A 55,868-nucleotide genomic window follows, 5' to 3' on the forward strand; every position below is an offset into this window, starting at 1 on the left:
TTGATGACCCGCCATTTGAAAGCGTGCGCTAGCGGCCGAAGCCGTCTTTCTTCACCCTAACCTCGATTTCCCGTTCACGCGGATCGACAAGGTTGGCCAGGGAGTAGATCGCGCCATAACCGAGCGCGCCGAGCAGCAGCAGCACGAGCAACAGGCGGGTCAGGGTCGGCACGTCGGCTGTCTCCAGGTCAGGGCGTCGGTCCGCTCACGGGCAAGCGAATCGGATAGGCGATTGTTTCAACAAGGCGGGGGCGCATGCAAGGCAAAGCAGCAGTCTGGCAGGCGGAGTTCCCCCGTGTCTTTTTTGACGAATATGCTAAAACGCCGCCATGACAGAACACGACAAGGCGCGGTCTTCCGAAGGAGGATCCGCGGAGACAGACGTAAAACCCGTTGATCTGGCCCGCCTGGTAGCTGCCCTGGGGCATCGGTCCATCGTTCTGGTGGGAATCATGGGCTGTGGCAAGTCGACCGTCGGCAAGCGGCTGGCGCACCGGCTGGGCCTTGAATTTGTCGACGCCGATACCGAAATCGAGCGCGCGGCCAACATGAGCGTGGCGGAAATTTTCGCCGAACACGGCGAGCCTTATTTTCGCAGCGGTGAAGAACGGGTGATCGCCCGTCTTCTGCGTGAAGGACCGCAGGTGCTGGCAACGGGCGGCGGCGCTTTCATGAGCGAGGCAACTCGGGCGGAAATCGCCGAGCTTGGACTGTCCATCTGGCTGAAAGTCGATTTCGACACGGTGATGGCACGGGTCCGGCGCAGGTCCACGCGTCCACTGCTGCAGAACCCCGATCCCGAGGGAACGATGCGCAAGCTGATGGCTGACCGCGAGCCCGTCTATGCCAAGGCGGCCCTGACGGTCACCTCCAAGGACGTTCCGCATGAGGCGGTGGTCGATCAGATCGTCGCTACCCTTGCGGATCACCTGTTCGAACGCGAGGCCACCAGCGCCGCGCAAACATCAATGACCTGAATTTAGAAGCGTGACGGCATGGTAGACACGGTAGTGGCAAAAGCATTGTTGGGCCGGGACGAGAAAATCGTCCGGGTCGATCTTGGCGCGCGCAGTTACGACATCAAGATCGGTCGGGGGCTGCTTGAAGGAGCGGGAGCGGAAATCGCCGCCGTTATGCCCGGTGCGCGTCTTGCGGTCGTTGCCGATGAAACCGTTGCGGGCCTTCATCTGAAGGCTTTTTCGCAGAGCCTCAAGGCCGCCGGTCTGGAGCACACCACCATCACGGTGCCGGCAGGCGAAAGCACCAAATGCTTCCGTGAATTCGAGCGCCTGTGCGACGAGGTTCTGGCCGCCCGGCTGGAGCGCGGCGATGCGGTCGTCGCCCTTGGCGGCGGTGTCGTCGGTGACCTGACGGGCTTTGTCGCCTCGGCCGTGCGCCGTGGCATGGCCTTCATTCAGGTGCCGACCACGCTTCTTGCCCAGGTCGACAGTTCCGTCGGCGGCAAGACCGGCATCAATTCACGTCATGGCAAGAACCTGATCGGCGCTTTCCACCAGCCCGCCCTGGTGCTGGCCGATACCGCCATTCTGGATACGCTGCCGCTGCGCGACTTCCGCGCCGGTTATGCGGAAGTCGCCAAATACGGGCTCCTGGGTGATGCGGATTTCTTCGCCTGGCTGGAGACCAACTGGCAGGCGGTTTTTGCAGGTGGCGCGGAACGGGACGAGGCCGTCGCAAGGTCCTGTCAGGCAAAGGCGGATGTGGTTGCTGCCGACGAGCTGGAATCCGGCCGCAGGGCGCTCCTCAATCTGGGTCACACGTTCGGCCACGCGCTTGAATCGGCGGTCGCCTACGAGACCGAGCGTCTGGTCCATGGCGAAGGCGTTTCCATCGGCATGATGCTGGCACATGAATTCTCTCAGCGTCTCGGCCTGATCGGCGAGGACACCGTCGAACGTGTCCACAAGCATCTGAGCGATGTCGGCCTGCCAGTGCGGGTGCAGGTCATCCCCGGTCAGCTGCCGCCGGCTGAAACGCTCATGGATATCATCGCGCAGGACAAGAAGGTCAGCCGGGGGGCGCTGACCTTCATTCTGACGCGCGGTATCGGCGAAGCCTTTGTTGAAAAAGGCGTCGATCCCGCACTGGTCTCTGACTTCCTGAAGGAGAAACTCGAGGCATGACGGAAACGGCTCTCTGGCTGGCGATTGTCGCCATCTTCGTTCTCCTGTTCCTGTCCGGCTTCTTTTCCGGTTCGGAAACGGCGCTCACCGCCGCATCGCGCGCGCGCATGCACCAGATGGAAAAAACCGGCGACTGGCGCGCCCGGGTGGTCAGCCTGCTGATCGCCAACCGGGAACGTCTGATAGGCGCGCTGCTCCTGGGTAACAACCTGGTTAACATTCTGGCGTCTGCGCTGGCAACCAGTGTGTTCCTGTCCCTGTTCGGCGACGCTGGCGTTGCGCTTGCCACCCTGGTGATGACCGCCCTCGTTCTGGTTTTTGCCGAAGTGCTGCCGAAGACCTGGGCCATTTCGAATCCGGAGCGGTTTGCGCTCGCGGTGGCGCCGATCGTGCGCTTCGTGGTGGCCGTGTTCGGTCCGATCGTGGTCGGGGTGGAGTGGATTGTCCGCAACATCCTGAAGCTGGTTGGCGTCAATATCGGCGACGACACCTCGATCCTGTCGCCGCATGAGGAACTGCGCGGCGCCGTCGATCTGCAGCATATCGAAGGTGGCCTGGAAAAGGGTGAGCGCGACCGCCTCGGCGGTTTGCTCGACCTGGCGGAACTGGAAGTCTCGGACGTGATGGTTCACCGCACCAACATGGTGGCGCTGAATGCGGACGATGCGCCGGACAAGCTGGTGAACGCCGCATTGGCATCGCCCTATACCCGCCTGCCGCTCTGGCGCGGGGAGAGCGACAATTTCGTCGGCGTGCTGCATGCCAAGGATCTGCTGCGTGCGTTGCAGGCGGCCGGTGGCGATGCTGCGAAGATCAACGTTCTGGATATCGCTGCCCCGGCCTGGTTCGTTCCCGACACGACCTCGCTTCAGGATCAGCTCAATGCATTCCTGCGGCACAAGTCCCATTTCGCGCTCGTGGTTGACGAGTATGGCGAGGTGATGGGCCTGGTCACGCTGGAAGACATTCTGGAAGAAATCGTCGGCGAGATCGCGGATGAGCACGACGTGGAGCTGGAAGGCCTGCGGCCGCAAGCCGATGGCTCGGTGATTGTCGACGGCTCGGTGCCGATTCGCGACCTCAACCGCGCTGCCGACTGGAGCCTGCCGGACGACGAAGCGACCACGATCGCCGGTCTGGTCATTCACGAAGCGCGGATGATTCCTGACGAGCGCCAGATCTTCACCTTCCACGGTTTCCGCTTCACGGTGCTGCGGCGGGAGAAGAACCGCATCACGCGGCTGCGCATCATGCCGCTAGGCCAGATTCCGGGCGTCAAGATGCCGGCCGGAGCTGCCCAGGCCGTTGCGGGCGCGGCTGCGAAAGCAGGCACCTGAGCCAAGAATCCACTCGGCTTCAATGCCGGGTGGAGTTACCCAGGCTGATTTGTGGCTGGTCTGAAGATCAGTAAAAAGGCGAGCCTGTCAGCCGCCCGAAACACGGGCCGCGCGGGGATCCGGTTCGCTGTCAGCGCGGATTTCCAGCGCCAGGGCGTGCACACCGCCGGCAATTTCGTCTGCAAGCAGGTCGTTGATCGCCCGGTGCCTCGCCACGCGGTTCATGCCTTCGAAAGCGGCTGCGGCGATCTGTACCCGGAAGTGGGTTTCGCCGCCCTCGCGCCAGCCACCGTGGCCCCTGTGCTTTTCCGACTCGTCGATGACGTTCAGAAAAGACGGCGAGAAGGCTGCGGAGAGTTTGTCGGTGATCGTCTGCTTTGTGCTCATGTGTCTCACTTGGCGTAGCTGTTTTCGAAGTTCAAGTCTTTCGTGGTCCGGCACTGCCTGATACAGTGCCGGGCTCTTCGACTTTCGAAATCCGGTGCGGGGAAATTAACTTTGGATACCGGGACAATGCAACGGCCTGCGGCTTGCCCGTCGGCCCTCACACTTCAATATTTCGGCGCATGAAACTGGACTCAAAACTCTTCGACAGCATCCGTGTGAAACCGGACAAGGAACGGGTGGAACAGGACCGCCATCCTTCGTGCGACCATCCGGGTTGCAAGCGGCCAGGCACGCACCGGGCGCCGAAAGGGCGTGACCGGGAGGGGCAGTATTTCAATTTCTGCGTTGACCATGTGCGCGAATACAACAAGTCCTACAACTATTTTACAGGTATGGGCGACGACGACGTGCGCACCTATCAGAAGGACAGTCTGACGGGGCACCGGCCGACCTGGAAAATGGGCGTAAACCGGCAGGCAGCCGAGGGGCCGGACGGGTTCGACGCCCGCTCCAGCATGCGCTCCAATGCGCAGCGGCGCACCGAGCAAGTTCGGCGCCCGCGCGAAAGAAAGCTACTAACGCTTGAAAAACGTTCCCTGGATGTGCTCAATCTGCCTTACACAGCCCGTGGCGCCGAAATCAAAGCGCGCTATAAGGAGCTTGTTAAATTGAACCATCCGGATGCCAATGGCGGTGACAGGTCTTCCGAAGACCGCCTGCGGGAAATCATTCAGGCGTATAACGTTCTGAAAAAAGCCGGTTTCCTTTAGAGCCTGCAGGGTCCTGCCGGCTTTTCCCAAACGACCCTTCCCGAACTTCCGGGACTGCGGAGGACTGATGACTGAGACGACGACTGCGGCCATGGCCATGCCGGACACTGAAATTTCCGTAGAAGAGGTTTTCGGTTTCAAGTCCGACCTCAAGGTACCTGCATTTTCCGCGCCGTCAGAACATGTGCCCGAGCGTGACGAAGACTACCTGTTCGACCGCGCGACCACGTTGGCGATCCTGGCGGGTTTTGCTCATAACCGGCGCGTGATGGTGACCGGGTATCACGGTACCGGTAAATCGACCCACATCGAGCAGGTGGCGTCGCGTCTCAATTGGCCGTGTATCCGCGTCAACCTGGACAGCCATATTTCCCGTATCGATCTGGTCGGCAAGGACGCGATCGTGATCAAGGACGGCAAGCAGGTTACCGAGTTTCGCGACGGGATCCTGCCCTGGGCCTATCAGCACAATGTCGCGTTGGTCTTCGACGAATACGACGCCGGCCGTCCGGACGTAATGTTCGTGATCCAGCGTATTCTGGAATCTTCCGGCCGCCTGACGCTGCTCGACCAGAGCCGGGTCATCCGTCCGCATGCCGCCTTCCGGCTGTTCGCCACCGCCAACACGGTCGGTCTCGGCGATACTTCCGGTCTTTATCACGGCACGCAGCAGATCAACCAGGCGCAGATGGACCGTTGGTCGATCGTCACCACGCTGAACTACCTGCCGCATGACAACGAGGTGGATATCGTTCTGTCGAAGGCCAAGCACTTCCAGTCGGACGAAGGCCGCAACACCGTTTCCAAGATGGTGCGCCTGGCGGACATGACCCGGAACGCCTTCATCAACGGCGACCTGTCCACGGTCATGAGCCCGCGCACGGTCATTACCTGGGCGGAAAATGCCCAGATTTTCGGCGATGTCGGCTTTTCCTTCCGTCTGACCTTCCTCAACAAGTGCGACGACATGGAACAGTCCCTGGTGGCAGAGTTCTATCAGCGCTGCTTCGGTGAAGATCTGCCGGAATCCTCCGTCAACGTAGTCATGAGCTGAGGTCCCGATGGCACCGCGGCCGGGTCACAATTCCCTTCCGGGCAACAAGCCCGCACCGAGCACCGAGCCATTCAAGCAATCGGTGTCCGGTACCATGCGGGCGATTTCCGGAGAGCCGGAACTGGAAGTCATCTTTTCCGGTGACCGGCCCGGTCTCAGCGGCATGTCCGCGCGCTTGCCCGAACCTTCGCGCAAAATCAACGCGCGCGAGATCGCGATCACCCGTGGCCTGTCGGACAGCATCGCCCTGCGCATTGCCTGCCACGACAAGGCTGTTCATTCCAAGAATATGCCGCAAGGCCCGGACGCACGGGCGATCTTCGAAGCGGTCGAACAGGCCCGCTGCGAAGCCGTTGGCGCACGCCGGATGCAAGGGGTTGCCGACAACCTGTCGGTGATGCTTGACGACCGGTTCCGCAAATCCGGTGCGCCGGATATCTCCAGCCGGGAAGAAGCACCGCTGCAGGATGCCCTGTCCCTGCTGGTGCGTGAACGGCTGACCGGCGCAAAGCCGCCGGAAAGCGCGACAAAGCTCGTCGACATGTGGCGTGGCTGGATCGAGGACAAGGCCGGTGCCGACCTCGACAGGCTGGAAGCCGAAGTCGAGGACCAGAATTCCTTCGCGGCCCGTCTTCGCGACGTCCTGAAATCGCTCGACATGGGTGATGAGCTTGGCGATCACGACCAGGACATGGACCCGGAAGAAAACGAGGACCAGGGCAACAACGACGAAGCTGAATCGGGCGACGACAGCGAAGAAGATTCCGGCGAACAGGAAGCCTCTCCGCAGGAGATGGAACTTTCCGGCGAAGAGCAGGAAAGCGGCGATACGGAAGCCGCCGAAGCCGATATGGAAGACTTCGCCGATCAGGACATGTCGGAGGATACCGAGGAGCCGGGCGAAAGCGACCGGCCCGATACGCCGTTCTCCAACCGGCCGGAATCCGACTACCGCGTGTTCACCACCCAGTTTGACGAGACGATTACCGCTGAAGAACTTTGCGACATGGCGGAGCTCGATCGTCTGCGCGGGTTCCTGGACAAGCAGTTGACCCACCTGCAAGGGGCCGTGGCGCGCCTTGCCAACCGGTTGCAGCGCAAGCTGATGGCGCAGCAGAACCGGGCCTGGGACTTCGACCTTGAAGAAGGGCTTCTGGACACCGCCAGGCTGACCCGTGCCGTAACCGATCCGATGGCCCCGCTTGCCTTCAAGCAGGAGCGGGACACCAATTTCCGCGACACGGTCGTGACGCTGCTTCTGGACAACTCGGGATCCATGCGCGGACGTCCGATCACCGTTGCCGCCACTTGTGCCGACATTCTGGCGCGCACGCTGGAGCGCTGCGGCGTGAAGGTCGAGATCCTCGGCTTCACCACCAAGGCCTGGAAAGGCGGCCAGTCGCGGGAGAGCTGGATCGGTGCGGGCAAGCCGCCGACACCTGGCCGGCTCAACGACCTGCGCCACATCATCTACAAGTCCGCGGATGCGCCCTGGCGCCGGGCCAGGCGCAATCTCGGCCTGATGATGCGCGAGGGCCTTTTGAAGGAAAACATCGACGGCGAAGCCCTGCTGTGGGCTCATGACCGGCTGATGGCACGGCCCGAACAACGTCGCATCCTGATGATGATTTCCGACGGCGCGCCGGTGGACGACACCACGCTTTCGGTCAACCCGGGCAACTATCTGGAGCGCCACCTGCGCTACGTCATCGAGGAAATCGAGACCCGGTCGCCGGTCGAGCTGATCGCCATCGGTATCGGACACGACGTCACGCGCTACTACCGACGGGCCGTCACCATTGTCGATGCCGAAGAACTGGCGGGTGCCATGACCGACCAGCTTGCCAACCTTTTCGACGACGAGGTGGACACCTCCTTCAACACGCGTGGCCGCCGTCGCCGCGCGGGTCATCGTTAGTCGGCAGGATCTGGAAAACATGGGAGCAGAAAGGCGTCTTTCGGCAGGCAGCTTCGCGCTGGCTGCCGCCTTTCTCTCCACTTTCTGGTTTGCTGCGCCCGCCGCTGCCGGGGCGCCGGAGCTGCTTTCGGACGCACAGCCGGTCAAGGCCCGTACCCGGTCCATCGACACATTCCGCATAGGGCTTGCCGATACGACCTTCGGCAAGCTGACTTTTCTTGGCGGTCTGGAGCTGATAGCCGCGGACCGCAAGGTCGGCGGGCTATCCGGTCTGATCAGTCTGGACGGGGGAAGCGCGTTTCTGGCGGTCACCGACAACGGGCATTGGGTCAGTGGCCGAATCGTGCAGACAGCGGATGGCAAGCCGACGGAGATCGAAGACTTGCGGTTCGCGCCGCTTTTGGGTGCCGATGGCAAAACGCTCGATGCACGTTGGGGTCATGATACCGAGGCACTGACGCTGTCGGGCTCCGGTCTTTATGTCACTGCTGAAACCCGCAACGCCATCTACCGGTATCCGTGGCCGATTTCGACCGGCAAGGAAAGGATGATCGGTGAAGTCGCGCTGCCGCAGGATATTCGTGATCTGCCGCGTAACACCGGTCTGGAAGCTCTGGCGGCCGGGCCGGAGGACGGCCCGTTGGCCGGCAAGCTCGTGGCTGTCGCGGAATCAGCGCCAAGCGACCTGCATGATCTGTCTGGCTTCATCATTGGTCCGGACGGCACGGAACGCTTCACCATCCGCCGGTACGAGCGCTTCGATGCGACGGATGCGGCGTTTCTGCCCGGCGGCGACATGGTTCTGGTGGAGCGCCGCTTCAGTCTGCGTGATCTGATCGGCCTGCGGCTGCGGCGGTTCAAAGGAGCCGACATTGCTGCCGGGGCCGTTCTGGAAGGCGAGTTGCTGCTGGAGGCCGACTTCAACTCCCAGATCGACAACATGGAAGCTCTGGGTATTCACACCAATGAAAACGGTGAAACAATCCTGACGCTTGTCTCCGACAACAACCGTTCGATCCTGCAAAGGACCTTGTTCCTGAGGTTTCGGCTGGAAGATTGAGGCGCGGGAGCACTTCTGCCCGGCAAGTCGATCCCCGGACGACCAACCCCGCCTTTTTCGTACCTGGTGCCTAGGCGGCAGTTCCCTTCGGCATGGCCTGAAACAGGCCGAGCACCAAGCGGTAAGGGGCGAGCAGGGCGACGGCAACCAGCATCTTGACCAGGAAGTCTCCCACCGCCAGCGACACCCACAGCAGCGCCTGGGTGTCGTCGCTGATGCCCAGGAAGGGCACCGGGAAGGCGAGCGAGCTGTCGTCCATCCCGAACAGGCCATCGATGAAGGCAAAGCTGGCGGAAAAGGCGATGCCGAAGAACAGGAGCGTGTCGATTACCGAGCCGATGAAGGAAGAGGTGATCGGCGCTTTCCACCAGGCCAGCTTTCGCATGCGGTCGAATATCGTCACGTCCAGCAATTGCGCGACCAGGAACGCGGTTCCGGAGGCGATGGCAATGCGGGGCGTCGCCAGCCAGATCGACAGGACCACGGCAATCAGGAAGCCGGCAATCACAACCTTGCGTGCGGCGGTCGGGCCGAAACGGCGGTTGGTGAGATCGGTCACCAGGAAGGCGACCGGGTAGGTGAACGCACCCCAGGTGAGCGTATCGGCAAGATTGACACCGCCGATGAAATGCTCGACCGGGAACTGGACCAGAAAGTTGGATGCAACGACAACGGCCGCCATCGCCAAAATGGCGACTACGTGATGGCTCGCGGAGAAGGTCCGGGTTTCGGTCATGTGTTCACCTCATAACGACAGACGCCCAACCGATATCGATTGGGCGTCCTGAAAAGGTTCTTTGCAAGTATGCGAGCTGCCTGCTGCCGGAGCGAGCCGTGCAGGCGCTTCAGGCCTTAAGCGGCAGCGGCTTCAGCCTGCTTGCGCTTGATGTCGACCTTGATCTTGCGAGCAGCATCGGACAGGTCCGCGTCGCTTGCCTTCATCAGGTATGCGTCCAGACCACCGCGGTGTTCGACGGAGCGCAGTGCGTGTGCGCAGACCTTCAGCTTGAAGGTTTCGCCGAGCGTGTCGCTGATGAGGGACACGTTGCACAGGTTCGGCAGGAACCGGCGGCGGGACTTGTTGTTAGCGTGGGAGACGTTGTTGCCCGTCATCACATCTTTGCCGGAGAGTTCGCAACGGCGTGCCATGATATCACCTTTTGTTTTCGTGGCTGGGCCGTTACTTTGAACCCAGCAAGTCCAACCGGAACCGGCGCGGACCTGAGGCCCGGCGACATCGTCTCCGGCATTTCTCGGAAAAAGTTGCCCCGCTATAATGGGAGTGAAGGCCAACGTCAAGACATCTCCGCCGCTTTGCGGAGATTCACTGCTTTTATTTGCAGGACGCCCGGCTGTTAACCAGTGAGTTACCATAATTTAGAATGATTGGGGTCGTTCATCGAGCGGGATTTATGGTATCTTTCCGTCGCGGAACACTCATGGCGCGGGGGCGCAATTCGCTGCCAGACGGCAGTCCGGAGGTTTTGAAGTGTTTGGTTTGATGTCTCTCGGGCGGCTGGTCGCCCTGCCAATGCTTGCTGCGGCGCTGCTGACGACACCGGCGGAAGCCAAGAAAAACAGCGTCGGCGGCCTTTACAATATTTCGATTGCCGGCTTCAAGGTCGGGCGCGGAACGCTGTCGCTCGTCATGCAGGGCAATGCCTATTCGGCCAAGGTCAGCCTGGAGCCGGCAGGTATCGGCACGCTGTTCACCACCGGCAAGGGTGGGGCGGAAGCATCCGGCTGGATGGTCGGATCGCGGGTCGTACCGTCGAAATACAGGATGGCGTCGCACGCCTCCAATCTCGATTTCTACGTCAACCTGAGCCAGGGCTCCGGGTCCATCCGCTCAATGGAAGTTGCGCCGCAGTTCAAGCCCAATCCGGAGCGGATCAAGGTGACGGACCGGCATACGCGCAATGCGATCGATCCGCTGAGCGCCGCTCTGATGCCGGTGGGTCGTGCCAAGGACAGTCTCGGGCCGAAGGCCTGTTCGCGTCGTCTGCCGGTGTTCGACGGCTGGACACGGTTCGATATCAAGCTGAGCTATTCCGGCACGAAGGAAGTCTCGGGCCACGGCTATGACGGCCAGGTCGTCGTTTGCAAGGCCCGCTGGGTACCTGTCGCCGGGCACCGCCCGTCCAAGGATTCGGTCAAATACATGGCCCAGGCCAACATGGAAGTGTGGGTTGCGCCGATGGGCCGTGACAACGTGCTCGTCCCCTACCGGATTTCCATCGATACAAAGAACGGCCGCTTGATCGTGGAAGCAGACAAGCTCAAGATCGACGGTGCTGGCAGCGATCAGGCATCCGTCGACTGATCACCGACCCTTCTTCGGCCCTTTCCGGCAAAAAAACCGGGAAGGGTTTCCCAGGCGCGAGAGGCTTTCAATCCCTGTTTGCCGGCACACCGAGACTTGCGCCCACTTGCGTCTCTTGATACAGCCCTCCAACTATGCGTTCAGGCACGCTTGCGTTGCCTGGAGCATCTTGCGTTGTTCAGACGCGGCAAAGATGCTTGAACGTCTTTGAAATGATCGACATTCGGGTGGCTGGTCGCTTTCGGCTGGTAATCCTTCGATCTTGTGACAGAATTTCCGGAGCGGCCGCCGGACGTAAGGCGGTGCCGGCTTGTTTCAGGTAACCGAGTAAATGCACAGCTATTTGGAATTCGAAAAGCCCGTTGCAGACATTGAAGGCAAGATCCAGGAGCTGCGCGCTCTGGCCGGGGAAGATGGCGAAGCCGTCAATGTCGACAGTGAAATCGACCGGCTGAAAACGAAATCCTCGCAAACGCTGCAGGACCTCTACGCCAAACTGACGCCCTGGCAGAAAACGCTCGTTGCCCGCCATCCCGATCGCCCGCATGCCGTTGCCTATATCGCCGGTCTGATCGAGGATTTCACGCCGCTTGCCGGTGACAGGAAGTTTGCCGAAGATGCAGCGCTGATCGCCGGTATCGGTCGTTTTCGCGGTCAGTCGGTGGCTGTTCTGGCTCAGGAAAAAGGCCACGACACCGAAACGCGTCTGAAGCACAACTTCGGCATGGTCCGTCCGGAAGGTTACCGCAAGGCAGTCCGGGTCATGGAAATGGCCGAACGTTTCGGCCTGCCGCTGATCACCTTTGTCGACACCTCCGGCGCCTATCCGGGACGCGGGGCTGAAGAGCGCGGCCAGTCCGAAGCCATCGCCCGCTCGACGGATGTCGGCCTCGGCCTTGGAACGCCGTCCGTTTCCGTCGTCATTGGCGAAGGCGGCTCCGGTGGCGCGATCGCGATCGCGACCGCCAACAAGGTTCTGATGATGGAACACGCGATCTATTCGGTGATTTCACCGGAAGGCGCCGCCTCCATCCTGTGGCGCGACAGCGCCAAGGCGCAGGACGCTGCGACAGCACTGAAGATCACCGCACAGGATCTCAAGCAGCTCGGTGTCATCGATGACATCATCAAGGAGCCTGTCGGCGGTGCGCACCGTGCACGCGAAATCGTTATCGACAACGCGGGCAAGGCGATCGAATCTGCGCTGAAAGAGCTGGCAGGCCTGTCGCCGGATGAAATACGCAAGCAGCGGCGCGAAAAATTCATCTCTATCGGCAGAACCCTGAGCTAGATCTTCCTGCTCGACCTGGTGTCTTCCGGTTGCCGGCTTCGGCGATATCGCCACGCTGGTAACCGCGCTGTGCACCAAACTGCTGTATTTCGGAAAAAACGATGCAAGGCCGCCGTAAAAGCGGCCTTTTTGCCATCCTGTGGCCAGAATTTGCCGTCATTCAGGCGAAGTTGGGACGCACAAGATGACGCTTGGGCAAGTTTTTGTTCCTATCACCATAATTTTGGTCGCAGGCACAATCCGGTTTCAGTAACTTATCGTCAACCATCATTCCCTAGCCTTTGCGCGGGGGCGAGGACGCAGGAAGTGCGGCAAGGCAGTTCGTTCGCCTTTGTCGGTTTCCGCTTAGTTTGGGACAGTATCATGGTCTTTCGGCGCCTTATGAACACGCCAGCCGGCCTTCTTCTTGGCAACAGCGGCCTGAGTGGCCGCAAGGCAGCCCGTCTTGGTGCGGCGCTGATGCTTGCCGGTGTGCTGGCGGCTTGCCAGGCAGACGAATTCACTGCAGGCCCCAACAAGGCGCAGCAGCCTGTCAGCGCGTCGATCAAGCGCAAGATGAACGATCTCAACATGAGCTCGACCTCGCCTATCATGATCCGGATCTTCAAGGAAGAAAGTGCTCTGGAAGTCTGGAAACAGACCCGCACGGGCAAATACCAGCTTCTGGACGAGTTCGAGATCTGCAAATGGTCCGGCAAGCTCGGCCCGAAGTTCAAGGAAGGCGACCGTCAGGCCCCGGAAGGCTTCTACGAGATCACGCCTGCCCTGATGAACCCGAATTCCAGTTATCACCTGGCTTTCAACCTCGGTTACCCGAATTCCTATGACCGCTCCCACGGCCGCACCGGCTCGCATCTGATGGTGCATGGCGCCTGTTCGTCCCGTGGCTGCTACGCGATGACGGACGAGCAGGTCCAGGACATCTACGCGCTTGCCCGCGACAGCTTCAAGGGTGGTCAGCGCTCCTTCCAGGTTCAGGCCTTTCCCTTCCGCATGACGCCGGAAAACATGGCTCGCCACCGCGACAGCGAGCACATGGAATTCTGGAAAATGCTGAAGACCGGCTACGACCATTTCGAGATCACGCAGACACCGCCGCAGATTTCCGTCTGCGAGAAGAAATACGTGTTCGATGCCACCACGCTGGTGGAAGGCGTACCCTTCCGGGCCAGCGCCAAATGCCCCGACTATCAGGTGAGCCCGAGCATCGCCACGGCAGTTGCCTCCAAGCAGCGCCGCGACAACGAGAAGTACCAGCAGCTTGCTGCCCGCTTCGATGCTCGTGACGAGCGCCAGAAGCGCTGGGAAGAGCGCTCCAACCGGCTTGCCGAAGCGCTCGGCGGTGGTGAGGACGACACCAACCCGGCTGTTGCCACGGCCGAGACGGCTGCGCCTGACGCACAGCCCGCAGCCGAAACGGCGACGGCTGCAGTTCCTGCAGAAGCGGCTCCGGCAGCACAGCGGCGGCCGGGCTCAGCGGTCGAGACCGCCTTTGCCCCGCAGGACCAGTCGGGCGGCAGCTCTGTCGGAAGCTTCTTCAAGCGCTGGGTACCCTTCGGTCCGAAAGCTTCGGAAGAAGGCGCTGGTGTTGGCCCGATCGAAACCGAAGTGGTTCCGGATACCAAGCCGAACTGATCGGGCCCTGTCCCGGGGCCAACCTCAGACCCGGTCTCGGCACCATGGAGATCCCGCACCCCGGATGATGTCCACATCCAGAGGACAGCAAAGTCCTCAGGATGTGGAGGGAATGCGACCCGCACTGCGTGACGGTGGATTGAGCAGATCTTGCGTGATGTGGGAAGCTCGCGGCGCAAGCCCGCAGGCACAGCCTGCCTCAACGGACGTTATTTGATCGCGGTGATGGCGGCCCATTGGGTCGGTTTGCGGTCATAACCACTTCCCAACCAGGTTTCTGTTTCCAGGATGCTCCAGGTTGCCGCTTCTCGCCAGATCGCAGTCAGTTCGTCCTGAGGCAGAAGATTGTAGTAGCGACCAAACGCGTCTGTGCCTTCGTTGGTGCCAACCTTGAAACTGGCCCAAACGACCCCGTTGTCGTGCAGCGCCCGATGAATTCTCTCAACCACATCGCCGAGGTCGGCTCTTGGAGCGTGGGTTAGTGCGGCGCAGGAATAGACGCCGTCATAAAGTTCAACCGCATCAAGCTCGTTAAACAACATGGTCTGAACCGGCTGACCTAACCGTTGCGCAGCTATCGCAGCGAGTTCGGACGAGCCATCCGTCGCATCCAGAACGAAGCCGGACTTGAGTATGGCCTCGGCGTCCACACCGCCTCCGGTTCCCAGTTCCAGAATTCTGCCCTTTGCTTTGCATCGCTCCAGGAAGGCAGGCAATCTGGGATTAGGCGTCTCCTTGTCGGCAACATATTCCTTGGCAGTGGTGTTGTAAAAATTCACTGTTTCGCTGGTCATTGATGACGCTCGCCCCTCCCCATCAGGTTCGATTTCAAATTCGCATAACTTGAAGTTGTGGTGGCTGTTTGCGGCGCAAAGTTGACCTGAAAGGGCTGTCGTTGAAGAAGGAACCTATCGTGCCGGGATTTGAGCGGAGCATTCCTGGCGGGAGCGCTTGCTCTGGTAGAGAAGGTGGGCAGATCTCGGGATCCTCGACACCTGTCAGGACGGCAGCAGGCCCTTTGCTTCAAGCGTCATTCTTGTGGCTTCGTTGAGATCATATTTGCCGAGATCTTCGGGAAGGACCCATGCGAAGTCCTCGAACTCTTCGTTGATGGAAACGCTGCGGTTCGCCGCCTTGCAGTCAAATATGAGATAAATCATGTAAATCTGCTCGGAAGTGCCGTTCGGGTAGGTCTTTGTCCGGACATCGTCGCGAAACGTCCAGGGTTGGACGTTCTCAATCGTCAGGTCGGATCCCAGTTCTTCCGAGATTTCTCGAAGCAGCCCTTCTGTCATCCGCTCACCCTGTTCCAGACCGCCCCCCGAAAGTGCCCATTGTCCGGGAAAGACACCCCGGTCGCTTGGCATCTTGCACAGAAGGTACGCGCCTTCGTTTTCGATCAAAGGGCAAACAATAATTCTCTGACGCATGTCTTTCTCGATCTAACTGATTTTACAAGGAAACTTTCGGTTACGATCCGCGGCAACGGCGGCATTCGTCGCAACAAGGGGGGCAGTCTCCCGAACCCTTGAAAGGTTCAGGGGGGCGATGGACGGCTTGTTTGCGATGGAGTGTCGATCGGTGTTTTGAAAGACAAAAGCTACCGCGTCGATCACGTGCTTGTCTTTTACTACAGCGGCGGTAATCCCCTTGAAACGCCTTCCTGCAGCACGGCCGGGTCGTAGGCCTTTCGCGAGAAAACCTCGCGCACCAGAGGTTCGAAGCTTTCCAGCGTGTCCATTTCATAATCGGGATCGAAGGAGGACTGGTCCCAGCGTTCGCAGAAGTCGGCGCAGGCCTGGAAGTGCATGTGATCCTTGAACTGATCCCGGGCGTTTTCGTCCCAGCCATAGTGACGGCCGTAATAGAGCATCTGGAAGATGCCATGATGTTCCACCACCCAGGCAACCTCGTCCCGCACGAAGGGGCGGATGACCTCGGCAGAGAATCGGTCGTGGTTCTGCGGGGCCAGCCCGTCGCCGATATCATGCAGAAGCGCGCCGACGATCCAGTCGATGTCCGCCCCTTCCCGACGCGCCCTTGTGGCCGCCTGCAGGCCATGCTGCATGCGGGTGATCTTGTAGCCGGACAGCGTGTCCTCGTTCTGGCGCTTCAGTTCAGACAGGATCCGTTCCGGTGTCAGGGCGTGATAGGGCCGCTCCGCTTCCGCCAGCAGATCGTAGTCTTCCTTGGTGCCATCTTTCATCTGGGTGAAGGACACTGTTTTCATGGCGCACACTCCTGTTTTGCGGGAGTGTGCGCCAGGACTTCCGATAAAGTCCAGACAGGAAACACCCTGCTTCTGTGAAGGCCCTCTGCCTAGTTTGACACTGGCGCCGGAAGGTGCGGCAGAACCGCTTCGACAGCCAGGCCGAGCGACAGCAGATGCCGGTCGGAATAGGCGGGGCCGTCAAGCTCCAGGCCGACGGGCAGGCCGTCCGATGTCAGCCCCGCGGGCAAGGACAGGCCCGGAATTCCGGCGACGGAACCCGGATCGGTGTTGCGGATGAACGTGGGGAAGGTCGGTACGTCTTCTCCGTTCAGCGACACGGTTTCATCGGAACCGGTGATGGGCTGTGCCGGCAGCGGGGTTGTCGGGAAAACCAGTGCGTCCAGCTTGTTGGCTGCAAAGACTTCAGCATATCCGGCCTGGATCAATGGCCGCATGTCGTCCATTGCCTCCCGGTAAACAGCATCCGGAATCGCCTGGTTGCCCAGCACCAGATTGTCGAAGACGAATTTGACGTCGGGGCTGGCGACTTCATCGGCTATGTCCTGCAGCCCGAGCCCGGTTTCATGCATCTCCAGAAAGGCGGCAAGATCCCGTTTCACTTCCCACAGGGCGATCGGGAAACCGGCTTTTCCGGCAAGTTCAAGCTCCGTGCTGATATCGACGGGAACAAGGGTCACGCCGGCGGCCTGCAGCTTGTCCAAGGCTTCCTTGAAGAGACGATCCGTTTCCGGTGAGAGGTTGTCCGTCAGCAAGCCTGGAACACCCAGGCGGACGGTACCGAGGTCTGCAGGGTCGAGTGTCGCACTGCTACCCGTGATCACCGCATCGAGGAGGACCAGGTCGGAAACCGTTCTTGCAATCGGACCGGGCGTGTCGCGTGTCGCGGAAATCGGCACGATACCTTCTGCCGGGTAGCGGCCTGTGGTCGGGCGCAGACCGGAAACACCGTTGAGTGCCGAGGGAATACGCACCGAGCCACCCGTGTCGGTTCCAAGGCCGGCCGGTGCCAGCCTGGCGCCGATCGCAGCGCCGGTGCCGCCACTCGAGCCGCCGGCAAAGCGGTCCGGATCATAGGCGTTGGCAACCGCGCCGAAGGCGGCGTTGTTCGAGGTGATGCCGAAAGCAAGTTCGTGAAGATTGGTCTTGCCGAGCAGGATCGCGCCCGCATCGCGCAGTTTCTTCAAGACAGGCGCGTCTTCTGCGGGCACCCATCCTTTCAGGGCAGGCGTCCCACCGGTGGTCGGCAAGCCAGCGGAGGCAATGTTGTCCTTCACGACAATCGGCACGCCGTGCAGCGGTCCGAGGGGTTCACCTGCCTTCACGCTTTCATCGGCGGCTGCAGCGGCTGCAAGCGCGCCTTCGCTGTCGAACGTTATGTAGACATTGCCCGGGTCATCGCCGGTTCTGGCGATGAGGGCGTTGACGAGGTCCGTGGCTGTCAGCGTCTGTCCGGTTATGGCGCTCGCCGTTTCCACCGCACTAATGGTGGTGATGTCGTCGGCGGCAAACGCCGGACCGGCAAAGAGGGCTGCGATCGCAGTCAGTCCTGCTGTGAGATGCACTTTCATGTTTGTTCCCCTTCTTGTGCATGAGGGAAACAGCAAACGCCTGTGCCTTTTCCGGCGCATCCTCGAAAATGAGGAGGCGCTTCGTTTATTGGAGAGAAAGTCGCGTGTTGACGCTGGCGAGCAGTTCCGCCCGGCTGGTCACCCCCGATTTTTGAAACACCGCCTTGAGGTGGGTGCGAACGGTCGTGACGGAGATTTCAAGTTCCGCCGCAATCTCGCGGTCGCGCTTGCCTGCACTCACCAGGCAAAGCACGTCCTGTTCCCGGCTGGTGAGCCCGTGGTGGCCCGCCCAGGCCGTCAAGCGCAATCGGGGGTCGGCATCGCGTTGTTTGCGTTCGTGTGCCTGCATGTTCGCAAGGGCATGTCCGAAGGACGTGCCGATTGCATTCAGTATTTCCAGATCGCGCTGCTGGAAGGTTTCCTTGCCGGCGCCGCGCCAGATGCGCAGGTCGCCCAGATGGCCGGTCGCCGCATAGGCATGGAAGTTCATGCCCTGATGCAGGCCGTCCCGTGCCAGAAAGTCATTGTAGAATTCGGTGCGCAGGAAGTCTTCCCGGGAAATGACCTGGTCGAGGTGGGTGGCGCGCCGGCACATGCGGAACCTGGGTGTGATCGGATCGCAGTGCTGGAAATGGTGCTGGTAGGCGGCGAGATTGCTTTCGTCCATGTTCAGGAACACGCCGTCCGTGTCGCCGTCGGTCCTTGTCCAGACGTAGGAGGCAAAGTAGTCCGCCTCCAGAAGGTCCAGCAAGCGGGTGCCAAGCTGCAGCCTGAGTTGCCGTGCGTCCTGAATGGCGATCATGTCCTGCATGATCGCGAAAATCAGATTTGTTTCCCGGCCCGAAAGCGTTGTCAGCATGCCAGACCTCCTCTTGCGTCATGGTAGCGAGGAAGAGGAGATCCGTCATCCAAAAGGATCGGGCCGGGCGTCATGCCTATTTCGGCATCAGGGCCCAGTAGTCGAAATCGAGAACCACTTCGGGCAGGTAGTTGTCCTCATGGTCCTGTCCGGGGAAGTCATGGCAGGTCCGGTTCTTGGTGGCGACAAGCCGCAGACGCAGCGCGCCGACGTCCGAGCGGCCGTCGATGTCCGCCTTGTCCAGAACTTCCGACCAGGCATAAACCGTGTCGCCGGCTGCCAGCGGGCCGACGTGGCGGCCGCCGTTGATACCGGCAATATGAAACGCGTTGGCCAGCCCGTTGAACGACAGCGCACGGGCAATGGAGATCACGTGGCCGCCATAGACCAGGCGGTGGCCGAAACGGTTGTGAGCTTCCGTGTGCTGGTTGAAATGCACTTTGGCGGTGTTCTGGTAAAGACGGGTTGCCAGCTGATGCTCGGCTTCCTCCACCGTCATGCCGTCGACATGGTCGATCTTCTCGCCAATCTCGTAATCGTCGAAACGGTACTCGGATCCGGCCAGGTCATTGTCCCAATTGGCGGTGTCGAGCAATGGCACAGCGGTGCCGAGAGACTGCGGATCGAGCGCTGAGGGAAGTTCCGGCACCACCGGTTCCGGCGCCGGATTGGCGGCAACACGCTTGTTGACCATCACCCAGCGGACATAATCCAGCACCTCGGTGCCGTTTTCGGTGTAGCCGGTCGAGCGCACATAGACGACGCCGGTCTTGCCGTTGGAGTTCTCCTTCTTGCCGATCACCTCGGAGACGGTGGAAATGGTATCTCCCGGGAAAACCGGTGCCAGGAACCGGCCGCCCGCATAACCCAGATTGGCGACGGCATTCAGCGAGATGTCCGGCACTGTCTTGCCGAAGACGATGTGAAAGGTCAGCAGGTCGTCGACCGGGGCGTGGGAATAGCCCAGGGATTTTGCGAAAGCGTCTGACGACTGAACCGCAAAGCGAGAGCCGTAAAGCGCTGTGTAAAGCGCCTGGTCACCGCTGGTGACGGTGCGCGGCGTTGCGTGGCGGATGACCTGTCCCACCTTGAAGTCTTCGAAGAAATTGCCGCGATTGGTCTTGCTCACCTGTGCCTCCCGGTTCTGATTTGTCGGAGAGGATTAAGCCCGCTGCGGTGCACACAAGCAAGTCAGACGTTTTGCCGATGACCTTGTGAAAGCAAGTCGAGGCTTTGGCATCCTGTGGCAACCCGGGAGCGGTTGCCGGTTGGCAGGGGTCGCTCGGCTATTTGCCGGCCGGGTCGGGCAGCGCACCGCAAAAGCCGCCGCTCGGGGCGGTGCCGGACCCCAGAGCCAGAAGTTTCGGAGCCTTGTAGGGATTGGGCGGTGTCGCAGATGCATCGAGAGCAATCATTGCGGCAAGTCCGGCAAGGGCTACGGAAGCTGTTACCAGCCGGGTCATGATCTTGCCTCCAGCTTCAGGAGCGGGCGCAGTTTCACGCCGTAGATCGATCCGGCAAAGGCGGCCGCGAACCAGACCCAGCCGTGCAGGCTGCCGGTCGAGATGCCGGAAAAGAACGCACCGACGTTGCAGCCGAAGGCAAGGCGTGAGGAATAGCCCAGCAGAAAGCCCGCGACCATTGCCGCGAGCCAGGCCTGTGCCGGCAGCGACTGGATTTTCTGTGACAGGCCGCCGGTGCGCCAGCTGGCGACCAGAAAGGCACCCAGGATGATGCCGATATTGGTGAGGGATGTGTAATCCGTCAGCAGGCTATGGGTCAGGCGCTCGACGGAGGCAGGTGCACTCCAGAAAGCTGATCCGGAAAGATCCGCCCCTGCTGCAGATGCCGCCTTTGCAGCCCAAAGGCCAAGGCCATAGACAACGCCCCAGGGTTGGCCGGCCACGATCAGGTTCAGGATGGCAAGGGCGGCCAGCAGCACGGCTGCAACTATCAGCCGGCGAGGCAGGCGCCGGTTTTCGGGAGCTGCCAGTTTCCAGAGCACTGCGGCGATTGCCGAAAGTCCGAGGAGGGTAATCGCTGCGCCTTGCCAGCCGGACAGGGTCAGAACGGGCAATGCCCCAAGATCTGTCCACCAGATCAGGTGATAGGCCCCGGCAAAGCTGCCGATGGCAAAGAAGGGCAGGGCGACAAGGGAAACCGCGTTGCCGGACCCGGCATTGACCAGGGTGCCGGACCCGCATCCGAGCACGACCTGCATGGCAGCGCCGAAGACGAAGGCTCCCGCGATCATGGCAAAGCCGATCGGGCCCTGTGCGCCGCTCAGCTCGCCCTGGTTTGCGGCAAGCAGGGGAAAGGCCACCAGTGAGACAAGGGCGATCGACAGAAGCTGCGCCCAAAGGCCGCCCGGGTCCCGGCGCAGGATCATCGCACGCCAGGGGCCGGCAAAACCGAAGCGCAGGCCTTCCAGCACGATGCCGAAGCCAAGGCCGACGGCAAGCAACAGGCCATACCGGCCACCAACCAGAAGGGCGGTGGCCAGAACGGCTGCAAGGGCGGCCAAAACAAGACCGCCGCGGCGCCAGTTTGGCGTCGCAGCGGCGGTATGAATGTCTGCGGCTGTGGTCACGTCAGTTCAGTATCTGGTTTATCAGGTTCTGTACGAGACCCGGTGTGTTGGCCATCTCGTTTCCGGACTGGGAATATTCGACCATGGAGCCCGCGTAAAGCTTTGCGTTTTCCACTCCGGCGACTTCGGACACCGCAAACCAGTGAGCTGCGGCCCAGTGGCCGGTGTTGCAGAAGGAAACCGTATCCTTGCCGTCTTGGACACCAAGCGATGCTTTCAGCGCGGCAGGATCGATGGCGGTGGACATTGCCGGCGAGCCTTCCTTGAAGAACGCTGTGTAGGTGTGGTTGATGGCGGTCGGCAGGGTTCCCGGACGCGAGGCAGCTTCATGCGCCTTTTTGCCGTTGAAGAAATCCGCCGGGCGAGCATCTACCAGAAGCGCATTCGACTCGCCTGCAGCGACGGCGGAAACGTCTGCCGTGGTGGCCAGCCAGGTGTCGTCAAAGGTCAGTTCCAGCTCGCTCGGAAAGGCGGATTCGGCCGTGGCGTTGACCGGAAGGCCAGCGGCTTTCCAGGACTCAAGGCCACCGTTCAGGATCGACAGGTCGGTGAAGCCGGTGGATTTCAAGGTCCAGTAGACACGCGCAGCAGAACCGAAGTCCGTATCGGTCTTGCCTTCGGACAGGATGACGATCGGCGTATCCTGTTCCAGGCCGAGTTCTTCCAGTTCGGCTTCCAGCTTTTCGACATCCACAAGGCCACCGGGGTTTTCCGCCGGTCCGCGGAACATGCGATAGGGTGCAAACAGCGCGCCGTCTGCATGGCCTTTCTCGTATCCCTCGTTGCGGATGTCCAGAAGCACCGGCTCCACGGTGTCCAGCGACGCGGACAGCTCGGCAGCCTCCACCAGTGGGCCGAAGCTTGCGGCGGTGGCGGATGTGGCGAGGCTTGCGGTCATCGCCAGTGCGAGAGCGAAATGTTTCATTGGTTCAGCCTTCCTTGTGCGCGGTTGACCTGAGGCCAGGCGCTTCAATTCTCAGGCGGAATTTTAAGGGGTTCCCGGTCGGGAGGCGTGGGATGGCGTTTCAATTTCCGTCACCGGACTGACAATTTAAACCAAGGCGGACATGCGCCGTGGCAATTGGTTGCGGCAAAGGCTTGCGGGCTGTCTCAAGTCTTCTGGTCTGCCGGCGAAACAAGTGGGCCCTGAAAACCGGAGAAGGGAAACCAAAACCTCATTTTGAGGAAGCGCGAAGCGCTGTCTCGAAGAATGGGCGGCAGTTTTTGGAGCAGTACCCATCCTTCGAGACGCCGCTGACGCGGCTCCTCAGGATGAGGTGCAATGGATACTGGCCCTCAGTAAAAAGCCCGGGACATTGCCCGGGCTTTTCTGGTTCGTTCAATCGGGCTTATGCCGATTCCTTGTTCGCCGCACGTTCCGCGCGCTTGCGCTCATGCGGGTCGAGGACGGCCTTGCGCAGGCGGATGGAGTCCGGCGTGACTTCCACCAGTTCGTCGTCTGCGATGTAGGAAAGCGCTGCTTCCAGGGTCAGCTTCTTCGGCGTGGTCAGCTTGACAGCGTCGTCCTTGCCGGCGGAGCGGATGTTGGTGAGCTGCTTGCCCTTCAGCACGTTCACTTCCAGGTCGTTGCCGCGGGTGTGTTCGCCGATGATCATGCCCGGATAAACCTTGGTGCCCGGATCGATCATCATCGGGCCGCGGTCTTCCAGGTTGAACAGGGCATAGGCAACTGCCTCGCCGGTGCCGTTGGACAGCAGTACGCCGGTGTGACGGCCCTGGATCGGACCCCGGTGCGGCTCATAGCCATGGAACAGACGGTTGAAGATCGCCGTGCCGCGGGTGTCGGACAGCAGTTCGGACTGGTAACCGATGAGGCCGCGGGTCGGAGCGTGGAACACCAGACGGGTGCGGCCACCGCCGGACGGCTTCATTTCCAGAAGGTCGGCCTTGCGTTCCTGCAGCTTCTGAACCACGACGCCGGAATGTTCTTCATCAACGTCGATGATGACTTCCTCGATCGGCTCCAGGCGGTTGCCGGCATCGTCATACTGATAGACGACGCGCGGACGACCAACGCCAAGTTCGAAGCCTTCACGGCGCATGTTCTCGATCAGGATCGCCAGAAGAAGTTCGCCGCGGCCGGAGACGACAAATGCGTCCGGCTCGTCGGTGTCTTCCACCTTCAGGGCGACGTTGCCTTCTGCTTCCTTCTTCAGGCGGTCGCGAATGACGCGGGACTGAACCTTGGAGCCCTCGGTGCCGGCCAGCGGGCTGTCGTTGACACGGAAGGTCATGGACAGCGTCGGCGGATCGATCGGCTGAGCCTGCAGGGATTCATTGACCGACGGGGCGCATAGCGTGTCGGCAACGGTTGCCTTGGTCAGGCCCGCGATGGCGACGATGTCGCCCGCTTCACCCTTTTCGATCGGCTGACGTTCCAGGCCACGGAAAGCAAGGATCTTGGAGATACGGCCGTTTTCAACCACGCTGCCGTCACGGGAGAGCGCCTTGATCGGCATGTTCGGCAGAGCGGTGCCCGACACGATACGGCCGGTCAGGATGCGGCCCAGGAACGGGTCGGATTCGATGGTGGTTGCCAGGATGCGGAAATCGCCCGGCTGGGCTTCCGGCGGTGACACCTTGTCGAGGACCATGTCGAAGAGCGGATCCATGCTGTCCTGCGGGCCGTTCGGCTCCAGAGCCATCCATTCCTGCTTGGCCGAACCGTAGAGCACCGGGAAGTCGAGCTGGTCTTCATTGGCGTCGAGGGCTGCGAACAGGTCGAAGACCTCGTCCAGCACTTCATCGGCACGCTGTTCCGGCTTGTCGATCTTGTTGATGGCGACGATCGGCTTCAGGCCGAGCTTGAGGGCCTTGCCGAGCACGAACTTGGTCTGCGGCATCGGGCCTTCAGCAGCGTCCACCAGAAGGATCACGCCGTCGACCATATGAAGGATACGCTCGACTTCGCCGCCGAAGTCGGCGTGGCCCGGTGTATCCACGATGTTGATGCGGGTGTCTTTCCAGACCAGCGAGGTGACCTTGGCCAGAATGGTGATGCCGCGCTCACGCTCGATATCGTTGGAGTCCATCATCCGTTCTTCGGTGCGCTGGTTGTCGCGGAAGGCACCGGATTGCTTCAGAAGAACGTCGATGAGTGTGGTTTTGCCATGGTCAACGTGCGCGATGATGGCAATATTACGAAGGTTCATGAGTGGCTCCAAAAGACAGAACGGGCCCTTGGGGACCCGCAGCTTGTCTGGAAGTTGATTATGCTATGGATCGGCATCCGCGCCGAATTTGGCGCCTTTATACGTGGCGCGAGGGAATTGTGCAACGCAATGTCACATCTACGCATTGACAGTGCTTCCTGAAGCGCCGTATTCGTAAGGTAACCTTACTAAAATGGGGTGGCGATGGGAGTTCCAACTCCGAATGTCGGTGTCACCATGCTGGTCGTTGATCTGGCACGGTTGCTGCGGCGAAACTTCGAGGCGGAGTTATCCAAGGTCGACACTGGTCTGACTGCCGGAGAAGCGCGTACGCTGTTTTATGTCTGGCGACTTCCGGGTCAAAGGCAGGCTGTTCTGGCAGATGCGATGTATGTCGAGCCTATGACCCTGGTCGGGTACCTCGACACGCTCGAAAAGGCCGGATTGATCCGCCGCTGCCAGGACCCGAACGACCGCCGGGCCAAGATAATCGAGCTGACGCCGTCGGCCGATCCATTGCTTGAGAAAATTGGGACTGCCCTGCAAGAGGTGCGCTCCAGGGCGCTTGAGGACATTCCCGCCGACCAACGGCAGATACTGGAATCGCTTCTGCAGACCATGAAGGACAGCCTGCTGCAGGAGGTTTCCAAAGGGAAACAGAAATGACCGCCGACAGCTCAATCATGAGCGCAAGACGTACATCGCTTCTCGGGGCCGGGCTTGTCGCTATCGGCCCCATTTCGATGGCGCTTTATACCCCGGCCATGCCGGCCCTGGTCGAAGCCTTCGGGACCACCGATTCAGCGGTCAAGCTAACCCTGACGGCGTATTTCGCCGGTTTTGCCGTCACGCAGCTGGTTTGCGGCCCTCTGACGGACGCCTTTGGACGCAAGCCGGTCACGATCGCCTTCCTGGTCCTCTATCTCGTCTCAAGCGTGCTGGCGACTTTCGCGCCGACTGTCGAGTTCATGGTCTTTGCCCGAGCCCTTCAAGGTGTGGGGGCCGCGGTCGGCATCGCGGTGTCGCGCGCCATCGTCCGCGACCAGTTTACCGGCCAGGCCTCTGCCAGGATCATGAATACGATCGCGATGATGCTGGCCCTTGGCCCGGCGATCTCACCCACCATCGGCGGGATCGTGCTGGAACTGTTCGGCTGGCAGGAAGTGTTCTGGTGCATGGTGATCTACGGTGCGTTGCTGATGGTTGCGGTGCTCGTGTTTCAGATTGAAACCAACCCGCAGCCGGGCAAGCATCACCTCAATCCGCGGCAACTTGCGATCAACTACGGCACCTTGCTGAAGGACCCGAGGTTTCTGGCACCAAGCCTTCTCATCGGTTTCGGGCTAGGAAACCTTTATGCCCTGGCGACCGTCCTGCCTTTCATCCTGATCTATGAAGTCGGTCTGACGCCGTCCGCCTTCGGGCTGACCATGATCATCCAGTCGGGCTCCTTCATTTCCGGAACCATCCTGACCGGGCGTCTGCTTCGCTTTTTCGACGCCCGCAAGCTGGTGCCCTACGGGCTTAGCCTCTGGGTCGTTGCGTCAACGCTGATGTGCTATGTCACGCTCACCCATGAACCGACGATCCTGACGGTGATGGGGCCGGTGGCGCTGTTCACATTCGCGCTGGCGCTGGTTCTGCCGGCAAGCTTTACTGAATCCATGGCGCCATTCCCGCATATCGCCGGTTCGGCAAGTTCCATGCTCGGCTTTCTGCAGTTCGGCGGCGGCATTGTCGCCAGCCTCGCAATCGCCGCGCTCGGAGAGCCGATCCTCGGTCTCGCTTTCATTCTGCCGGGTATGCCCATCGCCGGCATCATTCTGTTCCTGATCCTGCGCAGCCAGATCCGTCAGCCGGCGGCGGCGGAGTAGGCGCTCATTATCCGCCTCTCCGTCGTCATCCAGGCCAACCGCAGCGCGAGCCGGGACCGGGGAGGCACAGCGCCGAATGATAAGTCTCCATCGGAAACACCTCGGCTCTCCGGTCCCGGATCTCCGCTTCGCTGCGTCCGGGATGACGAAGGTAGGTTTTTTAAAACAAACGGGCCGGTTTCCCGGCCCGCTCTTTTTTCTGGAAACTCTGATCAGGCCTTGCGAACCGGGTCCAGCGTGACGGTGTGCAGTTCGACGTCGTCACGGTCCATCAGGCGGACGGTGAGCTGTTCGCTCTGACCGTCGATGTCGACCAGGCCGAAGAACTGCAGACCCATGGAGGGGGGCAGGTTGGCGCCCTGTTCGGCGGTCGGGGCCTTGATGTACTTAAGCTCCGGGCCGAAGGTCATGTCGAGATCGTTCGGGCCGAAGGTGCCGGCATGGATCGGGCCGGAGACGAATTCCCAGAACGGCTTGAAGTCCTGGAACTGGGCCTTGTCCGGATTGTAGTAATGCGCGGCGGTGTAGTGCACATCGGCGGTCAGCCAGACGATGTTGTCGATGTCTGCCGTCTTGATGAAGCGCAGCAGATCGGCGAATTCCAGTTCTCGGCCCTTCGGAGCGCCGTGATCGCCGTTGGCAACCGCTTCGGCGCCAGCCTGGTCTTTCCAGTTGTCCCAGACGATCAGGCCGATCGGCATGTCGCAGGCGACGACCTTCCAGGTGGCGTTGGAATTCAGAAGTTCACGCTTCAGCCAGGCAAGCTGCTCGGCGCCGAGGATGCGCGAAGCCGGTGTCATGGTGTCTTCCATCGAAGCGCCGTTCGGCCCGCGATAGGAGCGCAGGTCCAGGAAAAATACGTCCAGCAGCGGACCATAGGCGATCTTGCGGTAGACGCGGCCCGGCTCGGCTGGGGTGTAGCGGATAGGAGCCAGCTCGTGGAAAGCCCGGCCGGCGCGAGCGGCCAGAAGGTGGATGTTCTTCTCGCTGTAGCGATCGTCGGACAGGAGATCCTTGGAGGACGACCAGTTGTTGACGACTTCATGATCGTCCCACTGGAAGAAGGTCGGGACTTCCGCGTTGAACGCCTTGAGGTTCTCGTCCATGAGGTTGTATTTCCACTGGCCGCGATATTCGTCCAGCGTTTCGGCAACCTTGGATTTTTCTTCCGTGACGATGTTCTTCCAGACGGTGCCGTCCTTCAGCTCGACGGTTTCCTTCATCGGGCCATCGGCATAAATCGTGTCGCCGGAGTGGATGAAGAAGTCCGGCTGATGTTTTGCCATGGTGGCGTAGGTCTTCATGCCGCCGCGGTCGGTATCGATCCCCCAGCCCTGACCGGCGGTATCGCCCGACCAGGCGAAACGAATGTTGCGGCGGGACGCCGGGGCGGTGCGGAAGCGGCCGGTCATCGGCTCGGATACGGCATTGACGTCGTTCAGGTCGGCAAAGGCGACGCGGTAGAAGACATCCTGATCGGACGGCAGGTTCTCAAGTAGTCGCTTGACGGCAAAATCCGAGTCGGGAAGCGCATTGATCGGGGCAAGGCGCCGCGGCGTTTCGAACGTGCCGGTGGTGTCGACTTCCACCAGCATTTGCGCCGGGCGGTCCGAGCGGGCCCAGATCATGCCGGAATTGGCATCAACGTCGCCGGATTGAAGGCCGTGCGTGATCTGCGGGCGCGAGGCCGCACGCGACAGGCCCGGCATGGCCAGCGGTGAGGCCAGTACCAGACCGGTAGCAACCGATGATTTCAGAAAATTGCGTCGAGAAACGTTTGAAGACATTTTCAAGCTCCGTGGCTGGGGACCGCAGGGGCGAGTCCCTTGGCAAAAACATCAGGTGCTGAAGCTCCGTGACAGACGGATGTCTGTTCCAAGACCGTTTCCCGAATTTTTGATGACGGCGTGTGCGGATTGCCGGAAAACCGCCGCGGAACGATTGAACCTCCAAATTGCTTCCAAATCGTGATCGTCCACAGCCTTGGAGCGGGGTCAAGCAGGGCGAAGTCGCATTGGTGCCGCTTGACCGTCGGTGTCAGACGGGCCAAACACGTGCCTGACCGTCAAAAGGACGCAATGATGCCGACCCCGACAGCCTACGAGCCGCCGCGTTTCGACGCCGGACACCAACGCCCCCACGTGATGGGGATCCTGAACGTGACCCCGGATTCCTTTTCCGATGGCGGGCGCCACGCCAATGCGGATGCCGCCTTGCGGCGTGCACAGGAAATGATTCTGGAAGGGGCCGATATTCTTGATGTCGGCGGCGAAAGCACGCGGCCGGGCTCCGAACCGGTGCCGCTGGACCTGGAATGGTCGCGGCTCGATCCGATCCTTGATCAGGTGATCGACATGGGGACGCCCGTATCGATCGATACCTACAAGGCGGAGATCGCGCGCCGCGCGTGTGCGGCAGGGGCGGTCATCGTCAATGATGTGTGGGGTCTGCAAAAGGATCCGGCCATGGCTGACGTCGTTGCCGAGGCCGGTGTGCATGTGGTTATGATGCATAACCGTCTTGCCGCCGATGCCGGACTGGACATTCTTTCGGACATCGACCGGTTCTTCGAAATCTCGATGGAACTGGCGGAAAAGGCAGGGATCGCCAGGGAAAAGCAGATCCTTGATCCGGGCTTTGGCTTCGGCAAGACCATCAACCAGAATTTCATCGTCCTGAACCGTTTCGAAACGCTGAAGAAACACGGCCTTCCGCTGGTGGCCGGTGCGTCGCGCAAGCGCATGATCGGTGCCGTGCTGGAAGCGGAAACGGAAGACCGGCTGTTCGGATCCGTTGCCGTTCACATGACGGCCATGCTGAAAGGGGCTGCGATTGTGCGGGCGCATGACGTAAGTCCACATGCCGATTGCGTGCGTATGATCGAGGCAACCCGCCTGGAACGGAACCCTGTCGAATGAATGCCGAAAATGCGATGGCTGACGCCCCGACCCGTTGTGCGCTCGGGCTCGGATCCAACCTTGGTGACCCGAAGGCCAATCTGGATGAGGCCATCCGCCGGCTGGAGGAAACGCCCGGCGTCACGCTGGTGTCCCGGTCCTCCGATTACCGGACGCCGCCCTGGGGGCCGGTGCCGCAGGACGATTTCCGCAATTGCTGCGTGGTGATCGATACCACCATGAGCCCGCAGGCGCTGCTGAAGCGCTGTCTTGAAATCGAGACCGAACTCGGACGTGTGCGCGACGTGCGCTGGGGCCCAAGGACGCTGGACATCGATGTTCTGATCTACGGTCTGCAAAAGGTCGCCGAAAACGACCTCGAAATCCCGCACCCGCGTATGGGCGACCGGGCCTTCGTTCTGATCCCGCTCGCCGAAATCTGGCCCGACGCCCCATTGGGCGACGGCCGCACCGCGATGGAAGCATTGGAAACCTGCCCGGACCAGGATGGCGTGGTGAAGCTCGACGGGTGAAGTTTTGAACCGAGTGGCGATAGCGCCGGGGCGGTGAAACCGACGGATGGAACGTTAATTTAAACATTCTTGGACAGGATCCGGCTGGAGATTATCCAGGTCCCGTATTCATGCCAGTTGTTCAAAGTCTGAAAAATGCTCTTGAGAAGCGGCATCTCCTGTCGGCGGATACGCTCACGTTTGCCTTTGGGGCTATCCTGATCCCGAATGCCGTCTTCATTTTTCTCAGCTTGTTCTACTGCCCTTTCCGGACGTTCTTCGTTCTCCTGTTGTCCTTGATCTGTCTGCTGGGTCTCTACCTGCATCGGTCTGTCTTCTTTGTTCTGCTTCTTGCGGTGATGACCGTTGACGTTCTTGTCCTGATTTCCAACTTTTTCCAGATGCCGTTGCCAATGCTGGTCGACTCCCTGCGTTACGCTGGCAATCTCAGCCTGATGAATTCTGCAGTCTACCTTGCGGCCGTCATTGTTCTGTTGGTGTCCTTTGCCCTGACGTACAAAGTCGTGGTGCGCACCCGTCAGAACCGCCAGACAGTGAACCTGGCGCCTTTTTTCGTGGTGCTGGCGATCTACGCCGGTATCGACTGGTGGGCGAATTCCCTGCCTCAGGAATATGCGTTGGCAGCCACGAGCGTTGAGGAAAGCTATGTGCCAACCGACGATGCGGCCAGTCTCTACAGCGGCCTGGAAGATCATCTGGACAATGCACAAAAGCGCAATGTGCTTGTGGTGATGGTGGAAGGCCTGGGCGCGTTTGCCTCGCAGGAACTGCGAGACCTGATCTGGCAGCCTCTGTTGGAACGCGATGTTGCCGATCACTATGTCGTTGAACAAGGCGACGCGGTGTATTTCGGGTCGACGACTTCCGGCGAGGTTCGCGAGCTTTGCAATCTCAAGGCGGATTATCGGGATTTTCGCGATCGGGAGAGTGGTGAGTGTCTGCCGCTGAAAGCCGTCCAGGCGGGATACCGCACAGCCGCGTTTCATGCCTTTACGGGCAACTTCTTCGAACGGTTCGATTGGTATCCGAAGATCGGCTTCCAGGACCTCTTCTTCATGGAAAACAAACTTGGGTTTGGCGCCGACCGAACCCTGCCCCTGTGCGGGATCGCTTTCCAGGGATATTGCGATGAAGACGCTGCCGAAGCCGTTGGGAAATTTCTGTTGGAAGCTGACGGTGACCGCAAGTTTGCCTATTGGCTTACGCTGAATTCCCACAAGCCGGTCAACCCCGGCGAAGTACCGCCTAGATTTTCCTGTGACGATGGCGGCGGTGTTTTTGGAGATGTCGAACTTTGCCGGATGGCGGAGCAGTGGGTGAATGTCTCACATCTGGTCAAGGCGATAGCGCTTGATGAAAGTCTCGCGGAAACCGAAATTGTGCTTGTCGGCGATCACCATCCGCCTCTTTTTTCGCGGAGTGCGCGCAACAAGTTTGCTCCAGGAAGAGTTGCCTGGCTTCACCTTAGGCCCAAAAGAGACGAGCAACAGACACTTGCGGCAAAGTTGTCAGCTACCCAGAACTAGTATGGCTGTTCTGGGAGCAAGATCTGACTTGGGTGGTAATCTGTTACAGTTTGGCTGGTCGTTTCAACGCGTTGCCAGTCCAACAAAACTCTCCATGTGAAACCCGGCTGTTGCCTGGCTTTGTCGGTGCTCCTGGCCAAAGGGGCAGGCCCGTCTTGCCAGGCAGCCGGACCAGCAATCGAGGTTGCGGCTGGTCGCCAGATGGTTTCGGCAGTCGGTGACCTTGTAGCCTTCGTGCACCGTGACGGCACCGACCGGGCAAACCGTGAGGCAAGGTGCATCGGTGCAGGTCGGGCAGGGGCCGTCCATCGTGTCCGGCGTCGGTCCGTCAAAGGGTTCCGCACTCAGAAATGCTGCGCGGAAGCCAGCCCAGGGTCCGAAGGTCCGGTGGGCGAGAACGCCGAGGGGGCTTTGGGAGAAGCCGCCGCATTTCATCGCCCATTGCTGGAACGGGTGATAGGGCGGGCCTTCGAAGGGAAACACCGGTTCGTAGCCGGATGCCTCGGCAAGGTCCAAAAGGCTGCGCCGCGTGTAGCGGTCGAGAGGATCCGGGTGGCCGTTTTTGTATTCCGGACTCGCCGTCAGGTGCGGCCAGATCGACGGACCTGTGCTGCCGATCAGGAGAAGGCTTCGGGCCTGCTTGCCGCCGGCAAGAGGTGGAACGGCAACGGCGCCATCAGGAGCAAAGCCGCCGAGCAACAAAAAACCGGCGGCAGCAAGGTCCTGTTCGAGCTTTGCTGCCGCCGGTCTTGTCATGTCAGAGATCTCAGCCGATCCGGTCGCGCTTGGCGAGGGTGCGCAGGCGCAGGGCGTTCAGTTTGATGAAGCCGGCGGCGTCCTTCTGGTCGTAAGCACCCTGGTCGTCCTCGAAGGTGACCAGCTCTTCGGAATAGAGCGAATAGGGCGAGGACCGGCCGACGAGGATGACGTTGCCCTTGTAGAGCTTCAGCCTGACGGAGCCGGTGACATGCTCCTGGCTCTTGTCGATCAGGGCCTGCAGCATCTCGCGCTCCGGCGAGAACCAGAACCCGTTGTAGATCAGCTCGGCATAACGCGGCATCAGTTCGTCCTTCAGGTGCGAGGCACCGCGGTCGAGCGTGATGGATTCCATGGCGCGGTGCGCCGTCAGGAGGATGGTGCCGCCCGGCGTTTCGTAGATGCCGCGGCTCTTCATGCCGACGAAGCGGTTCTCGACCATGTCGAGACGGCCGATGCCATTGTCGCGGCCATAGTCGTTGAGTTTGGCAAAGAGCGTTGCCGGCGACATCTTCTCGCCGTTGAGGGAGACGGCGTCGCCCTTTTCGAAGCCGATTTCGATATAGGTGACTTCGTCCGGTGCCTCGGTCGGGTCAACCGTACGCTGGAACACGTAGTTCGGTGCTTCCTCGGCCGGGTCTTCCAGCACTTTGCCTTCCGATGAGGAGTGCAGCATGTTGGCGTCGACGGAGAACGGAGCTTCGCCGCGCTTGTCCTTCGGAACCGGGATCTGGTGCTGTTCGGCGAACTCCAGAAGGTCGGTCCGGGACTTGAACGTCCAGTCGCGCCACGGCGCGATCACCTTGATGTCCGGGTTGAGCGCGTAGGCGGACAGTTCGAAACGCACCTGGTCGTTGCCCTTGCCGGTTGCGCCGTGGGCAATCGCGTCAGCGCCGGTTTCCTCGGCAATCTCGATCAGGCGCTTGGAAATCAGCGGCCGGGCGATGGAAGTGCCGAGCAGGTAGACGCCTTCATAGACAGCGTTGGCGCGGAACATCGGGAAGACGAAATCGCGGATGAACTCCTCGCGCAGATCGTCGATGTAGATTTCCTTGATGCCGAGCATTTCGGCTTTCTTGCGCGCCGGCTCCAGTTCCTCGCCCTGGCCGAGATCGGCGGTGAAGGTCACCACTTCGCAGCCCAGTTCGGTCTGCAGCCATTTCAGGATGATGGAGGTGTCGAGGCCGCCGGAATAGGCCAGCACGACTTTTTTGATGTCACCATGCGCCATTTTGGGAAAAATCCAGTTCGATGTTCCTGGCGGTTTCCCGCCGATGAAAATTTGCGGCAATTTAGCCGGTTCTATGCATGGCGCAAGTCCCGCGATGCACTCATTTCGTCGCGTTTCGATCTACACGGGTCGATCTGCCATGTCGGGAAATTTTGGCGGGCGCCTGTTACTGCGCCGCCACTGTTTGCGCGGTTGCCCTGGCGCCGTATCGGGCCAGGAACATGTCGACGCTTTCCTCGATGATCCGTTCCATCTCGGGGCGGGTCGTCACGCGGCCGCTGTGGATGTTCGGGTAGAAGGATCGGGCCTTGATCAGGCCGAGAAATTGCGTGGCCGCCAGGGATGGGTCGTCGGCCGTGAGCTTGCCTTCACGCGTGGCGCGATCCATGAACTCGGTAAAGACGGAGATCTTGGTCATGCGGCTGTCCATATCGGCTGCAAGGGCCGGGTCGCGGATCGTTTCGCTCATGACCATGCGAGCAAGGCTCATGAAGCACGGGTTGATCATAAGCTCGCCTTCGGCCCAGCCGAGACGCACCAGGGCATCGCGAATGGGCGCCGCCGGGTCGTAGGCGACTTCAAGCGCCGAGTTGATCTGATCGGCAAGGCACTGGTTGATCTCCTTGAAAAGCACGTCCTTGCTTTCAAAGTGATTGTAGACCGTGCGCTTGGAAACCTGGGCTCGCTCGGAAATCCGGTCCATGCTGGCTCCGGCATAACCCTTTTCCTGAAACTCCGCGATTGCAGCCTCGACGATCTGCTTCTTTTTCTGATCCGATACGGACATTACCTACTCATATATACCCCGTTGCATTATCTGTCAGACGACAGGACCCCCGCCTCTTTAATCCCAAAAATCGCGCCCTATGTAAACTCTGGCGTTTACAGATGTGCAGTTACGAACTAAACTGCACGGTGTAGTTTACATCCTTTAGCCAGAATTGGCCAGCCAAAGGAGACGCCTCCTCATGTCAGTGACATTAAAAATCAACGGGGAAACGCGTACGCTCGACGCGGATCCCGAGAGCCCCCTGCTGTGGGCTCTGCGCGACGAGCTGGGAATGACGGGGACAAAGTTCGGTTGCGGCATCGCTTCCTGCGGTGCCTGCACGGTTCACATGGACGGTATTCCGGTCCGGTCCTGCCAGACGTTCGTCGGCGACCTTGAAGGTGCTGAAATCACAACGATCGAAGGTATCGACGGCAAGGCGGCTGCTGCTGTCCAGGCCGCCTGGAACGAGCTGGACGTGCCACAGTGCGGGTATTGCCAGTCAGGCCAGATCATGGCCGCGACTGCCTTGCTTGCCGAAACGCCCAAGCCGACCGACGAGGACATCGACGCAGCCATGGACGGCAATGTCTGCCGCTGCGCCACCTATGCCCGGATCCGCAAGGCCATCCACCTTGCTTCAGACAAGATGGAGGCCTGAGCCATGCTGCATCTCCTGAAACAACCGCTGGCAGCCGCAATGCCGACACGGCGCACCTTCCTGAAGATGTCCGCCGGTACCGTTGGTGGCCTGGTGCTTGCCATGAACCTGCCGCGTTCGACTGCCTCGGCCGCCGAAGGCGAGTTCATCCAGCCGTTCGTTCACATCCGTCCGGACAACACGGTCGTGGTGCTGTCCAAGCACTTCGACATGGGACAGGGCACGGCCAGTGGTCTGTGCAGTCTGGTTGCCGACGAGCTCGACGCTTCCTGGGAGCAGGTCAGTGTCGAATTCGCACCGTCCAATCCGCAGGTCTATGCCAACTCGCTGTTCGGCGTGCAGGGCACCGGCGGGTCCACGGCCATGGCGAACTCGTTCATGCAGTACCGTCAGGCCGGTGCCGCGGCAAAAGCGATGATCGTTGCCGCCGCGGCAAAGGAATGGGGTGTGCCGGCGGGTGAAATCACCGTGTCGGGTGGCGTCGTTGCTCATGGTGTAGACAAGTCCGCGACCCTGGGTGAGCTTGCCGGTCTTGCCGCCAACGAGGACGTTCCGGCAGAGCCGACGCTGAAGACACCGGACCAGTGGGTCTACATCGGCAAGTCCTTCCCGCGTCTCGACGTCAAGAACAAGACCGTCGGTGCGCCCAGGACCTACACGATGGACTTCCAGCGTGATGACCTGCTGGTTGCCGTTGTTGCCCGCTCTCCCCGTTTTGGCGGCAAGGTGAAGTCGTTTGACGCCACCGAAGCCAAGAAGGTGCCGGGCGTCGTCAACGTGCTGCAGATCCCGAACGGGGTTGCGGTGATTGCAAAGTCCACCTGGCCGGCAATCAACGGCCGGTCCCTGCTCGAAATCGAGTGGGACGATGCCGAGGCGGAAACCCGGTCAAGCGATGCGATGATCGCCGAACTGAAGGATATGACCACCAAGCCGGGTGTGAAGGTTCGCGAAGACGGTGATGTCGATGCGGCGCTGGAAGCTTCGGCCAAGGTCATCGAAGCCGACTATGACTTCCCGTTCCTGGCCCATGGCGCCATGGAACCGCTGGACATCGCCATGATGTTCGACGGTGAAACCGCGGAATTCTGGTTCGCTTCCCAGATCCCGACCATCGATCACAACGTGGCGGCCACCGTTCTCGGCATTCCGTTCGAGAACGTCAAGATCAACACCCTTTGGGCAGGCGGGTCCTTCGGGCGCCGCGCCCAGGCCGATGCGCATCCGGTCGTGGAAATCACCACGCTGGCCAAGGCGATGCAGGCCGCCGGCATGGCGCCGGCTCCGGTGAAGATCGTCTGGACCCGTGAGGACGACATGGCCGGTGGTTACTACCGTCCGATGTCGGCTCACCGGCTGCGGGTCGGGCTTGATGACCAGGGCAACGTGACGGCGTTCAAGTACAACATCGCCGCCAAGTCCATCGTCAAGGGCACGCCTTTCGAAGCCATGCTGATGAAGGACGGTGTCGACCACAACATGACCGAAGGCGCGCATGACACCACTTATGCGTTTCCGCTGATGAACATGGACCAGTCCTTCCAGGAAACGAAGGTGCCGGTTCTGTGGTGGCGCTCGGTCGGTCACACCCACACGGCCTACGTCATGGAAACCATGATCGATCGTCTGGCCAAGGAAGCCGGCAAGGATCCGGTTGCCTATCGCCTCGAGATGATCAAGGACGATCCGCGCAAGGTGGGCGTGTTGAAGCTGGCGGCTGAAAAGGCGGGCTGGGACACGCCCTTGCCTGAAGGGCGCCACCGCGGTGTCGCCGTGCACAAGTCCTTCGGTTCCTTTGTGGCGGAAGTGGCGGAAATCTCCTTCCGCGACGACGGCACTGTGAAGGTGGAAAAGGTGACGGCAGCGGTCGACTGCGGCACGCCGATCAACCCGGACAATATCCGGGCACAGGTCGAAGGCGGCATCGGCTACGGCCTTGGTGCGATCCTGCGGAACCAGGTGACGCTTGCGGATGGGGTTGTCGAGGAAACCAACTTCGACACCTACGAGCCGATCCGGATGTCCGACATGCCGGCAATCGAGGTGCATATCGTTCCCTCGAACGAAGCACCGACCGGTATCGGTGAGCCCGGTACTCCGCCAATCGGTCCGGCTGTCGCCAACGCGATTGCCGCTGCCAAGGGCGAGTGGTCAACCAGCCTGCCGCTGGCAAAGTCCGGTCTCGTCTGAGCCTCGCCGAAGAATACAAAAAGGCCGCCTCCGGGCGGCCTTTTTCCAGATTGGTTTGACGTTTTCTGATCAGATAAAAACGGTGGCTCCAGTGAGCCGCCGTTTTTCGTTCAGCAGATGATGTTGCCTCAGGAGGCTGCCAGGGCCTCACGGTCCTTTTTTCGCATGCGCTCGGAAGCGGATTTCAGCTGTCCGCAGGCGGCGAAGATGTCGCGGCCGCGTGGTGTGCGGATCGGAGAGGCATAGCCGGCCCGGTTGACGATGTCGGCAAATTCCTCGATCCGCTCCCAGTCGGAGCATTCGTAATCGGTACCCGGCCACGGGTTGAAGGGAATCAGGTTGATCTTGGCCGGAATGCCCTTCAGCAGGCGGACCAGTTCAAGCGCGTCCTGATTGCTGTCGTTGACGCCCTTCAGCATCACATATTCGAAGGTGATGCGCTTGGCGTTGGACAGGCCCGGATATTGCCGGCAAGCGTCCAGCAGTTCCTTGATGTTCCATTTCTTGTTGATCGGCACCAGCACATCGCGCAGCTCGTCACGAACCGCGTGAAGCGAAATGGCCAGCATGCAGCCGATTTCTTCACCGGTGCGGAAGATTTCCGGCACGACACCGGAGGTCGACAGGGTGATGCGGCGCTTGGAGAGCGACAGGCCGTCACCATCGGACGCGATCAGCAGCGCCTTCTTGACGTTATCGAAATTGTAGAGAGGCTCACCCATGCCCATCATGACGATGTTGGTCACCAGACGGCCTTCGGACGGCACGATGGCGCCCTGCGGGGTGTCCGCATGCGGGAAATCGCCCAGCCGGTCGCGCGCAATCAGGATCTGCGACAGAATTTCTTCGGCCGTCAGATTGCGGACCATCTTCTGGGTGCCCGTGTGGCAGAAAGTGCAGGTGAGGGTGCAGCCGACCTGGGAAGAAACGCAGAGCGTGCCGCGGCCTTCTTCAGGAATATAGACGGTTTCAACCTCGACCGGGCGGCCGGCGCCGCGCGCGGGAAAGCGGAACAGCCACTTGCGGGTACCGTCGACGGAGATCTGCTCGGAAACAATTTCCGGACGGGCGATCGTGAAGGCTTCGTCCAGCTTCTGGCGCAAGTCCTTGGCGATATTCGTCATCTGCGCAAAGTCGGACACGCCGCGCACATAAAGCCAGTGCCAGAGCTGGGAGGCACGCATGCGCCATTGCTTCTGCGGCACGCCGATGGTGCCGAGCGCTTCACCCAGTTCCTCGCGCGACAGGCCGATCAGCGTCGGCTTGTCTTCGCCGGGCAGGACGGCTTCGGCTGAAACGGTGTGCGCGTTCGGATTGTCCCGCGCGATGTCGAGCGTAATTGCCATGTCGTGATCCGTAATCTCTTCCGGCAGGGTCTTCAGGCGTCTTGGAACAAGACTACGCGGTCGCCGGGCACCTGACTTGCAGGTCTGATTTCAAGCGCTCCCAAAACCACAAAAAGCGCCGAAAATCAAGTTTGCTGACGTGCAGGGGAGCTATGCAGAGCTGTTTTTACGCAACGACAACGACCCGGATAGGCCGTTTGGCCCGTCCAGGGTGACGTCGAGACTGAAAGGAAACCACCGGCCGACTTCGGCTTTTCGCCCTGCGGATGCAGGGGAAAGCCGGAGAAGCTGCTGCCTGAACGCGTTAGCGGCAGGCAGCGTTGGAGTCGTCGATCGCGGCTGTGACGCCGGACAGCGAGAACTTGTAGGTGGTACGGGTGCCGCGGCTGGATTCGCCGGTCACCGTCATTTCCCGGCCTGCCCTCATGGCAGAAACGAGTTGCGCTTCGGTTGCAGCATTTTCGACCCAGGCACCGTCATTGTTGGTGAAGAGCGTGAAGCCCTTGCCGTCAATGTCTACGCTGACCGAGGATTTGTCCTTGAAAGGATAACCGACCAGCAGGCTCGGCTCGGACGAGACGCCTTCCGCCGGGCGGGTGGTCACGAAAAAGAATACGTCCCCGTGATTTCGATCTCCCGGAAGCAACGTCGTCGGTTTGGTAAGCGCGTAGCAAACCTTGCCGCCGCCACTGGTCAGCGCATAGGCCGCCCAGTCCTTGTGCTGCTTCAGAAGTGTCGGGGTTTGTGCGAAAGCCGCTGCACTCGAAACGGCAAGACCTGCTATGGCCAGAACCAGCGATTTTGCTTTCATCATCTCCACACCGTTGGATTTGAGTTTCCGTCAAATTTAGTTCAACTGCCGTCTGACATATAAACCTTGCTTTAATGATAACTTAAAGCGGGTTACGAAAGGGTTGAAGCCCGACAATTGTATTTTCTGTTTTTCGGTGCGTGCACCAACCTAATCGCTTTGCGGTTAAACGCGGCAACAGTGTGGCAGACCTGCTTGACCCCCCTTTCGAATTATGCCGAACCTGATAAAGAAGATGGATCGGCAGGGGGATTGATTGTCTTTGACGCAGGTGCAGTATTTTTCCGATCTCATTGTCAAAGTGGCGGAAGACCGGGACAAGGCGGCTTTCATCGAGCTGTTCGATCACTTTGCGCCGCGCCTGAAGGGCTACCTGATGAAGCAGGGCACCGATGAGGCCCTTGCCGAAGAAGTCGCCCAGGACGTCATGATGACGCTGTGGCGCAAGGCCGATCTGTTTGATCCGAAAAAATCCAACGCCAGCACCTGGCTGTTCCGGGTTGCCCGTAACCGGCGTATCGACAGGATCCGCCGCCAGAAGTCTGCCGCGCTCGATCCCGAAGATCCGTCCCTGCACCCGACGCCTCTGCCGGACATTGCCGAAGAGATGGATGCGAAGCTGCGGGAAAAACGCGTGCGTGCTGCTTTGTCGCAGTTGCCTGAAGAGCAGCGGAACGTGGTTCGGCTGGCTTTTTTCGCAGGACAGTCGCACAGCGAGATCGCTGAACACACGGGCTTGCCGCTTGGCACGGTCAAATCCCGTATCCGGCTTGCCTTCGGACGGTTGCGCCAGCTTCTGGAAACCGACACGTCCGTGGATGTGGACTAATTGGGGCCCCGGGCAAGAGACACCCAAAATTCTGGTGGCCTGAAGTTCAGGCACAACTCATTCAGGTTCCCGGCACTTTCCGGCCCGTGCGCATTACCGGACCGCCGCTCACATGTTTCGGACGTTCGATCCTGGGAGCGCCGGCCGTGGTTGAGCGGTCCGCGTAGCGACCCAGCGCCCTGTGACGGTCGTACATGACGATCGCACCGGCCATGGCGACATTGATGCAGAACTTTGTCGGGATCTTCACCACGTGGTCGCAGCGCGCCAGCATCTGCGGTGAAAGCGAGCCTCTTTCAGGACCAAGAACGTAGGCTGCCTGAAGGGGATGTCCGAAGCTCGGCAGCTCGATCGATTCGTCCGTGAGTTCGATGCCCACAAGCTGGCAGCCTCTGGGCAAATCCATCGTGTCTACGCTGTCCCAGGTGAAGACAGGCAGGTGGCCGGGGCTCTTGGAGGTGTCGGAGGGGGGCGCCTTGCGCAGCTTCTGGTCGGCATCCACCGTGAAGAAGAAGTTGGCGCCGAAGGCATGGGCAGAGCGCATCAAGGTGCCCAGGTTCATCCGTTTCGAGAGGCCTTCGGCCCCGATTGCAAAATATCCGCGCATCAGTTTGTCCGTTTTCGATTTGGCTGCCTCATAGCCGACTTTCGCCATGGCCGAAAGTTTTCAGCTTATCCGGAAAGCCAATTCCCGCCTCGAACAGGGCTTGCTAACGTCTCACCCGGCGCAGCGCGAGCGACGCTTTACCCGTAGAATGTCATGAGGATGCCGTGAAAGCCTGTTTCTGCAAAAGCTTCGGTCCGCCTTCCAGCCTGGTTGTCGAGGAGATTGCCGATCCGGTTGCCGGGCCGGGGGAGGTCGTGGTGCGGGTGAAGGCCTGTGCGCTCAATTTCTTCGATACGCTGATCATCAGGGGCAAGTACCAGTACAAGCCGGAAATGCCGTTTTCGCCGAGTGCCGAATTCGCCGGTGTGGTCGATCAGGTGGGCTCCGGCGTCGAAGGGGTTTCGCCCGGCGACAGGGTCATGGGCTACATGCGCTGGGGTGCTGCGCGGGAAAAAGTGGTGGTCGCAGCAGGCGATCTTGTCTCGCTGCCGGACGATATTCCCTTTGAAGTCGCGGCAGGTTTGACCGTGACCTACGGCACCACGCTGCATGCCTATCGCGACCGGGCCGGGTTGAAGCCCGGCGAGACTGTTGCCGTTCTGGGCGCATCGGGCGGTGTCGGCCAGGCTGCAGTGGAAATTGCCGCGATCATGGGAGCAAAGGTGATTGCCTGCGCCTCATCTGAGGAAAAACTCGCTTTTGCCCGCTCGCTCGGCGCTGACATGACGGTCGATTATTCGGTTGAGCCGCTCAAGGAAACCCTGAAGGAGCTGACCGGTGGAAAGGGCGTTGATGTTGTCTACGACCCGGTTGGCGGAGAACTGTCGGAACAGGCCATCCGGGCAACCGCCTGGGAGGGGCGGTTCCTGGTGATCGGGTTTGCCGCGGGCGAAATTCCGAAAATTCCGCTGAATATCGTGATGCTGAAAGGCTGCGACATTCGCGGTGTCTTCTGGGGCGCCGCACTCGACCGGGATCCGGAAGGCCATCGCCGCAACATGAAGGAACTTTTGTCCTGGGTGTCTGAAGGCAAGCTGAAGCCGCACATCCACGGCGTTTACAAGTTGGAAGAAACGGCAACCGCGCTTGAGGAAATCGCTGCGCGCCGGGTGCAGGGCAAGGTGATTGTGACGCCTTGAGGCCTGCGGAAGTATGCGCGGCGCGGCCTTCCGGGGGTGTGGCCCATCCTTCGAGACAGCGCTTTGCGCTTCCTCAGGATGAGGTCGTCCCTGTTGCACCTTTCCGAGCTGTCCAAATTACAGCCTCATCCTGAGGAGGACCGCAAGGTCCGTCTCGAAGGATGGGCCGCTTGTTCGAATTGACCTCAGATCGCAAATTCCGCGATCACCGGCGCGTGGTCCGACGGCTTTTCCCAGCCGCGTGCGTCGCGCAGGACCGTGGTGCCCTTCACATACGGGGCGAGCGGCTGAGACACCCAGACGTGGTCAAGACGGCGGCCCTTGTCGGCGGCAGACCAGTCTTTGGCGCGGTAGCTCCACCAGGTGTAAAGCTTTTCATCCAGCGGGGTGAACTGGCGCATGGCGTCCAGCCAGCCGCCTGCCTCGCGGACCTGCTCGAACAGTTCCGTTTCGACCGGGGTATGTGAGACCACCTTCAGGAGCTTCTTGTGGGACCAGACGTCGTGCTCGTAAGGCGCGACGTTGAGGTCGCCGACCAGAATGGCGGGTTTCGAGGTTTCCTCGCCTTTCAGCCAACCCAGCATCTCTGCCATGAAGTCGAGCTTGTGGCCGAATTTCGGGTTGATCGTGCGATCCGGCTCGTCACCACCTGCCGGCACATAGAAATTGTGCAGCCGGATGCTGGAGCCGTTGAACGGCACGTCCGCCGCCACGTGACGGCTGTCCCCCACCTGGCAGAAATCGCGTTTCTCGATGTTGCTCAGCGGCAGCTTGGAAAGCGTTGCGACGCCGTGGTAGCCCTTCTGGCCGTGGATGGCCATGTGTTCGTATCCCGCCTTGCGGAAGGCGTTTTCCGGGAAATTGGCGTCCGGGCACTTGGTTTCCTGCAGGCAGATCACGTCCGGTGCGACTTCCTCGATCAACTGTTCCACAATCGGCATGCGCAGGCGCACGGAATTGATGTTCCAGGTGACGAGTTTGATCCGGTCTGTCATGGGAAATTTGCCAAGGCTTGTTGCGGGAATAGCCAAGTCATACGGATTCGGCCACCGAGTGCAAACGAATTCAGGTCTCGGGATCGTCTTCCCCGGCCTTGCCGGTTTCGCCGACCCGTTTCAGGGCGAGCTGAGTGGCCGCGGGGCCGAGCAGTTCGAAGACGATGGTTGATCCGATGGCGACGGTCAGAATTTCGTCCCGGAACTGCGGCAGCACTTCGGCAGCAACCAGGGCCATGCCAAGCGCGACGCCCGCCTGGGGCAGAAGCGAGAGGCCGAAGAGATAGCTTCGGTCGGTTCCGGCCCCGCCGCTGAGCTTGCCGCCCAGCCAGCCTCCAGCCAGACGCCCGGCGAGCCGCAGCAGAACATATGCCGCGCCAAGGAGGCCAAGCTTCAAAAGCAGGTCCGGCTGCAGCGCTGCACCGGCCAGCACGAAAAAGAAGATCATGAACGGCCATTCGATATGTTCGATTTCATAGAACGGCCGGGTATGGTGACGCCCGGTGTTGACCACCATGGCCCCGCAGGCAATGCCGGCAAGCAGGAACGAGAGGTCGAGCCAGATGGCCAGACCCGCCGTCAGGAACACGATGCCAAGCGCCTCGGCAAGGGTCGGGTCGCCGGGTTGGAGGCGGCCTGACAGGTAGCCCGCCGGGAGGCCGACAATCGCGCCAAGCAGGAGCGATCCGGCAATTTCCCAAACCGCATGCAGCAGGGCGCCCGAACCATCGCCGCCCATGAGCGCCTGTGCTCCCATGAGACAGAACGCAAAGACCAGAATGCCCCAGATATCGTCCAGCGCAACTATGCCGGACAGGATGGTTGTGAAGGGCCCCTTGGCGCGGTACTGGCGGATGACATCGCTGGTGGCTGCCGGGTCGGTGGCGGTGGCCAGGGCTGCCAGAATCAGTGCCAGTTCCAGCGGAAAGCCAAGCAGGGCGAGACCTGCAAAAACGACGATCGCGGTTGACACGACCGCTGAAGCCGAAACGACCGTTACGGCCTTGCCGCTGTTTTGCAGATGGACCCTGGAGAGTTTGCCGCCCAGAACGAAGGCGACCATCGACAGGGCCAGAACGGCGAGGGTTTCGTAAAGCTGGGTCAGGTTTTCAGGCAGAAGATCCAGAAAGGCGGGGCCCGCGGCCAGTCCGCACAGGATCAGCAGCGTCACGCGGGGCATCTGCGTCCTGTGGCCGATTTCGTCGGCCAGCATGCCGAGCAGCAGCAGGGCGCCAATGGCGATCAGGGTGGTCGCGATTTCCATGCTCATACATTGAGGGAAAGAGACCAGACGTCTTTGATCCGCCGCAATCCCGCCCTATTCGATTGCCCGCACGATAACAGATACGTGTTTATGCGGAGAAATCGTGATTTCGTCTACGCTCCGTTAGGAAATCCCGCGCATTTTGTGCGGTGAGTGAAAGCCTTTCTTAACCCTGCCGAGGACGCTGTGCTGGCAATCGTAAAATCGTTTTGTTCCATTTTCGGGTTCATCTTTTTAAGCTCGTGCGCGGCTTACGACTTTCCGGATCCAACGCCAGAAGACTACGCGGTACACGGCATCGACGTGTCCCGATGGCAGGGCGATATCGATTGGGCGGCCGCAAAACAGGGCGGTGTGGCCTTTGCCTGGATCAAGGCGACCGAAGGCGGCGACCACGTCGACCCGCGCTTTGTCGAGAACTGGGTGGCAGCGCGCCAGGCGGGCATGCCGCGCGGGGCCTACCACTTCTATTATTTCTGCCGTCCGGTTGAAGAGCAGATTTCGTGGGTGAAGGAAATCGTTCCCGTCGACCCGCAAGCCCTGCCGCTTGTTCTCGACATGGAATGGAATGCGCATTCCAAGACCTGCCGGGAACGGCCGGAACGACCGCAGATCCTGCGGGACATGAAGATCTTCCTCGACGAAATGGAAAAGCACTACGGCAAGCGCCCGGTGATCTATTCCTCGGTCGATTTTCACCGAGACAGGCTGGTCGGTGCGCTCAAGAACGAGCAATTCTGGCTGCGCTCGGTCGCCAGCTTCCCGAACAACATCTATGAGCAGCGCGACGACTGGGTGTTCTGGCAGTATACGGCCGAGGGCCGGGTGCCGGGCGTCAAAGGCGACGTCGACCGGAATGCGTTCTTCGGTACCAAGTCGCAGTACCGCGACTGGCTGAACGGCAAGCTGAGGCGCTGACCGTTCCCTGAGCCAATACCGCTAGCGCACCTTGATCTGGTGCGTGACGTCCTTGCCGTTGCTGACTGTGACCTGGGTGAAGCCGATCATCTTGCAAAGATCGAGGAAGTTCAGGTCCTGCGGCTGGTTTGACCGCGCGAAGAGTTCCGTCGTGCGGGCCATCGAGGTCAGCGAGGCAAGCAGGGCTCGCAGCCGAAACAGCGTGTCATAGCGCCCGTCGCCGGTTGCCACCACAATCAGTTTTTCCAGTTCGGTGCCCTTGGCGAAGAGGTGATATCCGGGCGGATACCCCAGTTTTGCGTTCTGGGATGCAAGGCCGCTGACGAAGGCTGCCCGCGACCGCTTGCCCGTGTCAGGTGCAAGGTCCAGTTCTGAGACATAAACCTCCTGGGTCTGCACCTCCGGGTAATAATAGCCCGCATGTGCATCGAAGGCCGACACCGGTGCAATGGATGCAGCAGACCAGAGCGCCGCCAGCGCCATGGCAGACGCAACAGATTGAATTCGTTTCACTTCACAAAGCCCCCCGGCTGTTCGTGCGCCTATCAAGCCCGAAATGCAGGCCGAACGCAAATCGGACGCAAGCTGGGCGCAAGCTGGGGCGGGCAGCATTTGGCGTGAGAAGGAATAGAGACGCCTGCAGCGCTATACTTTTGCCATGATGCTAGCCGCTTCTTGAAAGCGTCAGGGCGCAGAACTTTGGAGTTTTGAACATGTTGATCCGCTTTTCGCTGGCATTTGCCGCGATCGTGATGATGGTGCTGCCAGCAAGCGCACAATCACGGCCGGCCATTGCCTTCACGACGGCCAATCTCAACATGCGCGCCGGACCGGGAACCAATTATCCCGTGATGGCCACCGTGCCGCGCGGGGGCGGGGTAACCATTTTCGGGTGTACGGCCGACTTCGGCTGGTGCGATGCCGCCTTCACCAATGTGAAGGGATGGGTTTCCGGCCAATATCTCAGCTATGGCGGTGAAGGCATCTATTATGGCCGGCCAATCCCCAGCGCGGGCATCAACCTGGGTGTGCAGCGCTACTACCGGGATTACCCGATCTATGCGGAGGCGCCTGCGCCTGCCTATCGCGGCGGGCCGGTCTACAAGGGCGATCCTCCCTATGATCCGCCGCCGGTTGAACCGGGCCCAGTCTATGCACCGGAACCGCTTTACGAAGCACCGCCTGTCGTGGTCGCGCCGCCGCAGCCGATCATTATCCGGCCCTATTGGGATTCATTTCCCGGCTATCCGCAAAGGTATTTCGAACCGCGTATCTATTGACGCGGGCTGTTACCGGGCCGGTTTCGGTCCGGCCATGACCAGCGACCAGAATACCTTGTGCTTGGCATTGGGCGCGTAAGCCGTCGCGATGCCAAGCCGCGTGGCGTCTTTCGTCAGCAACACCTGGTTATGCTTCGGGCTTTCCCGCCAGCCTGAAAAAGCTTCGGCAAAGGTTCTGTATCCGGCGCTGACGTTTTCGGCGGCAGCCGTCTTCGGCTCGCCGATGGAGGCCATGCGGGTTGCCAGCTGCTGGTTCGGGGCGAGCGATGCCTGAACGTTTCCGGCCGCGGCCATTGCGTCGGCCTGCGATTTGGCAATGGATGTCAGCTGCGGATCGGCAATCACGGGCGAAAGTCCGTTGTTGATCCGGTATTGCGAGATCATCTGAGCGGCCGTTGCAGCATCCACCACACCGTCGACACGCGCCATGTCCTCGTAGAAGGGAGGCGTCTGCATGCGGTCGCCCATGCAGGCGGCAACCGAGAGCAGCAGCGCTCCGGCGAGGGCGAGTTTCAGGGATCGATGGACCATCGGATTGTCAGCCACGCTGTTGAAGCTCCCGCTCAGGATCAATGAGATTTAGTGAGGCACATGATTCGCCTCACTTTGGAAGGTGATGGGACGACAGTTGAGCAGAATTGCGGCGCAAGGCTCCTGAAACCGGTGCACAAGCCGTTCAGCTGGGGTGTGCGCGCATTGGGTTGGAAAAAATGGAGCAGGTTTCTTGAATGGCAATTTTCAAGTTACATATAAAGTAACATGATGGTGTCGAGCGTCTTGGTATGGATCGGAGCACCAGGCCACGCATTGCTTGAGGACCTTTTCCATGTCCCTGTTTTCCGGAGCCGCATCAACCGCCGGATATGCGGAAAGAACGGCGAGGCTCGTTCCCGGGCTTGCAGACATGCACAAAATGACCGGCCTGCTGCTGGCGGAGCGGGCGCCATCGGACGGGACAATCCTGGTGCTTGGTGCCGGTGGCGGCGTTGAACTGAAAGCCTTTGCCCGCATGCACCCGGACTGGCGTTTCCTTGGTGTCGACCCGTCCGCCGACATGCTGGAAAAGGCGCATGAGCATCTTGGTCCCCTCGGGGCAAGAGTGAGCCTGCTGGAGGGATACATCCATGATGCCCCCGAGAGACAATTTGATGGCGCTGCCTGCCTGCTGACGCTTCATTTTCTGGATCGGGAGGAGAGGTTGAAGACGCTTTCCGGACTGCGGCAACGGTTGAAGCCTGGAGCAGCCTTCGTTTCGGTTCATCACAGCTTTCCGACCGACCCTGCGAGCAAGGACAGGTGGCTGGCAAGATATGCCGCGTTTTCCACCCTATCCGGTACTTCCCGTTCGCTTACCGAAAACGGCATGGCTGCGATGAAGGAGCGATTGCCGGTGCTGACGCCCGAGCAGGATGCGGATCTGTTGAGGCAGGCCGGATTTGTCGACGTCGAGACCTTCTACACGGCCTTCACCTTCAGAGGCTGGGTCGCCACCGCCGGGTAATCAAAAAGAAAAGACCAGCCCGTGAGACACGGACTGGTCAGGCTGCATGAGGCTAACGGGGCTTGAGGCCCCCAGCCTTTCAGGGAGCTTGTTGAGCCCGCCGCCTGCAGGTGGTTGCCCTGAAGGCGACGTGCCGGATCAGCGGGTGGAGGCTTCCAGAACGTCCTCATAGGTCCGAAGGCCGGTGGTCGGCGCGCAGACCAGGACGGACATGTTGCCCGGTGCGTGCTGGTTCTTCCACATCTTGGTATGGGCCTTCGGGATCTGATCCCAGGGGAAGACCTCGGACATGTAAGGGTCGATGCGCCGTTCGATCATCAGCTTGTTGGCGGCCGAGGCCTGCTTCAGATGGGCGAAGTGTGACCCTTGAAGGCGCTTCTGGTGCATCCACATGTAGCGGACGTCGAAGGTGCAGTTGAAGCCTGACGTGCCCGCGCAAATGACGACCATGCCGCCCTTTTTGCAGACCAGGGTGGAGACCGGGAAGGTTGCCTCGCCCGGGTGTTCGAAGACGATATCGACGTTGTTGCCCTTGCCGGTAATGTCCCAGATCGCCTTGCCGAACTTGCGCGCTTCCGCGAACCATTCCGCATATTCGGGCGAGCCGACCGTCGGCAATTGACCCCAGCACTTGAAGTCCTTGCGGTTGATCACGCCCTTGGCACCGAGATCCAGCACGAACTGGCGCTTGTCCTCGTCAGAGATGACGCCGATGGCATTGGCGCCTGCTGCCGTAATCAACTGGATGGCGTAGGAGCCCAGGCCACCCGAGGCGCCCCAGACAAGCACGTTCTGACCCGGCTTCAGCTCATGCGGGTGATGGCCGAACAGCATGCGATAGGCGGTCGCGAGCGTCAGCGTGTAGCAGGCGCTTTCTTCCCAGGTCAGGTGGCGCGGCCGGGGCATAAGCTGCTGGGCCTGCACGCGGGTGAACTGCGAGAACGACCCGTCCGGTGTCTCGTAGCCCCAGATCCGCTGGGAGGTGGAGAACATCGGGTCGCCGCCGTTGCACTCCTCGTCGTCGCCGTCGTCCTGGTTACAATGAACCACGACCTCGTCGCCCACTTTCCAGCGCTTGACCTTGTCACCAACGGCCCAGACGATGCCCGAGGCATCGGAGCCGGCAATGTGATAGGCGGCGCCGTGACCGTCGAACGGGCTGATCGGCTGGCCGAGGCCTGCCCAGATGCCGTTGTAGTTGACGCCGGCGGCCATCACCAGAACCAGAACCTCGTGGCTGTCGAGTTCCCAGGTCGGCACGACTTCCAGTTTCATGGCGTCTTCCGGCGGCCCGTGGCGTTCCCGGCGGATGGTCCAGGCATACATGTTTTTGGGAACGTGTCCGAGCGGCGGGATCTCTCCGATTTCATAAAGATCTTTCACCGGCGCGCCCTCTCGCGTTTGGTTGTCATTGGCTTCCGCGGTCGCTGTCATTCTCCCCTCCCAGGGCTTCTTTTGGGCCTCAGAATTTCGCATTTGCACAAGTCGTAATCGGGCAAATACCCAATTTTGCGCAACTATTGTTCAAAAACGATCACCGTTCTATACGACTATTGCTTAACTTGCGTTTTGATGCCAACCATATTTTGCATTGCACATTGGGGTTTCGCAGTCGCGTAAACTCCGGCACACTGCTGACTGTTCGGGAGAAACAGGCTGACGCGGTGCTGCCAAATCAAGAAAAAACAGGCAGCAGAACGCCTTAGGAGGATGAGTGGCATGAGTGCATCGGGTGAGAGCCGGCCGGAGAAAGATCGTCCGTGGATTTTCCGGACCTACGCGGGCCACTCGACGGCGGCCGAATCGAACAAGCTCTACCGTGGCAATCTTGCCAAGGGTCAGACCGGCCTGTCCGTTGCGTTCGATCTGCCGACTCAGACTGGCTACGATCCCGATGACGCCCTGGCGCGCGGCGAAGTGGGCAAGGTCGGTGTTCCGGTGGCTCATCTCGGTGACATGCGCACCCTGTTCCAGGACATACCGCTGGAGCGGATGAACACATCCATGACGATCAATGCGACCGCACCCTGGCTGCTGTCGCTCTATATAGCGGCTGCCGATGAACAGGGCGCCGACCGCAAACTGCTGTCGGGCACGACCCAGAACGACATCATCAAGGAATATCTGTCCCGGGGCACCTATGTGTTTCCGCCGGCGCCATCGCTCAGGCTGACGACCGATGTCATCGCCTGGACCTATTCCAACATGCCCAAATGGAACCCGATGAACGTCTGCTCCTATCATTTGCAGGAAGCAGGCGCGACACCGGTTCAGGAGTTGTCCTTCGCGCTGGCAACGGCAGTGGCCATTCTGGATTCCATCAAGGCGAGCGGTGCCATTCCCGAGGAAGATTTCCCGAAGGCTGTCGGCCGGATTTCCTTCTTCGTCAATGCGGGCATGCGGTTCATTACCGAGATGTGCAAGATGCGCGCCTTCACCGAATTGTGGGACGAGATCTGCCTGGAGCGCTATGGCGTTGAGGACGAGCGCTATCGCCGCTTCCGCTATGGGGTTCAGGTGAACAGCCTCGGGCTGACCGAGCCGCAGCCGGAAAACAACGTCTACCGTATCCTCATCGAGATGCTGGCGGTGGTCTTGTCCAAGAATGCGCGCGCCCGCGCTGTGCAACTGCCGGCATGGAACGAAGCGCTGGGCCTGCCGCGACCGTTCGACCAGCAGTGGTCGCTGCGGATGCAGCAGATCGTCGCCTATGAGACCGACCTTCTGGACTATGCGGACATTTTTGACGGCTCCGCCGAAATTACCCGCAAGGTGGAAGAGTTGAAGGCGCAAGCCCGCGAGGAACTTGCCCGGATCGATGCCATGGGTGGTGCTGTCGCTGCGGTCGACAGCAGCTACATGAAGCGCCAGCTTGTGGAAGCCAATTCCGCACGCCTTGCCGCGATCGAAGGCGGCGACCAGGTGGTGGTCGGCGTCAACCGCTGGACAGACAGCGAGCCTTCACCTCTGGCCGCCGGGGAAGACGGCGGCATTCTCACCGTTTCCGAGCATGTCGAGGAAGAAGCGGTCGAGAAGGTCAAGGCCTGGCGCGATGCACGCGATCAAGCTGCGGTCGAAACCGCGCTGGCGGACCTGAAAGCCGCTGCCCAGGAAGGCCGCAACATCATGGAGCCCTCGATTGCCGCGGCCAAGGCCGGAGCGACCACAGGCGAATGGGGCCGGACACTGCGCGAGGTCTTTGGCGAGTACCGTGCACCGACCGGTGTCGGCCAGGCCGTGCGGGACAATGCCGGCACCTTGGCAGACATCCGCTCGGACGTGGAGGCGGTATCAAAGAAACTCGGTCGCCGACTGAAGTTCCTGGTCGGCAAACCGGGTCTCGACGGACATTCGAACGGTGCGGAACAGATTGCCGTCAGGGCGCGCGACTGCGGTATGGAGGTGGTCTATGAGGGAATCCGGCTGACGCCGGCGCAGATCGTCAACGCTGCGGTGGAAGAAGACGTTCACGTGATCGGTCTGTCGATCCTGTCCGGCTCGCACCTGGCCCTGGTGCGTGACGTCATGGATCGGCTGCGGGCAGCCGGCGCGGACGATATCCCGGTCGTGGTTGGCGGGATTATCCCTGACGAAGACGCCGCACAGCTCAAGGCGCAAGGCATTGCGGCGGTCTATACGCCCAAGGATTTCCAGCTCACCGATATCATGGCCGATGTGGTGAAGATTGTCGGCAACCGTGCAGAACAGGCTGCTTGAACCGGCCTTCGTCGAAAGTGACAATAATGCCGATTGAAGTATTTATTGGCGAAAATTATTCGCTCTTCTAGTCTCGGATAAACTTTCATTTGCAACTGGCGCAGTCGTGGCTGCGTCGGTTTCGCTGGCGGGTTCAAGATTTATTTATACTTGGCCATTAGTAGTTTCCCTTAGCGCGGGTCTAAGCAGGAAACGATCCGATGATACGTAAGCCAATTTCCAGAATAACTTCAGTCCTCATCGGATTGCGGGACGGGACCAGTCTGCGCCAGCAGATTGCCCTTCTGGCGGCTTCGCTTTGCATCTTTTCGATCGCGGTCGCCGCATTCGGTGCGGCGCTGATTGCACGCGGCGAAGCCATCCGGGAAAACCGGTGGGACCTGACCTTGATTGCACGCAGCATGGCGCAACGGCTGGACCAGACGATGTTCGACCGTTACCGCGAAGTGCGCAACGTTGCAGACATGGAACTGCTGAAGCCTGTCTGGACCCGCAATCCCGACATCATTCGTGAAACGCTTGACCAGCTGCAGCGCAGCCTGCCGCAATATGCCTGGATCGGATTTGCATCTGTCGACGGCACGGTCGTGGCGGCAACCAAGGGCATGCTGGAGGGCGCATCCGTTGCCGAGCGGCCCTGGTTCATCAGTGGCCTGAAAGGGCCCGCGGTCGAGGATGTGCATCTTGCCAAGCTGCTTGACCACCTGTTGCGGACAAGCCCCGACGAAGCGCCGTTTCGTTTTGTCGACGTGGCAATGCCGGTAAAAGACGAAAACGGAAAACTGGCGGGCGTACTCGGTGCGCACATGAGCTGGAGCTGGGCGGAAGAAACCCGGCGCGATGTTCTGGAAAACAATCTCGGCAAGGAAGGGCTCGATCTCTTCGTGCTTGCGCGCGACGGCTCGGTGCTCGTCGGGGAAGACGCCGAGGGCACAAACCTCTCCCGGGAAAATGCTGCCTACGATCCCGGCAATCCCGACATGGTGGTCGCGGAGGTCGAAACCTCGGGCCTTGGCGATTATCCGGGGCTGGGCTGGAAAGTTGCCGTGCAGCAGCCGGTCAGCGTCGTGTCGGCTCGGGTGTCGGCTCTGGTTCGCAATATCTTTCTGATCGGATTTGCCGTTGCCTGTCTTTCCGCGCTGCTGGCATGGCTTGCGTCTCGCACCATCTCGCAGCCGCTTCTCGGCCTGGTCTCAGCACTGGACAGGATCGGGCGTGACGAAAAGGAAACGACAGTTCCGCGCCTGCACGGGTTCCGGGAGCTTTCGCAGGTGTCTGCTTCCGTCAGATCGCTGCTTCGCCGGCTCGGTACCGTGGAAGAAAGCGCCAGGACAGCCCGGGACATGCTGGCGGTTCTGAAGGACGAATACAGCCGCAACATACGGTCCAGTGAGGAACGGAACCGGCAACTGGGAGCCGACATCCGCTCCTTGAGAACGCTGGCTGAACACGATTCCCTGTCGGGCCTCCTGAACCGGCGTGCGTTCCAGCCATTTGCGGAAGATGCCTTTGCGACCTTCCAGCGTCACGACCGGCTGTTCAGCGTGCTGATGATCGATGCGGACCACTTCAAGACCGTCAATGACCAATTCGGGCACCGGGCCGGTGACGACGTCATCCGGGCCATCGGTGATGCCATCGTTGAAGAAATCCGTTCGACCGACAAGGCTGCCCGGTTCGGCGGGGAAGAATTCGTTCTCCTGCTGAGGGAAAATGACGCAAACGGTGCCTGGGTTCTGGCTGAGCGCATCAGGTTGAGAATTGCAGCCCTCACCGTGGATGCCGGCGTTGGCAATATCTCCGTCACGGTCAGCATTGGTCTGGCGGAAGTCACGGCTGATGATCGTGATGTCGAAGACACGATCGCCCGGGCGGATCAGGCGCTTTACATCGCCAAATCGTCAGGCCGCAACCGGGTCTGTGTCGACTATCCGACCCCTCGGTCCCAGTCGGCCTGAGGCAGTTGCCTTTGACAATACCGAGGGTTAACTTAACGTAAAGTTTTGTTAACCCTTTGTTGAAACAATTGGTGGGTTCCGCCAGAAGGCGGCAATTCTCTGAGGGCCAGGAGGCCGGAATGGCGACGATCGAAAGGCCGCAATCGGCCCAGGTCGTGGCGCATGCGACAGAGTACCCCGCGGACCGTGACGGTGACGGCACCGGTTACGACCGCAGAAAGAAGCGTGACACCGCAGAGCGCCATGAAAATGAAACCGGGATGTCCGAGGACACTCCGGCAGTTCTTGTTGACGATCACCACACCGTAAATCATGTGCTGGATGGCGTTGCCGCCTATCGGGCTGTCGCGTTGCAGGTCATGGAACCGGGCATCGATCACGGGCCGGTACACCCCTTGCGGGGACCTGTGGACAGGATGCCCGCGGACAACGTCCGTCATGCCTATGAGGATCACGAGGACGGTGAGCCGCCCCATGAGGTGAATGTCGCGACCTGACGGACGAAGTCGTCCAAAAGGTTGAAGTCACTTGGCTCGTTACGTATTAACCCGTATCTATGGCCGGCAGGGGAGATCCCCTATCGTTCGTGCACAGGTGCGCGTCCTTCGGGATGCAGTACCAGGTGCCGCCATTCCGGTTGGCAGGCCTGCCCATATCTGGCGCAGGTGGCTGATCCCGGGTGACAAGAGCTGGAGACTTGAGTTTGACTTTCCCCGCACATCTTCTCGAAGGCTACGGCCGTTACCTCAACAAGGGGTTCGTCAGATACAAGGAAACCCATGAACGCCTGGCGGTCTATGGTCAGACGCCGGATGTGATGGTGATTTCCTGCTGCGACAGCCGGGTTACGCCGGAAGGCATCTTCAATGTCGGTCCGGGCGAATTGTTCGTGGTGCGCAACGTTGCCAACCTGGTGCCGCCTTACGAGGATACGGAAGGCCAGCACGGCACCAGCGCTGCCATCGAATTCGCGGTCAACGGGCTCAAGGTCAAGCACATTGTGATCATGGGACATGGCCAGTGCGGCGGCGTGAAGGCGTTCCGGGAAAACGCGAATGCGCCGATGGCGACAGGTCAGTTCATTGGTCGGTGGATCAAGCTGCTGGAGCCGGCGGCAATCGCGATGGCCTGCATGCCGGTGGACAAGGCTGACGATCCTCAGCTTGCCATGGAATATGCCGGTATCCGCCAGTCGCTGAAGAACCTGATGACCTTCCCGTTCATCGAGGCGGCCGTTTCGGCGGGTTCGCTCAGCCTGCACGGGTCCTGGTTCGACATCGGGTCCGGCGAATTGCGGGTCATGGACGCCGAAACACAGAGATTCTCCACGACAGCCCCTGAGGCTCTCGCCACGGCGGGATAAGCGCTGCAAGGAAAGGGACGTCATGCTCGTCGATCCGGTGCTCTATCGCCGAATGGCCAAATACAACAGCTGGATGACTGAAAAGGTCTATGCGGCAGCGGATCTCATGAGCGATGAAGACCGCAAGGCCGACCGGGGTGCCTTCTTCCGGTCCGTGCATTCCACGCTTAACCACATCCTGTTTGCCGACAGGGCCTGGATGAGCCGCTTTACCGGCCGCAAATACGAAATCAAGGGCATGGGCGTTGATCTCTTCGAGAATTTCGATGAGTTGAAAGCCGCCCATTTCGACATGTGCCTGCAGATCTCCGACTTTGCCGAGTGGCTGACCATCGACTGGCTGGCGGAGGATCTGGAATGGACAAGCGGCCAGGATGGTATTCCCCGGTCCCGGCCGCGCTGGATGCTTGTCACCCACATGTTCAATCACCAGACCCATCATCGCGGCCAGGTGTCGACACTGCTGACACAGGCCGGGCATGATATCGGCGTCACCGATCTGCCGTTCATGCCCGATCTGGTGTGACGGGGAAGCCTGTTCAGACTTCCGTCTTCATTCCATAGTTCTTCACCGCGCCAAGCACCGCGTCGATCTCGGATTTCGAGAGAATGTGCGGCGAGCCGATCGTCCGGCTGAGGATATAGGCCTTGGCCAGGACTTCCAGTTCCTCAAGACGCCAGAGGCCCTTTTCAAGGGTCTCGCCGACAACCACGGCACCGTGGTTGGCCATCAGGCAGCCTTGCCGGTCTTTCATGACGTCTGTCACTTCCCGCGCAAGTTCGTCGCTGCCGAAAAGGGCGTAGCCTGCCAGGGGAACCGTGTCACCACCGAAGAGCGCGATCATGTAATGGCAGGAGGGGATCTCCATCCGGTTGATCGCCAGCGCGGTGCAGTGGACCGGGTGGGCGTGCACGACTGCGTGCATGTCCGGCTTTGCCCGCAGCAGCGCAAGGTGGAACTGCCATTCGGTTGAAGGTGGCAGGGGCCCTTCGAAAGCGCTGTCGCCGTCCAGCGGGATGGAGGCCAGCATCTCCGGGGTCATGCGGTCATAGGGCACGCCGGAGGGCGTGATGATCATCCGGTCGCCTGCGCGCGCGGAAATATTGCCCGATGTGCCCTGGTTGATACCGCGGCTGTTCATCTCCTTGCAGGAATCGATGATGGCCTGGCGAAGTTCGGGAGTGTCCTGATAAGGCGTCTTAAGCATTGTTTTCCGTCAGATTGAGCATTTCCGTCGCCGTTTCCGAGCAGGTGGCGATGTGGGTGGCGTAGCCGCCGCGCAGGGCGGCCAGCATCGGTCTGGCACGGTCCGGGCCGGAGCCGACCAGCAGGCCCATGTCCTTGCCGCGCATCTGGTCCA

55 protein-coding genes (1 of these 55 cut by a window edge) are annotated in these 55,868 nt (G+C 60.5%); 27 read left to right on the forward strand and 28 right to left on the reverse strand.

Annotated features, from left to right (window positions below; translation table 11 throughout):
* Positions 1-28: 28 nt before the first annotated feature.
* Complete coding sequence (locus HCG46_RS22510; RefSeq protein ID WP_167579543.1) at positions 29-172, reverse strand: hypothetical protein; 144 nt, start codon at positions 170-172, stop codon at positions 29-31.
* A 157-nt stretch (positions 173-329) separates the two neighbouring features.
* Here HCG46_RS22510 and HCG46_RS22515 point away from each other — a divergent pair, with 157 nt between their 5' ends.
* From HCG46_RS22515 to HCG46_RS22525, 3 genes are read left to right on the forward strand one after another with little or no spacing between them, the layout of a single operon-like run.
* Positions 330-977 carry a shikimate kinase gene (locus HCG46_RS22515; protein ID WP_023002799.1) on the forward strand — a complete coding sequence of 216 codons (648 nt, stop codon included), beginning with the start codon at positions 330-332 and terminating at the stop codon, positions 975-977.
* A gap of 18 nt (positions 978-995) precedes the next feature.
* On the forward strand, positions 996-2,144 hold the full coding sequence (gene aroB, locus HCG46_RS22520) for a 3-dehydroquinate synthase (RefSeq protein ID WP_168687423.1): 1,149 nt from the start codon (positions 996-998) through the stop codon (positions 2,142-2,144).
* The gene (locus HCG46_RS22525; RefSeq protein WP_023002801.1) at positions 2,141-3,481 is read left to right on the forward strand and encodes an HlyC/CorC family transporter; all 1,341 of its coding nucleotides are present in this window, start codon (positions 2,141-2,143) and stop codon (positions 3,479-3,481) included. The genes aroB and HCG46_RS22525 overlap by 4 nt, the downstream gene beginning before the upstream one ends.
* 87 nt (positions 3,482-3,568) lie before the next feature.
* Here the strand turns inward: HCG46_RS22525 and HCG46_RS22530 are convergent, their stop codons facing one another.
* Entirely contained in the window at positions 3,569-3,868 is a 300-nt protein-coding gene (locus tag HCG46_RS22530; protein WP_152505312.1) for a BolA family protein, read from the reverse strand.
* Between the two features lie 179 nt (positions 3,869-4,047).
* Here HCG46_RS22530 and HCG46_RS22535 point away from each other — a divergent pair, with 179 nt between their 5' ends.
* From HCG46_RS22535 to HCG46_RS22550, 4 genes are all read left to right on the forward strand, one after another.
* The gene (locus tag HCG46_RS22535; protein ID WP_023002804.1) at positions 4,048-4,638 is read left to right on the forward strand and encodes a DnaJ domain-containing protein; all 591 of its coding nucleotides are present in this window, start codon (positions 4,048-4,050) and stop codon (positions 4,636-4,638) included.
* A 67-nt stretch (positions 4,639-4,705) separates the two neighbouring features.
* Positions 4,706-5,692, forward strand: coding sequence for a cobaltochelatase subunit CobS (cobS, locus tag HCG46_RS22540; protein ID WP_023002805.1), 987 nt, complete (start codon positions 4,706-4,708; stop codon positions 5,690-5,692).
* A gap of 7 nt (positions 5,693-5,699) precedes the next feature.
* Entirely contained in the window at positions 5,700-7,610 is a 1,911-nt protein-coding gene (gene cobT / locus HCG46_RS22545) for a cobaltochelatase subunit CobT (protein WP_023002806.1), read from the forward strand.
* Between the two features lie 19 nt (positions 7,611-7,629).
* Entirely contained in the window at positions 7,630-8,670 is a 1,041-nt protein-coding gene (locus HCG46_RS22550) for an esterase-like activity of phytase family protein (RefSeq protein WP_168687424.1), read from the forward strand.
* A 70-nt stretch (positions 8,671-8,740) separates the two neighbouring features.
* Here the strand turns inward: HCG46_RS22550 and HCG46_RS22555 are convergent, their stop codons facing one another.
* Both HCG46_RS22555 and rpmB read right to left on the reverse strand, forming a co-directional pair.
* Positions 8,741-9,406, reverse strand: a complete 666-nt coding sequence (locus tag HCG46_RS22555; RefSeq protein WP_168687425.1) for a VUT family protein — start codon at positions 9,404-9,406, stop codon at positions 8,741-8,743.
* Positions 9,407-9,522: 116 nt separating this feature from the next.
* Positions 9,523-9,819, reverse strand: coding sequence for a 50S ribosomal protein L28 (gene rpmB / locus HCG46_RS22560; RefSeq protein WP_023002809.1), 297 nt, complete (start codon positions 9,817-9,819; stop codon positions 9,523-9,525).
* A 340-nt stretch (positions 9,820-10,159) separates the two neighbouring features.
* Between rpmB and HCG46_RS22565 the strand changes: the two genes are divergently transcribed.
* The 3 genes from HCG46_RS22565 (at position 10,160) to HCG46_RS22575 (ending at position 13,919) form a co-directional block, all read left to right on the forward strand.
* Positions 10,160-10,993, forward strand: a complete 834-nt coding sequence (locus tag HCG46_RS22565) for a DUF3108 domain-containing protein (RefSeq protein WP_208984624.1) — start codon at positions 10,160-10,162, stop codon at positions 10,991-10,993.
* A gap of 331 nt (positions 10,994-11,324) precedes the next feature.
* Positions 11,325-12,284 carry an acetyl-CoA carboxylase carboxyltransferase subunit alpha gene (locus HCG46_RS22570; protein WP_152505314.1) on the forward strand — a complete coding sequence of 320 codons (960 nt, stop codon included), beginning with the start codon at positions 11,325-11,327 and terminating at the stop codon, positions 12,282-12,284.
* 363 nt (positions 12,285-12,647) lie between these two features.
* Entirely contained in the window at positions 12,648-13,919 is a 1,272-nt protein-coding gene (locus HCG46_RS22575) for a murein L,D-transpeptidase family protein (RefSeq protein ID WP_168687426.1), read from the forward strand.
* Positions 13,920-14,128: 209 nt separating this feature from the next.
* Here the strand turns inward: HCG46_RS22575 and HCG46_RS22580 are convergent, their stop codons facing one another.
* The 10 genes from HCG46_RS22580 to typA form a co-directional block, all read right to left on the reverse strand.
* Complete coding sequence (locus HCG46_RS22580) at positions 14,129-14,713, reverse strand: class I SAM-dependent methyltransferase (RefSeq protein ID WP_168687427.1); 585 nt, start codon at positions 14,711-14,713, stop codon at positions 14,129-14,131.
* 204 nt (positions 14,714-14,917) lie between these two features.
* Positions 14,918-15,349 carry a nucleoside triphosphatase NudI gene (nudI, locus tag HCG46_RS22585; RefSeq protein ID WP_168687428.1) on the reverse strand — a complete coding sequence of 144 codons (432 nt, stop codon included), beginning with the start codon at positions 15,347-15,349 and terminating at the stop codon, positions 14,918-14,920.
* Between the two features lie 200 nt (positions 15,350-15,549).
* The gene (locus HCG46_RS22590) at positions 15,550-16,149 is read right to left on the reverse strand and encodes an HD domain-containing protein (protein WP_205838628.1); all 600 of its coding nucleotides are present in this window, start codon (positions 16,147-16,149) and stop codon (positions 15,550-15,552) included.
* An 89-nt stretch (positions 16,150-16,238) separates the two neighbouring features.
* Entirely contained in the window at positions 16,239-17,720 is a 1,482-nt protein-coding gene (gene iaaH / locus HCG46_RS22595) for an indoleacetamide hydrolase (RefSeq protein WP_168687429.1), read from the reverse strand.
* A gap of 85 nt (positions 17,721-17,805) precedes the next feature.
* Positions 17,806-18,579 (reverse strand): LuxR family transcriptional regulator, encoded by a 774-nt coding sequence (locus tag HCG46_RS22600; protein ID WP_168687430.1) that lies wholly within the window; start codon positions 18,577-18,579, stop codon positions 17,806-17,808.
* 76 nt (positions 18,580-18,655) lie between these two features.
* On the reverse strand, positions 18,656-19,708 hold the full coding sequence (locus tag HCG46_RS22605) for a MaoC family dehydratase (RefSeq protein WP_062486615.1): 1,053 nt from the start codon (positions 19,706-19,708) through the stop codon (positions 18,656-18,658).
* A gap of 157 nt (positions 19,709-19,865) precedes the next feature.
* A complete protein-coding gene (locus HCG46_RS22610) occupies positions 19,866-20,042 on the reverse strand; it encodes a hypothetical protein (RefSeq protein ID WP_168687431.1) in 177 nt (58 codons plus the stop codon).
* Positions 20,039-21,169: a YeeE/YedE family protein gene (locus tag HCG46_RS22615; protein ID WP_168687432.1), complete on the reverse strand. Its 1,131-nt coding sequence runs from the start codon at positions 21,167-21,169 to the stop codon at positions 20,039-20,041. The genes HCG46_RS22610 and HCG46_RS22615 overlap by 4 nt, the downstream gene beginning before the upstream one ends.
* Before the next feature lies 1 nt (position 21,170).
* Positions 21,171-22,094, reverse strand: a complete 924-nt coding sequence (locus tag HCG46_RS22620; RefSeq protein ID WP_209009586.1) for a rhodanese-like domain-containing protein — start codon at positions 22,092-22,094, stop codon at positions 21,171-21,173.
* 424 nt (positions 22,095-22,518) lie between these two features.
* Positions 22,519-24,342, reverse strand: a complete 1,824-nt coding sequence (typA, locus tag HCG46_RS22625) for a translational GTPase TypA (protein ID WP_023002822.1) — start codon at positions 24,340-24,342, stop codon at positions 22,519-22,521.
* A 204-nt stretch (positions 24,343-24,546) separates the two neighbouring features.
* Here typA and HCG46_RS22630 point away from each other — a divergent pair, with 204 nt between their 5' ends.
* Complete coding sequence (locus tag HCG46_RS22630; protein ID WP_023002823.1) at positions 24,547-25,008, forward strand: MarR family transcriptional regulator; 462 nt, start codon at positions 24,547-24,549, stop codon at positions 25,006-25,008.
* A complete protein-coding gene (locus tag HCG46_RS22635) occupies positions 25,005-26,216 on the forward strand; it encodes a multidrug effflux MFS transporter (protein WP_168687434.1) in 1,212 nt (403 codons plus the stop codon). The genes HCG46_RS22630 and HCG46_RS22635 overlap by 4 nt, the downstream gene beginning before the upstream one ends.
* A 212-nt stretch (positions 26,217-26,428) precedes the next feature.
* Here the strand turns inward: HCG46_RS22635 and HCG46_RS22640 are convergent, their stop codons facing one another.
* Positions 26,429-28,003, reverse strand: a complete 1,575-nt coding sequence (locus HCG46_RS22640; RefSeq protein WP_168687435.1) for an alkaline phosphatase — start codon at positions 28,001-28,003, stop codon at positions 26,429-26,431.
* A 294-nt stretch (positions 28,004-28,297) separates the two neighbouring features.
* On the opposite strand from HCG46_RS22640, the gene folP reads away from it, so the two are divergent.
* From folP to HCG46_RS22655, 3 genes are all read left to right on the forward strand, one after another.
* Positions 28,298-29,134 carry a dihydropteroate synthase gene (folP, locus tag HCG46_RS22645; protein ID WP_168687436.1) on the forward strand — a complete coding sequence of 279 codons (837 nt, stop codon included), beginning with the start codon at positions 28,298-28,300 and terminating at the stop codon, positions 29,132-29,134.
* The gene (gene folK / locus HCG46_RS22650) at positions 29,131-29,646 is read left to right on the forward strand and encodes a 2-amino-4-hydroxy-6-hydroxymethyldihydropteridine diphosphokinase (protein WP_205838629.1); all 516 of its coding nucleotides are present in this window, start codon (positions 29,131-29,133) and stop codon (positions 29,644-29,646) included. The genes folP and folK overlap by 4 nt, the downstream gene beginning before the upstream one ends.
* A 110-nt stretch (positions 29,647-29,756) precedes the next feature.
* Complete coding sequence (locus HCG46_RS22655) at positions 29,757-31,172, forward strand: sulfatase-like hydrolase/transferase (protein WP_168687437.1); 1,416 nt, start codon at positions 29,757-29,759, stop codon at positions 31,170-31,172.
* Between the two features lie 63 nt (positions 31,173-31,235).
* On the opposite strand, the gene HCG46_RS22660 is transcribed toward HCG46_RS22655, so the two are convergent.
* From HCG46_RS22660 to HCG46_RS22670, 3 genes are all read right to left on the reverse strand, one after another.
* Entirely contained in the window at positions 31,236-31,928 is a 693-nt protein-coding gene (locus tag HCG46_RS22660; RefSeq protein WP_168687438.1) for a hypothetical protein, read from the reverse strand.
* A 10-nt stretch (positions 31,929-31,938) separates the two neighbouring features.
* Positions 31,939-33,159 carry an argininosuccinate synthase gene (locus tag HCG46_RS22665; RefSeq protein ID WP_055659793.1) on the reverse strand — a complete coding sequence of 407 codons (1,221 nt, stop codon included), beginning with the start codon at positions 33,157-33,159 and terminating at the stop codon, positions 31,939-31,941.
* Positions 33,160-33,325: 166 nt separating this feature from the next.
* On the reverse strand, positions 33,326-33,946 hold the full coding sequence (locus HCG46_RS22670) for a TetR/AcrR family transcriptional regulator (RefSeq protein ID WP_152505326.1): 621 nt from the start codon (positions 33,944-33,946) through the stop codon (positions 33,326-33,328).
* 181 nt (positions 33,947-34,127) lie between these two features.
* Between HCG46_RS22670 and HCG46_RS22675 the strand changes: the two genes are divergently transcribed.
* Both HCG46_RS22675 and HCG46_RS22680 read left to right on the forward strand, forming a co-directional pair.
* On the forward strand, positions 34,128-34,589 hold the full coding sequence (locus HCG46_RS22675; RefSeq protein WP_023002833.1) for a (2Fe-2S)-binding protein: 462 nt from the start codon (positions 34,128-34,130) through the stop codon (positions 34,587-34,589).
* 3 nt (positions 34,590-34,592) lie between these two features.
* Positions 34,593-36,779, forward strand: a complete 2,187-nt coding sequence (locus HCG46_RS22680) for a xanthine dehydrogenase family protein molybdopterin-binding subunit (protein ID WP_168687439.1) — start codon at positions 34,593-34,595, stop codon at positions 36,777-36,779.
* A gap of 128 nt (positions 36,780-36,907) precedes the next feature.
* On the opposite strand, the gene rlmN is transcribed toward HCG46_RS22680, so the two are convergent.
* Both rlmN and HCG46_RS22690 read right to left on the reverse strand, forming a co-directional pair.
* Complete coding sequence (gene rlmN / locus HCG46_RS22685; protein WP_023002836.1) at positions 36,908-38,125, reverse strand: 23S rRNA (adenine(2503)-C(2))-methyltransferase RlmN; 1,218 nt, start codon at positions 38,123-38,125, stop codon at positions 36,908-36,910.
* A gap of 304 nt (positions 38,126-38,429) precedes the next feature.
* Complete coding sequence (locus tag HCG46_RS22690) at positions 38,430-38,939, reverse strand: invasion associated locus B family protein (protein WP_023002837.1); 510 nt, start codon at positions 38,937-38,939, stop codon at positions 38,430-38,432.
* Between the two features lie 253 nt (positions 38,940-39,192).
* On the opposite strand from HCG46_RS22690, the gene HCG46_RS22695 reads away from it, so the two are divergent.
* Positions 39,193-39,765: a sigma-70 family RNA polymerase sigma factor gene (locus HCG46_RS22695; RefSeq protein WP_168687440.1), complete on the forward strand. Its 573-nt coding sequence runs from the start codon at positions 39,193-39,195 to the stop codon at positions 39,763-39,765.
* Positions 39,766-39,826: 61 nt separating this feature from the next.
* Here HCG46_RS22695 and HCG46_RS22700 read toward each other — a convergent pair whose 3' ends face one another.
* Positions 39,827-40,372 (reverse strand): RNA methyltransferase, encoded by a 546-nt coding sequence (locus HCG46_RS22700; protein ID WP_031270178.1) that lies wholly within the window; start codon positions 40,370-40,372, stop codon positions 39,827-39,829.
* 164 nt (positions 40,373-40,536) lie between these two features.
* Here HCG46_RS22700 and HCG46_RS22705 point away from each other — a divergent pair, with 164 nt between their 5' ends.
* Positions 40,537-41,511 carry an NADPH:quinone oxidoreductase family protein gene (locus HCG46_RS22705; RefSeq protein ID WP_168687441.1) on the forward strand — a complete coding sequence of 325 codons (975 nt, stop codon included), beginning with the start codon at positions 40,537-40,539 and terminating at the stop codon, positions 41,509-41,511.
* 185 nt (positions 41,512-41,696) lie between these two features.
* Here the strand turns inward: HCG46_RS22705 and xth are convergent, their stop codons facing one another.
* Entirely contained in the window at positions 41,697-42,506 is an 810-nt protein-coding gene (gene xth, locus HCG46_RS22710; protein ID WP_023002841.1) for an exodeoxyribonuclease III, read from the reverse strand.
* Positions 42,507-42,576: 70 nt separating this feature from the next.
* Positions 42,577-43,770: a cation:proton antiporter gene (locus tag HCG46_RS22715; protein ID WP_075283986.1), complete on the reverse strand. Its 1,194-nt coding sequence runs from the start codon at positions 43,768-43,770 to the stop codon at positions 42,577-42,579.
* 153 nt (positions 43,771-43,923) lie between these two features.
* Between HCG46_RS22715 and HCG46_RS22720 the strand changes: the two genes are divergently transcribed.
* Positions 43,924-44,688, forward strand: a complete 765-nt coding sequence (locus HCG46_RS22720) for a GH25 family lysozyme (protein ID WP_023002843.1) — start codon at positions 43,924-43,926, stop codon at positions 44,686-44,688.
* Between the two features lie 21 nt (positions 44,689-44,709).
* Here HCG46_RS22720 and HCG46_RS22725 read toward each other — a convergent pair whose 3' ends face one another.
* Positions 44,710-45,201: a hypothetical protein gene (locus HCG46_RS22725; protein ID WP_209009587.1), complete on the reverse strand. Its 492-nt coding sequence runs from the start codon at positions 45,199-45,201 to the stop codon at positions 44,710-44,712.
* Between the two features lie 200 nt (positions 45,202-45,401).
* On the opposite strand from HCG46_RS22725, the gene HCG46_RS22730 reads away from it, so the two are divergent.
* Entirely contained in the window at positions 45,402-45,968 is a 567-nt protein-coding gene (locus HCG46_RS22730) for an SH3 domain-containing protein (protein ID WP_023002845.1), read from the forward strand.
* A gap of 9 nt (positions 45,969-45,977) precedes the next feature.
* Here HCG46_RS22730 and HCG46_RS22735 read toward each other — a convergent pair whose 3' ends face one another.
* Positions 45,978-46,514, reverse strand: a complete 537-nt coding sequence (locus HCG46_RS22735; RefSeq protein WP_306355459.1) for a CAP domain-containing protein — start codon at positions 46,512-46,514, stop codon at positions 45,978-45,980.
* A gap of 280 nt (positions 46,515-46,794) precedes the next feature.
* On the opposite strand from HCG46_RS22735, the gene HCG46_RS22740 reads away from it, so the two are divergent.
* Positions 46,795-47,469 carry a class I SAM-dependent methyltransferase gene (locus HCG46_RS22740; protein ID WP_168687442.1) on the forward strand — a complete coding sequence of 225 codons (675 nt, stop codon included), beginning with the start codon at positions 46,795-46,797 and terminating at the stop codon, positions 47,467-47,469.
* 138 nt (positions 47,470-47,607) lie between these two features.
* Here HCG46_RS22740 and ccrA read toward each other — a convergent pair whose 3' ends face one another.
* Positions 47,608-48,903: a crotonyl-CoA carboxylase/reductase gene (gene ccrA, locus HCG46_RS22745; protein WP_023002848.1), complete on the reverse strand. Its 1,296-nt coding sequence runs from the start codon at positions 48,901-48,903 to the stop codon at positions 47,608-47,610.
* Positions 48,904-49,188: 285 nt separating this feature from the next.
* Here ccrA and HCG46_RS22750 point away from each other — a divergent pair, with 285 nt between their 5' ends.
* From HCG46_RS22750 to HCG46_RS22770, 5 genes are all read left to right on the forward strand, one after another.
* Positions 49,189-51,186, forward strand: coding sequence for a protein meaA (locus HCG46_RS22750; RefSeq protein ID WP_168687443.1), 1,998 nt, complete (start codon positions 49,189-49,191; stop codon positions 51,184-51,186).
* A gap of 200 nt (positions 51,187-51,386) precedes the next feature.
* Positions 51,387-53,144, forward strand: a complete 1,758-nt coding sequence (locus HCG46_RS22755) for a diguanylate cyclase (RefSeq protein WP_168687446.1) — start codon at positions 51,387-51,389, stop codon at positions 53,142-53,144.
* A gap of 119 nt (positions 53,145-53,263) precedes the next feature.
* A complete protein-coding gene (locus HCG46_RS22760) occupies positions 53,264-53,641 on the forward strand; it encodes a hypothetical protein (protein ID WP_023002851.1) in 378 nt (125 codons plus the stop codon).
* Between the two features lie 206 nt (positions 53,642-53,847).
* A complete protein-coding gene (locus HCG46_RS22765) occupies positions 53,848-54,507 on the forward strand; it encodes a carbonic anhydrase (protein WP_139314252.1) in 660 nt (219 codons plus the stop codon).
* Between the two features lie 22 nt (positions 54,508-54,529).
* Complete coding sequence (locus tag HCG46_RS22770; protein ID WP_023002853.1) at positions 54,530-55,033, forward strand: DinB family protein; 504 nt, start codon at positions 54,530-54,532, stop codon at positions 55,031-55,033.
* A gap of 13 nt (positions 55,034-55,046) precedes the next feature.
* On the opposite strand, the gene HCG46_RS22775 is transcribed toward HCG46_RS22770, so the two are convergent.
* A complete protein-coding gene (locus HCG46_RS22775; RefSeq protein WP_075283982.1) occupies positions 55,047-55,715 on the reverse strand; it encodes a class II aldolase/adducin family protein in 669 nt (222 codons plus the stop codon).
* On the reverse strand, positions 55,708-55,868 hold the 3' portion of the coding sequence (locus HCG46_RS22780; RefSeq protein WP_062486654.1) for a sugar-binding transcriptional regulator. The gene runs 859 nt beyond the window's last position; the window shows 161 of its 1,020 coding nt (coding positions 860-1,020); its start codon lies off the right edge, out of view; the stop codon is at positions 55,708-55,710. Before HCG46_RS22780 ends, HCG46_RS22775 begins: the two co-directional genes overlap by 8 nt.

Source organism: Labrenzia sp. PO1 (assembly GCF_012273635.1).
Taxonomy (GTDB): Bacteria; Pseudomonadota; Alphaproteobacteria; order Rhizobiales; family Stappiaceae; genus Roseibium; species Roseibium algicola.

Bases quoted from the DNA above. Each gene is read 5' to 3' on its own strand.
- HCG46_RS22530 (WP_152505312.1), bottom strand. From the start codon at position 3,868: ATGAGCACAAAGCAGACGATCACCGACAAACTCTCCGCAGCCTTCTCG.
- HCG46_RS22750 (WP_168687443.1), top strand. From the start codon at position 49,189: ATGAGTGCATCGGGTGAGAGCCGGCCGGAGAAAGATCGTCCGTGGATT.
- cobS (WP_023002805.1), top strand. From the start codon at position 4,706: ATGACTGAGACGACGACTGCGGCCATGGCCATGCCGGACACTGAAATT.
- typA (WP_023002822.1), bottom strand. From the start codon at position 24,342: ATGAACCTTCGTAATATTGCCATCATCGCGCACGTTGACCATGGCAAA.
- HCG46_RS22770 (WP_023002853.1), top strand. From the start codon at position 54,530: ATGCTCGTCGATCCGGTGCTCTATCGCCGAATGGCCAAATACAACAGC.
- HCG46_RS22690 (WP_023002837.1), bottom strand. From the start codon at position 38,939: ATGATGAAAGCAAAATCGCTGGTTCTGGCCATAGCAGGTCTTGCCGTT.
- HCG46_RS22535 (WP_023002804.1), top strand. From the start codon at position 4,048: ATGAAACTGGACTCAAAACTCTTCGACAGCATCCGTGTGAAACCGGAC.
- HCG46_RS22570 (WP_152505314.1), top strand. From the start codon at position 11,325: ATGCACAGCTATTTGGAATTCGAAAAGCCCGTTGCAGACATTGAAGGC.
- HCG46_RS22600 (WP_168687430.1), bottom strand. From the start codon at position 18,579: ATGCTGACAACGCTTTCGGGCCGGGAAACAAATCTGATTTTCGCGATC.
- folK (WP_205838629.1), top strand. From the start codon at position 29,131: ATGAATGCCGAAAATGCGATGGCTGACGCCCCGACCCGTTGTGCGCTC.
- HCG46_RS22630 (WP_023002823.1), top strand. From the start codon at position 24,547: ATGGGAGTTCCAACTCCGAATGTCGGTGTCACCATGCTGGTCGTTGAT.
- HCG46_RS22575 (WP_168687426.1), top strand. From the start codon at position 12,648: ATGGTCTTTCGGCGCCTTATGAACACGCCAGCCGGCCTTCTTCTTGGC.
- HCG46_RS22635 (WP_168687434.1), top strand. From the start codon at position 25,005: ATGACCGCCGACAGCTCAATCATGAGCGCAAGACGTACATCGCTTCTC.
- HCG46_RS22550 (WP_168687424.1), top strand. From the start codon at position 7,630: ATGGGAGCAGAAAGGCGTCTTTCGGCAGGCAGCTTCGCGCTGGCTGCC.
- HCG46_RS22660 (WP_168687438.1), bottom strand. From the start codon at position 31,928: ATGACAAGACCGGCGGCAGCAAAGCTCGAACAGGACCTTGCTGCCGCC.
- HCG46_RS22620 (WP_209009586.1), bottom strand. From the start codon at position 22,094: ATGAAACATTTCGCTCTCGCACTGGCGATGACCGCAAGCCTCGCCACA.
- iaaH (WP_168687429.1), bottom strand. From the start codon at position 17,720: ATGAAAGTGCATCTCACAGCAGGACTGACTGCGATCGCAGCCCTCTTT.
- xth (WP_023002841.1), bottom strand. From the start codon at position 42,506: ATGACAGACCGGATCAAACTCGTCACCTGGAACATCAATTCCGTGCGC.
- HCG46_RS22515 (WP_023002799.1), top strand. From the start codon at position 330: ATGACAGAACACGACAAGGCGCGGTCTTCCGAAGGAGGATCCGCGGAG.
- HCG46_RS22680 (WP_168687439.1), top strand. From the start codon at position 34,593: ATGCTGCATCTCCTGAAACAACCGCTGGCAGCCGCAATGCCGACACGG.
- HCG46_RS22640 (WP_168687435.1), bottom strand. From the start codon at position 28,003: ATGTCTTCAAACGTTTCTCGACGCAATTTTCTGAAATCATCGGTTGCT.
- HCG46_RS22610 (WP_168687431.1), bottom strand. From the start codon at position 20,042: ATGACCCGGCTGGTAACAGCTTCCGTAGCCCTTGCCGGACTTGCCGCA.
- HCG46_RS22700 (WP_031270178.1), bottom strand. From the start codon at position 40,372: ATGCGCGGATATTTTGCAATCGGGGCCGAAGGCCTCTCGAAACGGATG.
- HCG46_RS22670 (WP_152505326.1), bottom strand. From the start codon at position 33,946: ATGTCCGTATCGGATCAGAAAAAGAAGCAGATCGTCGAGGCTGCAATC.
- rpmB (WP_023002809.1), bottom strand. From the start codon at position 9,819: ATGGCACGCCGTTGCGAACTCTCCGGCAAAGATGTGATGACGGGCAAC.
- HCG46_RS22525 (WP_023002801.1), top strand. From the start codon at position 2,141: ATGACGGAAACGGCTCTCTGGCTGGCGATTGTCGCCATCTTCGTTCTC.
- HCG46_RS22760 (WP_023002851.1), top strand. From the start codon at position 53,264: ATGGCGACGATCGAAAGGCCGCAATCGGCCCAGGTCGTGGCGCATGCG.
- HCG46_RS22730 (WP_023002845.1), top strand. From the start codon at position 45,402: ATGTTGATCCGCTTTTCGCTGGCATTTGCCGCGATCGTGATGATGGTG.
- cobT (WP_023002806.1), top strand. From the start codon at position 5,700: ATGGCACCGCGGCCGGGTCACAATTCCCTTCCGGGCAACAAGCCCGCA.
- rlmN (WP_023002836.1), bottom strand. From the start codon at position 38,125: ATGGCAATTACGCTCGACATCGCGCGGGACAATCCGAACGCGCACACC.
- HCG46_RS22590 (WP_205838628.1), bottom strand. From the start codon at position 16,149: ATGAAAACAGTGTCCTTCACCCAGATGAAAGATGGCACCAAGGAAGAC.
- ccrA (WP_023002848.1), bottom strand. From the start codon at position 48,903: ATGACAGCGACCGCGGAAGCCAATGACAACCAAACGCGAGAGGGCGCG.
- HCG46_RS22775 (WP_075283982.1), bottom strand. From the start codon at position 55,715: ATGCTTAAGACGCCTTATCAGGACACTCCCGAACTTCGCCAGGCCATC.
- nudI (WP_168687428.1), bottom strand. From the start codon at position 15,349: ATGCGTCAGAGAATTATTGTTTGCCCTTTGATCGAAAACGAAGGCGCG.
- aroB (WP_168687423.1), top strand. From the start codon at position 996: ATGGTAGACACGGTAGTGGCAAAAGCATTGTTGGGCCGGGACGAGAAA.
- HCG46_RS22740 (WP_168687442.1), top strand. From the start codon at position 46,795: ATGTCCCTGTTTTCCGGAGCCGCATCAACCGCCGGATATGCGGAAAGA.
- HCG46_RS22675 (WP_023002833.1), top strand. From the start codon at position 34,128: ATGTCAGTGACATTAAAAATCAACGGGGAAACGCGTACGCTCGACGCG.
- HCG46_RS22755 (WP_168687446.1), top strand. From the start codon at position 51,387: ATGATACGTAAGCCAATTTCCAGAATAACTTCAGTCCTCATCGGATTG.
- HCG46_RS22665 (WP_055659793.1), bottom strand. From the start codon at position 33,159: ATGGCGCATGGTGACATCAAAAAAGTCGTGCTGGCCTATTCCGGCGGC.
- HCG46_RS22655 (WP_168687437.1), top strand. From the start codon at position 29,757: ATGCCAGTTGTTCAAAGTCTGAAAAATGCTCTTGAGAAGCGGCATCTC.
- HCG46_RS22580 (WP_168687427.1), bottom strand. From the start codon at position 14,713: ATGACCAGCGAAACAGTGAATTTTTACAACACCACTGCCAAGGAATAT.
- HCG46_RS22555 (WP_168687425.1), bottom strand. From the start codon at position 9,406: ATGACCGAAACCCGGACCTTCTCCGCGAGCCATCACGTAGTCGCCATT.
- folP (WP_168687436.1), top strand. From the start codon at position 28,298: ATGCCGACCCCGACAGCCTACGAGCCGCCGCGTTTCGACGCCGGACAC.
- HCG46_RS22715 (WP_075283986.1), bottom strand. From the start codon at position 43,770: ATGGAAATCGCGACCACCCTGATCGCCATTGGCGCCCTGCTGCTGCTC.